Origin of the sequence: Prevotella sp. LMAG:51 (genome assembly GCF_008680225.1) — a bacterium.
GTDB classification, from domain to species: Bacteria; Bacteroidota; Bacteroidia; order Bacteroidales; family Bacteroidaceae; genus Prevotella; species Prevotella pectinovora.
On the sequence record NZ_NALQ01000019.1, the window covers coordinates 1 to 46692 of the forward strand.

At 48.6% G+C, this 46692-nt stretch carries 29 protein-coding genes, 6 tRNA genes, 3 rRNA genes and 4 pseudogenes; 34 read left to right on the forward strand and 8 right to left on the reverse strand.

All coding sequences use genetic code 11. The features are described 5' to 3' along the window. A pseudogene (locus CCC32_RS06800) lies at positions 1–203 on the reverse strand (IS110 family RNA-guided transposase); the annotation flags it as partial. Continuing rightward, entirely contained in the window at positions 176–697 is a 522-nt protein-coding gene (locus CCC32_RS06805) for an IS110 family transposase (protein ID WP_287073244.1), read from the reverse strand. The gene CCC32_RS06805 and the pseudogene CCC32_RS06800, both read right to left, overlap by 28 nt. Before the next feature lie 1788 nt (positions 698–2485). On the opposite strand from CCC32_RS06805, the gene CCC32_RS06810 reads away from it, so the two are divergent. The 16 genes from CCC32_RS06810 (at position 2486) to CCC32_RS06880 (ending at position 23211) form a co-directional block, all read left to right on the forward strand. Continuing rightward, on the forward strand, positions 2486–4525 hold the full coding sequence (locus tag CCC32_RS06810) for a hypothetical protein (RefSeq protein WP_287073246.1): 2040 nt from the start codon (positions 2486–2488) through the stop codon (positions 4523–4525). 805 nt (positions 4526–5330) lie between these two features. Then, positions 5331–6737 carry a S8 family serine peptidase gene (locus CCC32_RS06815; RefSeq protein ID WP_287073248.1) on the forward strand — a complete coding sequence of 469 codons (1407 nt, stop codon included), beginning with the start codon at positions 5331–5333 and terminating at the stop codon, positions 6735–6737. A 739-nt stretch (positions 6738–7476) separates the two neighbouring features. Beyond that, on the forward strand, positions 7477–8343 hold the full coding sequence (locus CCC32_RS06820) for a hypothetical protein (protein WP_287073250.1): 867 nt from the start codon (positions 7477–7479) through the stop codon (positions 8341–8343). Then, positions 8322–8507 (forward strand): hypothetical protein, encoded by a 186-nt coding sequence (locus tag CCC32_RS06825; RefSeq protein ID WP_044074133.1) that lies wholly within the window; start codon positions 8322–8324, stop codon positions 8505–8507. The genes CCC32_RS06820 and CCC32_RS06825 overlap by 22 nt, the downstream gene beginning before the upstream one ends. A 108-nt stretch (positions 8508–8615) precedes the next feature. Then, positions 8616–9971: an exodeoxyribonuclease VII large subunit gene (gene xseA, locus CCC32_RS06830; protein WP_287073252.1), complete on the forward strand. Its 1356-nt coding sequence runs from the start codon at positions 8616–8618 to the stop codon at positions 9969–9971. Between the two features lie 696 nt (positions 9972–10667). After that, positions 10668–10859: an exodeoxyribonuclease VII small subunit gene (xseB, locus tag CCC32_RS06835; RefSeq protein ID WP_022316289.1), complete on the forward strand. Its 192-nt coding sequence runs from the start codon at positions 10668–10670 to the stop codon at positions 10857–10859. Positions 10860–11143: 284 nt separating this feature from the next. Continuing rightward, positions 11144–12166: a branched-chain amino acid aminotransferase gene (locus CCC32_RS06840; protein WP_022316288.1), complete on the forward strand. Its 1023-nt coding sequence runs from the start codon at positions 11144–11146 to the stop codon at positions 12164–12166. A 43-nt stretch (positions 12167–12209) separates the two neighbouring features. After that, entirely contained in the window at positions 12210–12431 is a 222-nt protein-coding gene (locus CCC32_RS12655) for a DUF6722 family protein (RefSeq protein ID WP_044065607.1), read from the forward strand. A 267-nt stretch (positions 12432–12698) separates the two neighbouring features. Then, on the forward strand, positions 12699–13469 hold the full coding sequence (gene trmB / locus CCC32_RS06845; protein ID WP_287073256.1) for a tRNA (guanosine(46)-N7)-methyltransferase TrmB: 771 nt from the start codon (positions 12699–12701) through the stop codon (positions 13467–13469). Between the two features lie 206 nt (positions 13470–13675). Next, on the forward strand, positions 13676–14800 hold the full coding sequence (locus CCC32_RS06850) for an Mrp/NBP35 family ATP-binding protein (RefSeq protein ID WP_044073775.1): 1125 nt from the start codon (positions 13676–13678) through the stop codon (positions 14798–14800). A 137-nt stretch (positions 14801–14937) separates the two neighbouring features. Then, positions 14938–16497 (forward strand): PD-(D/E)XK nuclease domain-containing ATP-binding protein, encoded by a 1560-nt coding sequence (locus tag CCC32_RS06855; RefSeq protein ID WP_287073259.1) that lies wholly within the window; start codon positions 14938–14940, stop codon positions 16495–16497. A 226-nt stretch (positions 16498–16723) separates the two neighbouring features. Next, complete coding sequence (locus CCC32_RS06860; protein WP_022317662.1) at positions 16724–17602, forward strand: DUF8429 coiled-coil domain-containing protein; 879 nt, start codon at positions 16724–16726, stop codon at positions 17600–17602. 109 nt (positions 17603–17711) lie between these two features. After that, positions 17712–19202 (forward strand): TolC family protein, encoded by a 1491-nt coding sequence (locus tag CCC32_RS06865; protein ID WP_231572929.1) that lies wholly within the window; start codon positions 17712–17714, stop codon positions 19200–19202. 421 nt (positions 19203–19623) lie between these two features. Then, positions 19624–20607, forward strand: a complete 984-nt coding sequence (locus CCC32_RS06870) for an HlyD family secretion protein (protein ID WP_042520006.1) — start codon at positions 19624–19626, stop codon at positions 20605–20607. A 124-nt stretch (positions 20608–20731) separates the two neighbouring features. Further along, the gene (locus tag CCC32_RS06875; RefSeq protein WP_287073284.1) at positions 20732–21910 is read left to right on the forward strand and encodes an ABC transporter permease; all 1179 of its coding nucleotides are present in this window, start codon (positions 20732–20734) and stop codon (positions 21908–21910) included. Between the two features lie 56 nt (positions 21911–21966). Next, positions 21967–23211, forward strand: a complete 1245-nt coding sequence (locus tag CCC32_RS06880; protein ID WP_287073263.1) for an ABC transporter permease — start codon at positions 21967–21969, stop codon at positions 23209–23211. Between the two features lie 1480 nt (positions 23212–24691). On the opposite strand, the gene CCC32_RS06885 is transcribed toward CCC32_RS06880, so the two are convergent. After that, entirely contained in the window at positions 24692–24847 is a 156-nt protein-coding gene (locus CCC32_RS06885; RefSeq protein ID WP_287073265.1) for a hypothetical protein, read from the reverse strand. A gap of 292 nt (positions 24848–25139) precedes the next feature. Between CCC32_RS06885 and CCC32_RS06890 the strand changes: the two genes are divergently transcribed. From CCC32_RS06890 to CCC32_RS06910, 5 genes are all read left to right on the forward strand, one after another. Continuing rightward, entirely contained in the window at positions 25140–25337 is a 198-nt protein-coding gene (locus CCC32_RS06890) for a helix-turn-helix transcriptional regulator (RefSeq protein ID WP_042520009.1), read from the forward strand. Positions 25338–25347: 10 nt separating this feature from the next. Then, positions 25348–28515, forward strand: coding sequence for a type I restriction endonuclease (locus CCC32_RS06895; RefSeq protein WP_287073268.1), 3168 nt, complete (start codon positions 25348–25350; stop codon positions 28513–28515). A 3-nt stretch (positions 28516–28518) separates the two neighbouring features. Continuing rightward, positions 28519–30195 carry an HsdM family class I SAM-dependent methyltransferase gene (locus CCC32_RS06900; protein WP_287073269.1) on the forward strand — a complete coding sequence of 559 codons (1677 nt, stop codon included), beginning with the start codon at positions 28519–28521 and terminating at the stop codon, positions 30193–30195. Next, the gene (locus tag CCC32_RS06905) at positions 30188–31180 is read left to right on the forward strand and encodes a virulence RhuM family protein (RefSeq protein WP_287073271.1); all 993 of its coding nucleotides are present in this window, start codon (positions 30188–30190) and stop codon (positions 31178–31180) included. The genes CCC32_RS06900 and CCC32_RS06905 overlap by 8 nt, the downstream gene beginning before the upstream one ends. 83 nt (positions 31181–31263) lie before the next feature. Further along, entirely contained in the window at positions 31264–32520 is a 1257-nt protein-coding gene (locus CCC32_RS06910; RefSeq protein ID WP_287073274.1) for a restriction endonuclease subunit S, read from the forward strand. Here CCC32_RS06910 and CCC32_RS06915 read toward each other — a convergent pair. From CCC32_RS06915 to CCC32_RS12795, 3 genes and pseudogenes are all read right to left on the reverse strand, one after another. Then, positions 32444–33052: a restriction endonuclease subunit S gene (locus CCC32_RS06915; protein ID WP_287073276.1), complete on the reverse strand. Its 609-nt coding sequence runs from the start codon at positions 33050–33052 to the stop codon at positions 32444–32446. The two genes, CCC32_RS06910 and CCC32_RS06915, sit on opposite strands and share 77 nt — an antisense overlap. 68 nt (positions 33053–33120) lie before the next feature. Next, entirely contained in the window at positions 33121–34113 is a 993-nt protein-coding gene (xerA, locus tag CCC32_RS12790) for a site-specific tyrosine recombinase/integron integrase (RefSeq protein ID WP_502705607.1), read from the reverse strand. Between the two features lie 653 nt (positions 34114–34766). Beyond that, positions 34767–34920 (reverse strand): annotated as a pseudogene (locus CCC32_RS12795) (restriction endonuclease subunit S); the annotation flags it as partial. 195 nt (positions 34921–35115) lie between these two features. Between CCC32_RS12795 and CCC32_RS06925 the strand changes: the two are divergent. The 6 genes from CCC32_RS06925 to rrf all read left to right on the forward strand — a co-directional run bounded on the left by CCC32_RS06925 (position 35116) and on the right by rrf (position 41673). Beyond that, on the forward strand, positions 35116–35607 hold the full coding sequence (locus CCC32_RS06925; protein WP_022315554.1) for an HU family DNA-binding protein: 492 nt from the start codon (positions 35116–35118) through the stop codon (positions 35605–35607). Between the two features lie 948 nt (positions 35608–36555). Further along, a 16S ribosomal RNA gene (locus tag CCC32_RS06930) occupies positions 36556–38088 on the forward strand. 155 nt (positions 38089–38243) lie between these two features. Beyond that, positions 38244–38317 (forward strand) — tRNA-Ile (locus tag CCC32_RS06935). Positions 38318–38374: 57 nt separating this feature from the next. Next, positions 38375–38448 (forward strand) — tRNA-Ala (locus CCC32_RS06940). 144 nt (positions 38449–38592) lie between these two features. Continuing rightward, positions 38593–41480, forward strand: a 23S ribosomal RNA gene (locus tag CCC32_RS06945). 80 nt (positions 41481–41560) lie between these two features. Then, positions 41561–41673 (forward strand): 5S ribosomal RNA (gene rrf, locus CCC32_RS06950). The 16S, 23S and 5S rRNA genes sit together here with 2 tRNA genes alongside, the layout of an rRNA operon. Before the next feature lie 427 nt (positions 41674–42100). On the opposite strand, the pseudogene CCC32_RS06955 reads toward rrf, so the two are convergent. Next, a pseudogene (locus CCC32_RS06955) lies at positions 42101–43042 on the reverse strand (ribose-phosphate pyrophosphokinase). A 51-nt stretch (positions 43043–43093) separates the two neighbouring features. After that, positions 43094–43711 (reverse strand): annotated as a pseudogene (locus CCC32_RS12800) (thiamine phosphate synthase). Between the two features lie 117 nt (positions 43712–43828). Here CCC32_RS12800 and nspC point away from each other — a divergent pair. The 7 genes from nspC (at position 43829) to CCC32_RS06990 (ending at position 46599) form a co-directional block, all read left to right on the forward strand. Then, a complete protein-coding gene (gene nspC, locus CCC32_RS06960; protein WP_287073279.1) occupies positions 43829–45010 on the forward strand; it encodes a carboxynorspermidine decarboxylase in 1182 nt (393 codons plus the stop codon). Between the two features lie 140 nt (positions 45011–45150). After that, positions 45151–45223: transfer RNA gene (locus CCC32_RS06965), tRNA-Gly, on the forward strand. Between the two features lie 26 nt (positions 45224–45249). Beyond that, positions 45250–45331 (forward strand) — tRNA-Leu (locus tag CCC32_RS06970). Between the two features lie 25 nt (positions 45332–45356). After that, positions 45357–45439: transfer RNA gene (locus tag CCC32_RS06975), tRNA-Leu, on the forward strand. A gap of 22 nt (positions 45440–45461) precedes the next feature. Continuing rightward, positions 45462–45534, forward strand: a tRNA-Gly gene (locus tag CCC32_RS06980). A gap of 34 nt (positions 45535–45568) precedes the next feature. Then, positions 45569–46123, forward strand: a complete 555-nt coding sequence (locus CCC32_RS06985) for a hypothetical protein (RefSeq protein WP_044064652.1) — start codon at positions 45569–45571, stop codon at positions 46121–46123. Positions 46124–46176: 53 nt separating this feature from the next. Then, the gene (locus CCC32_RS06990) at positions 46177–46599 is read left to right on the forward strand and encodes a single-stranded DNA-binding protein (RefSeq protein WP_042519904.1); all 423 of its coding nucleotides are present in this window, start codon (positions 46177–46179) and stop codon (positions 46597–46599) included. The last annotated feature ends 93 nt before the right edge of the window (positions 46600–46692 follow it).

A 46692-nucleotide genomic window follows, 5' to 3' on the forward strand; every position in this document is an offset into this window, starting at 1 on the left:
TCGGTGTACACCATCAGGCACACAGCGTTCTGCGTTCCTATGCCAGGCACCGAGGTCACGATGGTGAACACCTCGGTGAGTTCCTCGTCCGACTTGATGAGATCGGCAATGCGCTTATCTATCTTCTCTATCTCCTTATTGAGTTCAGAGACGATGTGCCGTCCGCTCTGCGAAATCATTGTCTTGACTGGCGACTTCTCCATAGTGAGTCGCTTTCGCCTCTACGCACCTGGAAACTGCATCTGTGTCTTACGATCATCTGACGGTATAGGAACAGCTCACGCAGTTGTGTAAGCGACTCGCTAAGAGGCTCGTACATAACGGCTTTATCGTAATTCCTCATGGCGTATTCTGCAATCATCGAGGCGTCAGCACGGTCAGACTTCAATCGTCTAAGACCAGATGCGTCTTTGATGCTCTTTGCGTTCTCAAGCCACATGTCGTAGCCTTTACCGTAGAGGAAGTTGCACAGTCCCTTGCTGTAGTCGCCCGTGTTCTCGCCACAGAAGAGCCACAAGGACGAGTCGATACCGCAGGAATTCTGCTCAACCCACTTGACCAACTGCCTATAGCCAGACACGGTTGTCTTGAACTCGTTGAACACTCTAGCAGCGGTTTCTGCCAGTCCGTCTGCAAAAAGGATAGCCACATCAACTTTTTCTTTCGAAAAATCAACTCCGATAAATAAATTCTTCATAACTTTGTACGAGTTATATTGTGTAGAATTGGTCAATAGTTGTATGGACTAACACTCTAACAAGGCTCAGAGCCGATAACTTTCTATCTGGTCTTTGCAACTATGTCGATGAGGACCTAAAACGATTTATAGCTTTACGGCTGGGTCATTAGCTGGTTTACCTCTTCGACAGACCGATTCTACCTTTTTACAACAAAGGTACGAAACTGTCTTTAGCAATCATAGTTTTACCTTGATTATTTGGAGTTTATGCGACTTCGTCGCAATCTTCTGCAAACTTAGAGGTCATTAGGGCTTGCCTGGATTTTGTTCTTTTAGAAGAGTGGATTTTGTTTGGCTTTTAATGAGTAATAGCGAGCTATTACGAATTAAAAACAAGCAAAAGACGCCTTATAAAAAACAAAAGACTGCAAGCAGTAAATATAAAATACAATAAACGGCCTAATGACCGTTTTGGGTTAAACAGAATCCTGCTTGTCCACTTGTTTGATACGATGAACCAAGACTATCTGTCCCTCCCCGTATGATAACCCATCCTAACCTTCCCAAAGAGAAGGGACAAGTTACTCTGCAACTGATTTCAGCCAATCATATCAGCCCCCACCTAGCCTCCAAACCCATCCTACCCTTCCCAAAGGGAAGGAATAAGTTACTCTGCTTTGTCAAAGACTTCAGCAAATCAATTCAGCCAATGAACATCAGCCCCCACCTAGCCTTCAAACCCATCCTACCCTTCCCAAAGGGAAGGAATAAATTACTCTGCTTTGTCAAAGACTTCAGCAAATCAATTCAGCCAATGAACATCAGCCCCCACCTAACCTCCCCCGAAGGGGAGGGACAGTTACTATTGCTGTTGATAAGCGATTGATAATCTGATAACTACAAACGATAATCAGACAGCTGCAAACGACTGTCATGCAGTCAATGGTATCTGTCCCTCCCCTTCGGGGGAGGTTAGGTGGGGGCTGAAATCTGTATGCGAAGTAACTTGTTCCTTCCCTTTGGGAAGGTTAGGATGGGTTTGAGGTTAGGTGGGGGCTGTTGTCGATATGCTGAGTAACAATAGCGATACCGCCAGGAAAAGGGAGTGCCCCAGCACTCGCAAATCCCAATAAATCAACCCCAAATCCAAGAATCATTAGCTCAATAATATCAAAAAAATCCGTGAAAGACCAGTCCGTGTCAAGTCCGTGCTATCCGTGTTTCTTTTTTGATTTGTGTCCACGCCGAAGGCTGGGGACACACAACGACAACACGGAATAAATTAATCTGTGAGAAATAAGGTATAAATTAATCCGTGAGAAATGGTGTCCATCAGCCTTCGGCGATGTCCACCGGTCTAAAATGAAACACGGATATCACCGATGCACACGGATAAATCATCACTGATCATTTTAGACCTGTTTTTTTGATTTAATTTGGGATTTTCTATGGATTCGCGAGTGCTTGTGGCACTCCCTTTCCCTTAGTCAATAGCATCATTAATACTTCACTGTTGTGTCTACATATTCCTTTGTGCAGTCCCCCAAAATGCAGTCCTTATATAGTCGCGTTTTGGTAAATTCATGTGCGAAATTTACAAAAACAGGTGATTTTGTAAGAAATTGGCCATTTTTTGTAAATTATATCCTAGTGTTTTTATCCGGAAAACGCTTACTTTGCAGGCGAAAACAATGCCTTTAGTGGCATAACAATGCCTTTAGTGGCATAACAATGCCTTTAGGGGCAAAACAATGCCTTTAGGGGCATAACACAAAAACATGTTTAATAATTAAAACCCAACTGATTATGAAAAAACTAAACCGTAACCAACAGTCAGTCATCCCGCGGCTCCTTGAGAGTTCTGCAAGAGGCGCCACACGGATGCGCATGTTCCTCATGCTTGTGATAATGATGATGACGTCAGCGTTCGCGTTGGCGCAAGAGACGTATGGCATCAAGATTGCCGGAGAGGATATTACGGGCTACAACCGTTATGACCTCACCGAAATCAGCGGAGTGAGCGGCAAGGTGTCTTTCGACCCGAACACCAGAACCCTGACGCTCGACAACGCCACTATTGAGGCAAATGACTATAACGCCATCTTGAACGAAACCTGCGACTACCTTTCGATAGAGTTGATCGGCACAAACACCATTTATGTTACTGGCGCGGCTGGCATAAAGTTGAAAGAGGAGACGACAATTTGGAGCAACAGCGGCGGAAAACTCAGCGTAAAGAGCGACGGATGCGCCTTACTCTTCGGCGGTTGTCCTCTCGAAATCAGCAACTGCTGGTTGGAGGCAGAGGGCGCATGGGGCATATCCGCAAACAACAATGTGGCAGAAGAGGTGCTCACCATCCGCAACTCTCACGTGGAAGCCAAGGGCTCTACGGGCTCCATCTGCGATATCGCCAACCTCGTGCTTGAGGGATGCTCCATCACACAACCCGATGGTGCTTGGTTCAGTACACAGAATAATGCTGTGGTATTGAATGGTGAGATGGTAACCGACAAGGTGGTGATTGTGCCAAGCTATGGCGTTCAGATTGCCGGCGTGGATGTGACGTCCCTAAACTGCAAGGACCTCAGCGTCATTGACGGTGTGGATGGAAAGATGAGCTACGATCCCGAGACAAACACCCTTACTATGGAGGATGTTACTATTAACATAACTGGCGAAAAAGTTGGAATTTGGAATAGAGATGTAAAAGGCTTGAAGATTAATTTAGTCGGCAATAACACTATTACGGCAAATGAAGCAGTCATTACGATAAGGCAACCATCAACCATTAGTGGTTCTGGAACTCTCAGACTGAAGAGCAGTGATAATTGTGGAATATTTCTGCCATCTTCGCTCACAGTTGAAGGCGTCACGATATATGCGGAAGGAAAATGGGGGATTGCCGGACAAACACTTCAGACATCTGGTAATGTGCTCACTATTTGCAACGCATACGTTGAGGCAACTGGCAGCTCAGGCTCAATATGCGACCTCCAGAACCTCGTGCTTGACGGCTGCTCCATCACCCAGCCAGTGGGTGCTTCCTTCGATGCAAACAGTTACGCTGTGGTGCTCAACGACAAGTTGGTCACCGACAAGGTGGTGATTGAGCCAGACAGCTATGGCATCAACATTGCCGGCGAGAATGTGACAAAAAAGAACTGCAAGGACCTCAGCGTCATTGACGGTGTGGATGGAAAGATGAGCTACGATCCCGAGACTAAGACCCTTACTATGGAGGATGTTACTATTAATACACCCGGCAATGGAATTTGGAATAAATATGTAGAGGGCTTGAAGATTGTGGTAGTCGGCAATAACATTATTACGTCACAGACAGCATGCATTTCGATTCAAAAAACATCCACCATTAGTGGTTCTGGAACTCTCAGACTGAAGACCCCTTATGATTGTGGATTATATCTGCACACTTCGCTTTCTGTTGAAGGCGTCAAGCTATATGTGGAAGGAAAATATGGTGTAGCAGGAGTTGATGGCAAGATTGGTGAGATACTGACCTTGCGCAACGCATACGTTGAGGCAACTGGCAGCTCAGGCTCAATATGCGACCTCCAGAACCTCATTCTTGACGGATGCACCATCACCCAGCCTGAGGGCGCAGCCTTCGACGGAGCCTTGCACGCCGTTGCTCTCAACGGCGAGGTGGTCACCGACAAAGTGGTGATTGAGCCAGACGCCAGCGGCATTAGCGACATCACAACCGACGTTCCTGCCCACGCAAAGGGTATCTATAGCGTGACGGGCGTGAAGCAGACCCAGCAATGGAACGAACTCCCTGCCGGCATCTACATCGTGGACGGCGTGAAGAGAGTGAAGAAATAGAAAGGTGTGTCATAACTCCATTATTATCAGCCCCCCGACCGGTGATTGTGCCGGTTGGGGGGCGTTACTTTTCTATAACGGGCAACCCATCCTAGCCTCAAACCCATCCTAACCTTCTCCAAGGGAAGGGACAAGTTACTACTACGCCTAATTGGTTTCAGCCCCCACCTAGCCTCCCCCGTAGGGGAGGGACAGATACCATTGGCTTTTGATTATTGCCTGTAGCTACTTGATTGCCAATGGTATATCATTAACAATGGTAACCAGCTTCTCCCCTACGGGGGAGAACGAGAGGGGGCTGAGGTGATTCACTGAAATTAGTCGCCAAAGTAACTCCCCCGAAGTGGAGGGACAGATACCATTGGTTACATGATTATCGTTTGTAGTTATCTGATTATCAATCGTTTATCAATAGTAGCAGTAACTGTCCCTCCCCTACGGGGGAGGCTAGGTGGGGGCTGATATGATTGGCGGAAGTCAGTTGCAGAGTAACTAGTTCCTTCCCTTTGGGAAGGTCAGGATGGGTTATCCTTGGGGAAGGTTAGGATGGGTTATCCTTGGGGAAGGTTAGGATGGGTTATCCTTTGGGAAGGTCAGGATGGGTTATCCTTTGGGAAGGTCAGGATGGGTTATCCTTTGGAAAGGTCAGGATGGGTTTAAGGTCAGGATGGGTTTTAGATTAGTATGGGTTTGATGTCTTTATGGATTAAACTTAATCTTTGTCTTTTCAACTATTTTGTTTACTTTTGCATTCCGATAATTCTATATACATACACACCATATTATATATAAATACAGACGCACTATGCGAAACGATAAACTCCTACCCATGATAGTGACCCTCGTGTCACTCCTGCTCACTATGATGCTTCCGGCAGAGGCACGCACCAACGGTTCGGCAAAGATACCATATCCCGGAGGCAAGCATTATATGTACAGACTCACGCTCACCGACAAGCTGCCATCGATTCACATGATGAGCAATCCACTGTCGTTCCTCTCGGCAAAGGCACTGGAGAGACGCCGCCGACAGGGAATCAGCGTGGACACGCTCGATGTGCCCGTGGCGCAGCAGTATGTGGACGAGGTGGAGAAGCTGCCGGGGATGAAGGTGGTGAGCCGCAGCCGCTGGAGCAACACCATTGTGGTGCGCACCAAGGACGGCGAAGCCACCGGGCGTCTCTCCCAGTTGCCCTTCGTCAGCGATGTCAGGATGGTGTGGGTGTCGCCGGATTCCATCGTGGCGAATCCGCCGCGCCCCAGATACCGCACCGAGATAGAGCAGCGCGACACCTCTATACACGCTTCCCACGGAGTGGCGCAGCCGCAGCTGGAGATGGTGGGCGGAGTGAAGCTCCATGAGAGGGGATTCCGCGGACAGGGAATGACGATTGCCGTGATGGATGCCGGTTTTCTGAATGCCGACCTCATTCCGGCGTTCAGGGATATAAACCTCGTAGGCTATGCCGACTTTGTGGTGCCACAGTCGCGGAGCATCTTTGCCGAGATGGAGCATGGCGCCAACGTGCTCTCCATCCTGGCGATAAACAAACCGGGGGTGTATGTGGGAGCCGCCCCCGATGCCGCCTATTGGCTGCTGCGCTGCGAAGACCAGCAGTCGGAGCAGCCAGTGGAAGAGGACTACTGGGCTGCGGCGGCAGAGTTTGCCGACAGTGCGGGAGTCGACGTGATAAGCTGTTCGCTCGGTTTCAACATCTACGACAAGCCCTTCACCAACTATTACTCCTACTGGCAGCAGGACGGCAGGACGGCACTCATCTCGCGTATGGCGTCGACGGTGGCGAGCCGCGGCATGGTGCTCGTGAACAGTGCCGGCAACAACGGTCAGGACCCATGGAAGAAGATCGGGTTCCCTGCCGACGCCCGTGATATGCTGTGTGTGGGAGCCGTCACTCCGGAGCGCCGCAACGCCTCGTTCAGCAGCGTGGGACCCTCTGCCGACGGCAGGGTGAAGCCCGACGTGATGGCGCAGGGCAGTCCGACGAACATACTCTCGGAGCGCGGCACACTGACGTCGGTGATGGGAACCTCCTTCTCCTGTCCCATCGTGGCAGGTCTCACGGCATGTCTGTGGCAGGAGCACCGCGAGATGACGGCGCTGCAGATAATAGACCTCGTGCGCAGTCTCGGCGACAACTTCAGCCATCCCGACAATGTGTATGGATATGGCGTGCCGGATTTTTCGAAATGAGATACGCTGGCGGATGGGTTCGTCTTGGGTGGTGTCGGGTAGTAGCACTGTTTGCTGATTTATCAATAAACATTTTGCCCGCTTATTTGTCATCTGATACCGCCAAGAAAGGGAGTGTCCCGGCACTCGCAAATCCAAATAGATCCATAACCCAAATCCAAGATTCATTGGCCATATAATATAAAAAAAGAAATCCGTGAAAGACCAATCCGTGTAAAGTCCGTGGTATCCGTGTTTTTTTTTGATTTGTGTCCACGCCGAAGGCTGGGGACACAACGACAACACGGAAAAAATATATCAGTGATAATATGGTGTCCATCAGCCTTCGGCGATGTCCACCGGTCTAAAATGAAACACGGATATCACCGATGCACACGGATAAATCATCACGGATCATTTTAGACCTGTATTCTTTGGATTTACTTTGGGATTTAAGTGGATTCGCGAGTGCCGGGGCACTCCCTTTTCCTGTCGATATGGAAAAAATAGAGTGATGACCATATTTAATATATTCGTAAACAAATAATCAAGTAATTTTTAGGATTGTTTAGATTTTTTCATTACATTTGCCAACGCAAGCAAGACAAGGCATTTGAACAGCCCCTTTGCCTAAAGAGGCTACTATGAGTCGGTCTGCCGACAGACACCTTATCCACACTGGCATACACAGAAGAGGAGCCATGCGGACAGAGGTGTGGCAAGTAAAATGAAAACTAATTTTAAAAAAACGATACTATTTATGAAAAGAACAAGATTCTCTCTTCTCGTCGCACTCATCGCGATGAGTCTTTCTGCTACGGCACAGACCGCTGGCCAAGTACTCCGAAGTCTTACATTCGATGCCCCCAAGGCACTCTATCACCCTAAGGGAAACTCTGCAAACATGAGGCAAACTCCAAGCACCAAAGCAAGGAAAGTGGCAGTGTACAAAAGCTACGATCAGGGTTGGTGGCTGCCCAACGCACAAATCGTTGCCGACGAGGGCGACAACCCTGACTGGGTGGAGGCCAATGTGGAAGGTAAAACCGTTTACATGAGCAAGTCTGTGATGACAAAAGTGGTGCCGGAGCCGTTTATGGTGAACAAATGTCAGAACACGCCATATGTATGGACGACAACCGACGACCCCGACGCCACGGCAGGATGGATGGCACAGGCCATGAGCTGGCGCATAGGTAAGGTGAAAGGACAGTCGGGACTCTACGTTGCCGAGGTTACCGACTACGACGGTGCCACTTCGCTGCGCCTGGGAAAGATGGTGGACAACGTGCTTGTGTTCAAATACAAAGTGTTCTTTGCAGGCGGCTCCGATTATGAGCGACTCGAAGGCGTAGGGAAATGGGTGGCAGAGAAGGAAGCCTGCCAGGACTTCCCATACAACGGAGCCAAGGTGTGCTACTTCAGATGGAGCAACGACATGCTCTATAAGGCAGATATTGACTTCGAAGACGGCGGAGGCATGATATATGAGGCCCTCGATCTGACAAAGCTCACCGAGCCGATGGTATACACTATCTTCAAAGACGAGATAGATAACGGAAGGATAAACTACTTCTATCTTACATCCTTTAACTTCACCGGCAAATGGGGACGCACATTCATGTAGGCACAGCCAACCGCCGCAACGCCTTAGCCCTGCTCCTCCTTGCCCTCGCTATGCTGTTCAATACGGCAGTGCTCAAAGTGGCACTTCCCGGCACTCAACGGCAAGAAACCCATAGGCTGCAAATAGCGCCACCCGTACAAGGCAGACAGGATACACTCTTCTGAAAAGAGAAAATCCAGACGAACGCTGATGACCGATCAGGGATAACCTCAGTCCTCGCCCCCGGCACGATATGACCGGAGGCGGGGATTATTTTTTTTTATTCCGGGCGGATGGAAAGAGAAAAATCTGTAACTTTGCAGAAATACACACATATACCAGATATGCACTACACACTCTTTGAACTCAACAACCTCGTGAGGCAGACCATCGAACAGACCCTCTCGGAGGAATACTGGGTGGAAGCCGAGCTGAGCGAGGCACGCCAGGTGAACGGCCACTGCTATATGGAACTCGTGGAGAAAGACGACCTCCACAACACCCCCGTGGCTAAGGCATCGGCAAAATGCTGGCGCGGCACGTGGAGCAGGATCCTGCCCAAGTTCATGACCGTGACGGGAGCACAGCCAAGGGCAGGCATGAAGGTGCTGATGAAGGTGTATCCGCAGTTTCATGAAGCCTACGGGTTCTCATGGATAGTGACCGACATCGACCCCACATACACCCTCGGCGACATGGCGCGCCGCCGTCAGGAGATAGTGAGGCGGCTGAAAGAAGAAGGGGTGTTCGACCTCAACAAACAGCTCCCTCTGCCGCTCTTCGCCCAGCGCATCGCCGTGGTGTCGAGTCAGACGGCGGCAGGACTCGGCGACTTCTGCCATCAGCTCACACACAACGGATATGGCTTCGCCTTCACCATAGAACTCTTCACTGCCACGATGCAGGGCGAGGGAGTGGAGCAGAGCGTAGTGGCAGCCCTCAACGATATCTACGGCAGGGCAGACCAGTTCGATTGCGTGGTGATAATCCGTGGCGGAGGAGCCACAAGCGACCTCTCCGGCTTCGACTCGCTGATGCTCGCCGAGAATATCGCCAACTTCCCCCTGCCCGTGATAACCGGAATCGGACACGACCGCGACGAGACAGTTGCCGACATGGTGGCACACACCAGGGTGAAGACGCCGACGGCAGCCGCCGCACTGCTCATCGACAATCTGAAAGCCGTTGCCGACCGCATCGACACGGCGGCACGCCGCATCCACGACAACACCCGGCTGCTGATGCAGCGCGAGACGCAGCGGCTCGACCGCATCACGCATCTCATACCCACATATCTCTCGCTCGTCACCACACGGCAGACGTCGCGTCTCGACACCCTCTCCTCGCGCCTCGCCACGGCAGCCACTGCGGCAGTGGAGCGGCAGAGCGTGAGGCTGCAGATGGCAGAAGGACGTATCCGGCCGGCAGTAGACCGCCGCATGACGGCGGAGCGCCACAGGATGGAGATGATGAGTCAGCGCCTTGCCGCCCTCGACCCCCAGCTGCTGCTCAGCCGAGGCTATTCGATAACGACGCTCAACGGCAAGGCGGTGACCGATAGCAGCCAGCTCTCTCCCGGCGACGTGGTGGAGACGAGGCTCGCAAAGGGTAGGGTGGAGGCGAAGACAGTGGCGGTATACCCATCCTAGCCTTCCCCAAGGGCAACCCATCCTAACCTTCCCCAAGGGAAGGAACAGGTTACTCTGGATACTGCCATCAGCCCCCACCTATCCTCCCCCGTAGGATAACCCATCCTAGCCTTCCCCAAGGGAAGGGACAAGTTACTTTGGCGACTGATTTCAGTCAATCACATTAGCCCCCTCTCGTTCTCCCCCGTAGGGGAGAAGCTGGTTACCATTGTTAATGATAAACCACTGACAATCTAGTAGCTACAGACAATAATCAAAAGCCAATGGCATCTGTCCCTCCCCTACGGGGGAGGCTAGGTGGGGGCTGATGTCATTGGCTGAAGAAGTCTTTGACAAAGCAGGGTAACTTGTTCCTTCCCTTGGGGAAGGTTAGGATGGGTTTGAGAACGGGAGGGGGCTGAAGTGATTGGCAGAACTCATTGTCAGAGTAACGAACTCGTCTGGAAGCAGCGAGCACCATAGTGCTCCAAATCCTTCAGAATCCAAACAGAATCCAAGATTCATTGGCAAAATAATATCAAAGAAAAATAATCCGTGAAGACCAATCTGTGTAAAGTCTGTGATATCCGTGTTTTTTTTCTTTGATTTGTCCACGCCGAAGGTCGTGGACACCACGTCAAAAAGATTGGTATCCATTAGATCATAGTATCCATCAGCCCAACAAAAATAATAGTCATTTATAAATAAAAAAACATCATGTCAGAGAAGAAATTCAACTACGAAGAAGCTGTCACCCAGCTCGAAACAATAGTTCGCAAGATGGAAAGCGGAGAACTCGACATCGACTCCCTCTGCGACCAGCTCAAGACCGCCAAGCAACTGATAGAGAAATGCAAGGCGAAGCTCCAGAAGACCGACGCCGAGATAAAGAAACTGCTCGACGAATGACAGTGGGCACCGCTCCGTATGTTCAGCCGACAGCCCCCCGTACCCGTTGCAGTCAGTATATCAGATTCGCATCCATCTGCCTTGACTTTAATCTGCCTACAGTACCCGTCCCGTTGCATTCCACAATCAGCCGGCCCTGATGCCCGATATTGATGCAAAACGGCAATTCTGTGCCCTTTGGTGAGGGTGATTTTGCAGAAAAAAAGAAATTCCCTCGATTTTTATTGCAGAGAATGAATATTCTTACTAAATTTGCGGCAGATTAACTTTAAAACGATTACAATATGAAAGATTTGGATTGGTCTAATTTAGGCTTTGGTTACAGAAAGACAGACTATAACGTGCGTTGCTACTATCGCGACGGCAAATGGGGCGAGATTGAAGTCTGCTCCAGCGAATACGTTAATCTGCATATGGCAGCTACCTGTCTGCACTACGGACAGGAGGCATTCGAGGGACTCAAGGCATTCCGCTGCCCCGACGGTAAGGTACGCGTGTTCCGCATGGACGAGAACGCAGCCCGTCTGCAGTCTACATGCCGTGGCATCATGATGCCTGAGGTGTCTACAGAGCTCTTCGAGGAGATGGTGGCAAAGGTGGTACGCCTCAACCAGGAGTACATCCCAACATATGAGAGCGGAGCATCGCTCTATATCCGTCCGCTGCTCATCGGAACAAGCGCCCAGGTAGGTGTTCACCCTGCAACAGAGTATGTGTTCATCATCTTCGTCACACCGGTAGGTCCATACTTCAAGGGCGGTTTCTCTACCAACCCATACGTCATCGTACGCGAGTACGACCGTTCAGCTCCTCTCGGCACCGGTAAGTACAAGGTGGGTGGAAACTATGCAGCTTCTATGCAGGCCAACCATCTGGCACACGAGAAGGGCTACGCTTGTGAGTTCTATCTCGACGCCAAGGAGAAGAAATACATGGACGAGTGTGGTGCTGCCAACTTCTTCGGTATCAAGAACAACACCTACGTTACTCCTAAGTCAACATCTATCCTCCCTTCAATCACCAACAAGAGCCTCATGCAGCTCGCTGAGGACTTCGGTCTGAAGGTAGAGCGTCGCCCTATCCCGGAAGAGGAGCTGGAGACTTTCGAGGAGGCAGGAGCATGCGGAACAGCAGCCGTTATCAGCCCTATCTCTTATATCGACGACCTCGACACCGGCAAGCGCTACACATTCAGCAAGGATGGCAAGCCAGGTCCTATCTCACACAAGCTCTACACACATCTGCGCAACATCCAGTATGGTATCGAGCCTGACACACACGGATGGACTAAGGTGATTATCGACTAAGATAAAGTATAGATAATTCGATATACTCTCAAGGCAAAAATACATGAGGCAGGAATTTGGTAGATGGTTCTTGGATGTGGCGAAATATATTCTGACTGCATTGTTGTTATCTTCTTTCTTCGGAGAGATGAACAATATATACTACACAATTCTCGCTTTTTGTATTTTTGCCTTGTGTTTATTAGTAGGGGCTTTGTTGTTAAACCCAAATCTTTCATTAGGGCTTGCTTGGATTTTGTTTTTTAGAAGAGTGGATTTAGTTTGACTTTTAATGAGTAATAGCGAGCTATTGCGAATTAAAAACAAGCAAAAGACGCCTTATAAAAATCAAAAGACAACAAGCAGTAATTAAAAACCAAACTAAACGTCCTAATGATAGTTTTGGGTTAACGGAAAAGATTATGATAAAACTATTGACAGTAGGTCTGATGGTCGTTTTCGCAATAATAGTGGCCCTCGTCACAATAAAAAAAGAAGAAAAGGACCAAACACGGACAAAACGTTGAACACTGAACCACGTACAACATCATAAATGAGTAAAGGAAAACTACAGAAATTCGCAGAGATGGAGACATTCAAGAATGTCTTCCAGTATCCATATTCAGTAATCGAAAACGTGCCCTTTGAGATGAAGGGCAAATGGCGCGAGGAATATTTCCACAACCAGAACCCCATTGTCCTGGAGCTGGGCTGTGGCAAGGGAGAATACACAGTGGGACTGGCGCGCATGTTCCCCGACGTAAATTTCATCGGAGTCGACATCAAGGGAGCGCGCATGCACACCGGAGCAAAGCAGGCTCTGGAGGAAGGACTCCAAAACGCCGCTTTCCTGCGCACCAACATCGAGATAATCGACCGCTTCTTCGCCCCGGGCGAGGTGCAGGAGATATGGCTCACCTTCAGCGACCCGCAGATGAAGAATCCGCGCAAGCGTCTCTCCAGCACATATTTTATGGAGAGATACCGCCGCTTCCTCGTAGACGGAGGACTCGTGCATCTGAAGACAGACTCCAATTTCCTTTTCACATACACCAGACTCATGGTGGAGAAAAACGCGCTGCCCGTATTGATGCAGACCGAAGACCTCTACCACGACCAGTCGCTCGACAACGACACCCGTTCTATCCTCTCCATCCACACATATTATGAAAACCAGTGGATAGACCGCGGACTGAACATCAAATACCTCAAATTCCGTCTGCCGGCCGCCGGCACTCTCGAAGAGTCTGACGTGGAAATCCCGCTCGACGAATACCGTAGCTACAAGCGCACGAAGCGTAGTGGAAAGGATTCGGCAAAGTGACCCATCTATATTTTGCAGGATAAATAAAAAACGCTAACTTTGCAGTGACGTCTGTGAGGTTGGCGCTTTTTCGTATGGCGACAGTCCGCGGCGCCTGCCGTTTCGCGGCATTCCCGGCGTGGCATCCCCGTTTAGTGTGGGGCGTGTCAGCGGCGCGGTCAGTCTGCTATGCGGTTATCTTCAATGAAAATAAATTCAAGACAGAAATGACATTATATCCAAAACTCATTACCGATGCGTTGCAGACCGTGACGTATCCAGGCACCAAGAAGAATCTCATCGAGAGCGAGATGCTCGCCGACGACGTGCGTATCGCCGGCAGCAGCGTGTCGTTCACGCTCATCTTCCCCCGCGACACCGACCCGTTCCTGAAATCCACAGTCAAGGCTGCCGAGGCGGCCATCCGTTATGCTGTGAGCCAGCACGAAGGCGACGACTCCGGCAAGGAGATGACCATCGACATCAAACTGGAATATAAGTCCAAGCCGCGCCCTGAAGTGGGCAAGCTGCTCCCGGAGGTGAAAAACGTCATCGCCGTAAGCTCCGGAAAGGGCGGAGTGGGCAAGAGCACCGTGTCGGCAAACCTCGCCATCTCGCTCGCCCGTCTGGGCTACAAGGTGGGACTGCTCGACACCGACATCTTCGGTCCGTCGATGCCAAAGATGTTTGACGTTGAGGACGAGCGTCCGTATGCCGTGCCGGTGGACGGCCGCCAGCTCATCCAGCCGATAGAGAAATATGGAGTGAAGCTCCTGAGCATCGGATTCTTCGTGAATCCCGACACCGCAACGCTGTGGCGAGGCGGTATGGCATCCAATGCCCTGAAGCAGCTCATCGCCGACGCCAACTGGGGCGACCTCGACTATTTCGTCCTCGACACGCCGCCGGGCACCAGCGACATCCATCTCACTCTGCTCCAGACCCTCGCCATCACGGGAGCCGTGATTGTGAGCACTCCGCAGAGCGTTGCCCTCGCCGACGCCCGCAAGGGTATCGACATGTATCGCAACGACAAGGTGAACGTGCCCATCCTCGGAATGGTGGAGAACATGGCATGGTTTACTCCTGCCGAACTGCCAGAAAACAAATACTACATCTTCGGCAAGGAGGGCTGCAAGAAATTGGCTGAAGAGCTCAATATCCCGCTGCTCGCACAGATTCCTCTCGTGCAGAGCATCTGTGAGGACGGCGACAAGGGAATGCCGGCGGCTTGCCATCCGGAGAGCATCACCGGACAGGCGTTCCTCAATCTCGCACAGGCAGTGGTGACAATGGTAAACCGCCGCAACCGCGAGCAGCCCAAGACCAAGATCGTGCCCGTGAAGGAGTGACGGCTTCCCCACCCGGTATGCCCTGGGCAGAAGGGATGGGGAGTGGAATGAGAACTGAAATACTGTGCAGACAGTAATGAAAACCCGATATGCGGTCTGATGACCGTTCTATAATCAAGCAGGGAGGATACGAGATCATGACCCAAAGAAGATATCCAATAGGAATACAGACGTTCAGCAAAATCAGAGAGAACGATATGTTGTATATAGACAAGACGGAGTATATATACAACATGGCACATGCTGCCGGAACGTATTATTTCCTCAGCCGTCCGCGACGCTTCGGCAAGTCGCTTCTCGTATCCACCATGCAGAGCTATTTCGAGGGAAGGCGAGACCTCTTCAGAGGACTGGCGATAGAGAAGCTGGAAAAGGAATGGACGGAATATCCCGTTGTCCTTCTCAGCATGGCAGGGGCCAAACACATGGATGTGGAGGGACTGCAGGAGTATCTGCTATATATACTGAAGGTGAATGAGGAACGCTTCGGAGTGGAATTCCATTCCGCGGCGCCCAATCTCAGGCTGACAAACCTCATCATGGCTGTTTATGAGAAGACCGGGCGACAGGTGGTGGTGCTTATCGACGAATACGACGCCCCGCTCCTCGATGTGGCGCATGAAGAGTCACAACTCGTGGCGATGCGCGACATCATGCGCAATTTCTACAGTCCGCTCAAAGACTGCGACCCATATCTGCGCTTCGTCTTCCTCACCGGCATCACGAAATTCTCGCAGCTCAGCATCTTCAGCGAACTGAACAATATCAGCAACATCTCCATGAAGGATGACTATGCCGGCATTTGCGGCATAACGGAAACGGAACTGTTGGACGACATGCAGGACGGCATCGCCGGTCTGGCTCAGGCCAACGAGCTGACGCCGCGGCAGGTGGTGGCAAAGCTGAAGGAGAATTACGACGGCTATCATTTCTCGGCGCATTCGCCGGGAGTGTTCAATCCCTTCAGCCTGCTCAGCAGCTTCGCCAACAAAGACTTCGATTCCTACTGGTTCGCATCGGGCACACCCACATATCTCGTCAATATGTTGCAGAGATTCAATGTGCAGCCGGCGAGCCTGCAGCGGATGTGTGCCAAGTCGTCGGCTTTCGACTCGCCGACGGAAACCATGAAGACCATCACGCCGCTGCTCTATCAGAGCGGCTATATCACCATCAAGGGCTACGACAAGATAAGCCAGCTATACACCCTCGACCTGCCTAACAAGGAGGTGAAGGTGGGGCTCTTCGAGAGTCTGCTGCCCAACTATCTCGACGGCTCGTATGCCGAGCAGGGTGATGTGGCGATAGCCCGGATGTCGGTGCTCATCCGCCAGAACGACATCGACGGTGCCTTGAGGCTGCTGCAGACATTCCTCGCCACGGTGCCATACTGCAACGTGACGAATCATGAGGGGCATTATCAGCAGATGCTTTTCATCATCTTCACGCTGCTCACTCATTATGTGGTGGATGTGGAGGTGCACACGCCAAAGGGCAGGGTGGATATCGTGATGCTTACTGCCGACCGCCTTTACCTGATAGAACTGAAACTCAACAAGGATGCCGATGCTGCCATGAAGCAGATAGACCTGAAGAACTATGCCGATCGCTTTGCCCTTTCTGGCAAGCTGATTACTAAGGTGGGCATCAATTTCGACTCTTCCGTCGGCAATATCACCGACTGGCGGATAGCCTGATCTGTTGTGCTATTCACTGATTGTCTGATAGCCTGACCTGTTGTTCTTTTTACCGATTGTCGGATAGCCAGGCTTCCATGTTGTTCTATTTTTCCTTAAAACCCTATAATTTTATGTTAGTTAAATATTAAGTAACGTAAATTTTTTCAGTCGTTGCTAAAAAGAAAGTAAATTTGCAAAATGGAAAGACAGGCTTTTATTTAGTGACAATTTAAACATCAGCAATATGAACAAGAAAGTATTGATACCATTGGTAGTAGTGGGGGTGCTGCTCCTCGGCGGAATAGCTTATCTCACGATGAGTCTGCAGAAAGAGAAACAGGCTAACAAGGCAATGCAGGAGCTCGCCGAGATGGACAAGAAAGAGATGGAGAACGAATACCAGCAGTTTGCCGACCAGTATTCGGAGATGAAGACACGCATCAACAACGATTCCATCGTGGCACAGCTCACCCGCGAACAGGAACGCACCGAAGCTCTGCTGCAGGAACTCAAAAACGTGAAGAGCAGTGACGCTCGCGAGATAGCACGCCTCAAGAAAGAGCTTGCCACATGCCGTGCCGTAATCCGCAGCTACGTGCTCGAGATCGACTCCCTCAACCGTCTCAACCAGAACCTCACAGCTGAGAACACCCGTGTGAAGGGACAGTATGAGGAGGCCACCCGACAGATCGAAGGTCTCAACTCCGACAAGGCATCACTCTCTGAGAAGGTGGCAATCGCCGCACAGCTCGACGCCACCGGCATCACCATGGGAGCCAAGAAGAAAAACGGAGCCAAGAAGAACGTGAAGAAAATCAAGGATGCCAAGCTCATCACCGTGGGATTCACCATAACACGAAACGTTACAGCCCAGAACGGCAAGCGCCAGCTCTATGTCAGAATCACCACGCCGGCTGGTGGAGTGATGGGAGCCAGCGGATCGTTCAAGTATGAAAACCGTTCGCTGCAATACACCATGGCGAAGACCATCGAATATACCGGCAACGAGACTCCGGTGACTATGTACTGGAACGTGAGCGAGACTCTCAACCCCGGCACATACAGTGTGAGCGTATTCGCCGACGGCAACCTCATCGGACAGCGCAACTTCACATTCAAATAATGAGTAGACAAGTAGACACAAGATACGAGTAAACAAGGAGTCCGCACTGCTAATTTCCTCGTCAACTCGTCAACTTGTAAACTTGTCAACTTGCGATAATTATATTATAATGAACAGATTAAAAGCAACGATAGTCCTCTCCCTCCTCGCCGCAGCTGCTGTGGCGCAGGAGACGGACCATCACGAAACACAACACACGATAGAGTGTGAGGCGCGTGTGGCGTCGCCCCAGGTGCAGGCAGCACGCAGGGTGATGGCCGGCGGACCGCTCTCCCTGCAGACCTGCCGCGACATGGCGTTGGGCTACAACAAGACGCTCGCATCTAAACGCGTGCAGCGAGAGATGGCGGCACAGATGAGAAAGTCGGCTCGCACGAAATATCTGCCGAGCCTCGATGTGATGGGCGGTGCGATCTTCTCAAGCCGTGAGATTTCAATCCTCAACAACACCCAGAAGTCCACACTCAAGAACATCGGCACCTCGCTCGGCGGACTGCTCGGCATCAGCGACCCCAAACTGCAGGGAACGCTGAACCATCTGGGACAGGATGTGGTGGACGGCTTCCGCACCAACAACCGCGCCATGTATATGGCTTCGGCAATGGTGACGCAGCCGATATATATGGGTGGAGCCATCACGGCGGCAAACAATATCGCCGACATCAACGAGAAGATGGCTGCCGTAAACGAGGAGCTGGCACGCCAGAACACGCTGCAGAACATCGACCAGACTTACTGGACCGTGGTGTCGCTCCGCCATAAACTCAACCTCGCCAACAGCTTCCTGCAGCTCGTGCAGAAACTCGACGACGACGTGCAGAAGATGATCACGGCGGGAGTGGCTACCAAGGCTGACGGACTCAAGGTCAGCGTGAAGGTGAACGAGGCGGAGATGGCGGTGACGCAGGTGGAAGACGGTCTCTCGCTTGCCAAGATGCTCCTCTGCCAGACCTGCGGAATGCCTGTGGAGTCTGACATCACGCTTGCTGACGAGGCGGCTTCGGCTATCGCCATCGAAGAGGATTCGGTAAACGGTGCCGACACCGTGGCATACTGGTATCGCCCCGAACTGGAACTCCTCTCCAATACCGTGGACATCAGCCGCCAGGCAACTAAACTCGCCAGGGCTACCTATCTGCCGCAGGTGCTCCTCTCGGGAGGATACCTCATGACAAACCCTAACGTGTACGACGGATTCACAAGGAAGTTCGCCGGCGTCTGGAACGTGGGCGTGGTGGTACGCATCCCCGTATGGCACTGGATGGACGGCACTTACAAGGTGCGCGCCGCCAAGGCTGCCACTACGATTGCCGAACTCGAACTCGCCGAGACGCAGGAGAAGGTGGACCTCCAGGTGAGCCAGTGCAGCTTCAAGCTCAAGGAGGCACGTAAGAAATATGCTATGGCGACGAAAAACGTGGACAAGGCGGAGGAGAACCTTCGCTGTGCCAACGTGGGATTCAAGGAGGGTGTGCTCCAGACCACTGATGTGATGGAGGCGCAGACCGCATGGATGCAGGCGCAGTCGCAGAAAATAGACTCCGAGGTGGAGATAAAGATTGCCCAGGTGAACCTCAAGAAGGCTATCGGACAGATGTAGGACTGGCCTCAAACCCATCCTTGCCTCAAACACATCCTAACCTTCCCCAAGGGAAGGGACTGGTTACTACAGCTAATTGTCATCAGCCCCCTCTCGTTCTCCCCCGTAGGGGAGATGCTGGTTACTCCGTTTGCGGATAAGTAACTGATAATAAGCTATCTACAGACAATAGTCTGATAGCCGATGGTATCTGTCCCTCCCCTACGGGGGAGGCTAGGTGGGGGCTGTTGTTGATTTGCTGTAATCAAGATACAGAGTAACTTGTCCCTTCCCTTGGGGAAGGTTAGGATGGGTTTGAGAACGACAGGGGGCTGAATTGATTGGCAGAGAAACTTGTCCCGTCCCTTTAGTGGAGGTTAGGAGAAGCTTCTTTTAAGGAAAACCGATAGTGAGCTGATTTTTTGCAACATAAGTAAAAACAATGGAAAATAAAGCACAAAAGAAAAGTATAGCATTGGCAATCGCCGGATTCACCGCGGTTGTCGTATTGGCAGGACTGATAGGCTATTTCACCCTCGGCAGCCAGCCCGACATCATTCAGGGTGAAGTGGAAGTGGCAGAATACAGGGTATCGAGCAAGGTGCCCGGCAGAATTCTCGAACTCAGAGTGAAAGAGGGCGACTACGTACACGTGGGCGACACCCTCGCCATCCTCGACGCTCCCGAAGTGGAGGCTAAGAAGGCACAGGCTCTCGGAGCCGAAGACGCGGCATCGGCAATGAAAGACATGGCAGATAACGGTGCGCGCCAGCAGCAGATACAGGGTGCCTACGAACTCTGGCAGCAGGCAAAGGCGGGTCTCGACATTGCCAAGAAGACCTACGACCGTGTGCAGCGCCTCTTCGGCGAGGGAGTGATGAGCGCACAGAAGCGCGATGAGGCTTTCGCCGCCTACAAGGCTTACGAGGCACAGGAGAAGGCTGCCAAGAGCCAGTATGACATGGCCAAGGAGGGTGCACGCAAAGAGGAGCGCGCTGCCGCCGCCGCACAGGTGAGCCGTGCCCGTGGTGCAGTGCAGGAGGTGAACTCATACATCCACGAAACGGTGCAGATAGCACAGGTGGAGGGTGAGGTCAGCGACATCTATCCCAACGTGGGAGAACTCGTCGGAACCGGTTCGCCTATCATGAGCATATCGGTGATGAGCGACATGTGGGGAACCTTCAACGTGCGCGAAGACCAGCTCTCGGGCATGAAGGTGGGTTCTGAATTCACCGCCTATTCGCCAGCCTTCAAGAAAGACATCAAGATGAAGGTGTACTACCTCAAAGACCAGGGCAGCTACGCCGTGTGGAAGGCCACGAAGTCTAACGGACAATACGACCTCAAGACCTTTGAGGTGAAGGCGCGCCCCGTGGGCAAGACCGATGGTCTGCGTCCGGGAATGACGCTCGTGATAAAGTAATTGCCCACCCCACACATCTCCCTCTCCATGTCTCTTCGGCAGCGGTGGGGGAGAAACCACAACCCGATATAAAATGACTCAGACAAAGCATACAGATCCGCTGACCGCAGAACAGGGCGAGGGCATGCAGACCCCTGCCGGACGCACGGGGTTCATTGCCGTTTTCCTGCGCGAGCTGCATATCATATTCACCACGCCGGTGTATCTGATATGCATGTTCCTGCTGCCCATGTTCGTCATGGTGTTCTTCACCACGCTCATGGACCAGGGACAGCCCAACAAGATGCCGGTGGGAATAGTAGACCTCGACAACACCGTCACCACACGCCAGCTCACCCGTAAGCTCGACGCCTTCCAGAACACCGATGTGGTGGCATACTACAACAGTGTGGACGAGGCGCGACTGGCGATGCAGCGCAACGAAATCTACGGATTCATGTATTTCCCCAAGGGAACCACCGACAAGCTGCTCGCCTCACGTCAGCCCAAGATCTCCTTCTATTATTCATACACCTCGCTCACGGCAGGCGCACTGCTCTACAAAGACCTCAAGACCATAGCGACGCTCGGTTCGGCTGGTGTCGGCTCTGCCACGATGCAGGCCAGGGGATACACACAGAAGCAGATAATGGCGTTCTTGCAGCCCATCGTCGTTGACCTACACGCCGTGAAGAACCCGTGGACCAACTATAACTTCTATCTCACCACGATGCTCGTGCCGGGATGCCTCATGCTCTTCATCTTCCTGCTCACGCCTTATTCGCTCGGCACGGAACTGAAGTTCAACCGTGCCCGGAAGCTCCTCCTTGTGGCAGGGGACGACAAATGGACGCTGCTGCTCGGCAAGCTGCTGCCGCAGACGCTGATATTCCTCAGCGTCTTCTATCTCTATTCTCTGTATGTCTACGGCATCCTCGGATTCCCACACAGCGGAGGAACATTCCATATCCTCCTGCTCGGACTCCTCGCCGTCACGGCATCCCAGGGATTCGGGGCATTCATGTTCGGACTCATGCCGTCGCTCAGAATGTCGATGAGCACCTGTTCCTTGTGGGCTGTGCTCAGCTTCTCGCTCGTCGGGACGGCGTTCCCCGTCTTCGCCATGGATCCTGCCATCGAAGGCATAGCACAGATGTTCCCGCTGCGGCATTATTTCCGCATCTATCAGACGAGCGTATTCAATGATTTCCCCCTCTCTTACGCATGGGTCAACCTCGTGGCGATGATTGCCTTCTCGCTGCTGCCGATGCTGGTGGCTGGCAACATACGCAAGGCGATGAGGGAATATAAGTATATGGAATAGTGCGTCCCGGATTCTGTGGATGTATGATTTCCGATAACGCCAAATGAATGACAACAATGAACAAGTTTTTCAACATACTGCGCGACACTTGCTATATCTGCCTGCAGGAACTCAAGAATGTGTTCCGCGACCAGGGCGTGCTCATCTTCCTCGTCGTGGTGCCGCTGGCATATCCGCTCCTGTATTCGTGGATATACAACAATGAAGTGGCGCGCGAGGTGCCCGTGGCGATAGTCGACCTTTCGCATAGCCACACCAGCCGCGAATTCACCCGTATGATAGACGCCTCGCCCGACACCCGCGTGGCTCTGCGATGCAACAGTCTCGACGAGGCGCGCCAGCGCATTGGCCGTGGCGATGCCTACGGAGTGGTATACTTTCCTGAGGATTTCCAGACCAAGCTCAACCGCATGGAGCAGACCCACGTGGGGGTATACTGCGACATGAGCATCATGCTTGCCTACAAGGCGATTTTCCAGACTTGCGTGGCTATTCAAGGCGAACTGAACTCCAGGATTCAGGTGAAGCTCTCGGGCAACTACACCGAGCGCGAGAACGAGATCACCACCCGGCCGCTCGACTTCCAGGAGGTGCCGATATTCAACAACACGGCGGGATATGGCAACTTCATCATCCCCGGAGTGCTCATGCTCATCATCCAGCAGACGCTGCTCCTGGGTGTGGGAATGGCGGCAGGAACGGCGAGGGAGAAGAACAACTACGGATTTCTCGTGCCTATCCACCGTCGCTACCGTGGCGTGATGCGCATCGTGTGGGGCAAGGCGATGGCATACCTGATGATATACGTTGTGATGGCGGCATACCTCTTGTGTGCCGTACCGTATTTCTTCAATTTCATCAGTCTTGTCACGCTGAGCCAGCTGGCTCTCTTCTCCTTGCCATATCTTCTCTCGTGCATATTCTTCAGCATGACGCTCTCGGTAATGATGCGCTATCGTGAGAACGTGATGCTCCTTGTGGTCTTCTCCTCCGTCATGCTCCTTTTCATGTCGGGAGTATCGTGGCCGCAGAGCAACATCCCGGCTTTCTGGCAGGGTGTGTCGTGGCTCTTCCCATCCACCTTCGGCATCCGTGGCTTCGTGAGGATGAATTCCATGGGAGCCACCCTCACCGACGTCTCCACCGAATACCGTGCCCTCTGGATCCAGACAATCGTATATTTCGTCCTTGCCCACGAAGTCTACCGCTTCAATATCGCCAAGGCACGCCATGCCATCCACCACCGCCTCCTCCACCTCCGCTCCAAAACCGTCCCTTCCTCTGAGGATAACCAATCCTGACCTTCAAACCAATCCTGACCTTTAAACCCATCCTGACCTTTAAACCCATCCTGACCTTCCCCAAGTGAAGGAACAGGTTACTCTGGTTAAATGACATCAGCCCCCACCTATCCTCCCCCGTAGGGGAGGGACAGATACCCTTGCAAGTAATATTATCTTCAGTAGTCGTCTGATTATCAGTGGCTTATCAATAGCAATAGTAACTGTCCCTCCCCTACGGGGGAGGCTAGGTGGGGGCTGATATGATTGTTTGAAGAAGTCTGATTATCAGTGGTTTATCAATAGCAATAGTAACTGTCCCTCCCCTACGGGGGAGGCTAGGTGGGGGCTGATATAATTGTCTGAATAAGTCTTTGACAAAACATAGTAACCTTCCCCAAGTGAAGGAACAGGTTACTCTGGTTAAATGACATCAGTCCCCACCTATCCTCCCCCGTAGGGGAGGGACAGATACCCTTGCAAGTAATATTTATCGTCAGTAGTCGTCTTATTATCAGTGGTTTATCAATAACAATAGTAACTGTCCCTCCCCTACGGGGGAGGCTAGGTGGGGGCTGATATGATTGTTTGAAGAAGTCTGATTATCAGTGGTTTATCAATAGCAATAGTAACTGTCCCTCCCCTACGGGGGAGGCTAGGTGGGGGCTGATATAATTGTCTGAAGAAGTCTTTGACAAAACATAGTAACCTTCCCCAAGTGAAGGAACAGGTTAGTCTGGATATTGCCATCAGCCCCCACCTATCCTCCCCCGTAGGGGAGGGACAGATACCCTTGCAAGTAATATTATCGTCAGTAGTCGTCTGATTATCAGTGACTTATCTATAGCAATAGTAACTGTCCCTCCCCTACGGGGGAGGCTAGGTGGGGGCTGATATGATTGTTTGAAGAAGTCTGATTATCAGTGGCTTATCAATAGCAATAGTAACTGTCCCTCCCCTACGGGGGAGGCTAGGTGGGGGCTGATATGATTGTTTGAAGAAGTCTGATTATCAGTGGTTTATCAATAACAATAGTAACTGTCCCTCCCCTACGGGGGAGGCTAGGTGGGGGCTAATGTGATTGTCTGAAGAAGTCTTTGACAAAGTATAGTAACTTGTTCCTTCCCTTTGGGAAGGTCAGGATGGGTTATCCTACGTGGAATGTTAGGATGGGTTCGAGACCGAGGGTGGGGGCTGATGCCATCAGACTTGTTCTCATTTTCTGTCATTATACTTGCGGTTTATCGCTCGATATGTTTGCGAGTTGGTGACGCATCCCCTCCTCTCTACACTGTTTTTTGTCCCGTTTTTGGGCAAGCACGTTGCCCAAGTGGGGCAAGCACGTTACCCAACAAGGGCAAGCACGTTGCCCCACCTGGGCACATTTCCTTCTCCTCTCGTGCCCAATATCCCACTTTTTCATCACACCAATATCTTCCTATTTCTTTCCCTTTCCCCGGCAACGCAATCTCCCCAATCTGCCATCCCTTCCCATTACCTTTCACCCCATCATTCCCCATCCACTTCCGTCCTCGCCGGCAGTCATAAAACTGTATGAAATCCTCCAGACGGCATCTGGACAATTGCCCGACACCTTTCCGTCAAACACTCCCGGTCCTGCCAGTCGGCAGTGTGTGGATAATCCCAAATCGGTCATTAGGGCTTGCTTGTATTTTGGAATTTTAGAAGAGTGGATTTTGTTTGGGGGTTAATGAGTAATAGCGGGCTATTGCGAATTAAAAACAAGCAAAAGACGCCTTATAAAAAACAAAAGACTGCAAGCAGTCATTAAATATTTCTATAAACGTCCTAATGACCGATTGGGGATAATAGTAGTGAATGGGAGAGTGTAGTGTTCTTATTGTTACATCTTGTTAAAGAATCATTCTTTGTCTCTACTTTGTCATTAAAAATCATTATATTTGCATTTAAAGCAATATAGTGACTGTATGGAAGAATTAAATCAATTAAAACTTGTATTGGTAAAGAATAAAAAGACCAATAAATGGCTTGCGGAACAGTTGGGTGTTAATCAAACTACTGTTTCAAAATGGTGTACCAATACGACACAGCCTGATTTGGCAACACTGAAGCGAATTTCAGAGTTGCTGAATGTCAATGTAAGCGAAATAATTAACTTTGACTAAATCTATATTTATGGGAAATTCTAACTTCAATGAGAATACCAGGGTACAAGTGCCTGCAGCTCTCCATCTATGTAAGTTGGGCTATACCTACTTGGACAATATCAATGCATATGATACCAAGACTAATATATTGATAGACGTTTTTCTGAATGCAGTCAAACGTCTGAATCCGTCTTTGTCAAGTCAGGAAGTCTCTTTGTTGTTTTCAAAGACTGTAAACGTCGCAAACAATGATGATTTGGGGCGCGAGTTGTATCAGATGCTTTCTTCCAATAACGGAATAAAACTTATTGACTTTGACAATCCTGACAACAACGATTGGCACGTTACCACGGAGTTTACTTGTGAAAACGAAGATACGGAGGACAATTTCCGTCCTGATATCACCTGTTTCATCAATGGCATGCCACTGGCTTTTATCGAGGTGAAGAAGCCCAATAATCATGAGGGTATTTTGGCGGAGCGTGAACGCATAAACACCCGAATGAGCAAGGCGTGCTTCCGCCGCTTCTTCAACGTTACGCAGTTGATGATATTCTCCAACAATCAGGAGTACGACAATGAGAGCCGTGTGCCTATCCAGGGTGCATTCTATTGCTGCTCTGCTAAGGGAAAGGCTTTCTTCAATGTGTTCCGTGAGGAGAACAAAACGTTTGTTACCAATTATCCCTATCATGAAATAACGGATGAGGACGAATATAAGGTATTGAAGCATCGCAACTGTGTGGTCATAAAGAACCTTAAGGAGTATCAGACCAACAAGGATGTCAATACTCCCACCAACCGTATCATTACTTCAATGCTCAGCAAGGAGCGTTTTCTGTTCCTGCTTCGCTATGGCATAGCCTACGTTGAGCGCAAGGTGGAATTGGAAGACGGCACACAGAGTACCATGCTGCAAAAGCAAATTATGCGCTATCAGCAGATGTTCGCTTCTTATGCCATCCGCCGTACATTGAATAATGGAGTAAAGAGTGGTATCATTTGGCACACACAGGGTAGCGGCAAGACGGCTTTGGCTTATTACAGTGTTCGCAGCCTTACTGACTTCTTTGCTAAGAAGAATATTGTGGCTAAGTTTTATTTCATTGTTGACCGCATCGACCTGATGGAACAGGCTACTGACGAGTTTGCTGCTCGCGGTCTTATCGTGCATAATGCCAAGAGCCGTGAAGAACTGATGAAGGACATTGCAAGCCGGTCTATCACACAGAACAACGAAGGCAAGTTGGAGATCATGGTGGTCAACATCCAGAAGTTTAAGGAGGACAAGGCCAAGGTATTGGTTGACGACAGTTACAGCACCAACCTTCAACGTATATTCTTTATCGACGAGGCGCACCGTGGGTATAATCCCAAGGGCAGCTTCCTTGCCAATTTGCTCGAGGCTGACAAAAACGCTGTGAAGATTGCGCTCACCGGCACGCCGCTTCTAAAGGAGGAGCGCGAGTCGTGGCGCGTCTTCGGCGACTATATCCATACTTATTATTATGACAAGTCAATCGCTGACGGCTATACTTGCAAACTGATGCGCGAGCCTGTCGAGACGATATACAAGGAGAAGATTGAGGACATCCTCGACAAACTGGCGGGAAGTGTGCAGGTTAAGAAGTCTGACATTGACCGCAACAAGATTATCGAGGATGACAGCTATCTCAATGCGTTGCTCGACTATATAATATCCGACTTCCGCCGTTTCCGCAGGGAGCAGAACGACGATTCTGTCGGAGCGATGATTGTCTGCAAGACTAACCCTCAGGCAAGGGAGATGTTCCGCCTGTGGCAGGAGCGGTTCCATAATGCGGAGAATATATGGCACCATAAGGAGGAACAGCTCGGAATGGCAGCTGAACCGATGGTTTTGCCTTCCGGTTACATACCTTTGACGGCTTCGCTTATCCTGCATGACGAGGGTGACAAGATGGAGCGTAAGGAATATATCGAGGGTTTCAAAAAGCTACAGGAGGTAGATGTGCTCATTGTCAACAAGATGCTTCTCACTGGTTTTGACGCTCCGCGTCTGAAGAAGTTGTATCTTGGACGATCTCTCGACGGACATGACCTTTTGCAGGCTTTGACTCGTGTCAACCGCCCTTACCATGATTTCAAATATGGCTATGTGGTTGACTTCGTGAACATCAAGGAGAATTTTGATGCCACTAACGACCGCTACCTGCGTGAACTTAACCGCACTACTGATGACGCTGGTGCCGGACAGAACAATATCGCCAATGACGTGATGGTGACTAAGGAGGAGGTGGAAGCCAAGATTAAGCAGGTAAAAGGTGTGCTATTCAACTTCACTACCGACAATATGGAGGAGTTCCGCAAACAGATTGACGAGATTGACAATAAGGACAGTCTGTATGAGCTGCGCAACACGCTTTCGGAGGCGAAGGCTATTGTCAATCAAGTTCGTTCTTTCGGCGACGAGGAGACGAAAAAGAAACTTGATTCTCTTCCCACAGGCACCATTCCTACGCTTATCACTGAGGTAACACACCGCATTGAGCGCATCAATCTTCTTGAGAATACGGAGCATAAGGCTGACGTGTCGGGCATCATTAACGTTGCGCTTTCTGAGCTGGAATTTGAATTCAAGAAAGGAATGCCTGAGGAAATGCGCATCATCGTCAACGATATCCGTGAACGGTGTGAGCGTGTGCAGGCTGAGTTTGAGGCGAACTTTGACACAAAGGAGGACAAATATGTGATTCTTGCCGACGAGTTTCGCGAGTATTTCCGCAAAAAGGGCTTTGTGCCAAAGGATACGGCTGATGCGAAAGAGAGCATACAATATATGGACGAGGTGATGAAGAAAATAAGGGAAATCAACCGACGCAACCGTATTTTGAAAAGCAAGTACAAGGGCGACGAGCGGTTTGTACGCATACACAAACGCATCGAGGAGCAAAACGAAAAGCGCGAAAAGCCTATCATCTCTAAACAGGAATATGAGATTGCGGAGAACCTTGCCAATATGAAGCAGGACATTGACCGCATGATTTTTCTCGACATCAACAAGCTCGACAATGTGCCGGCTTTCCAGCAGGATGTGCTTGCCATCATTGGCAAGGAACTCCTGAAGATGCACATAAGGGCTGACATCAAAGACCGCAAGTTTATCAATAATCTCATCACAACTGAATATTTACAACAACGCAACTACGCATATTAAATAATGAGCAACATCAATATATCGGAGGCTACTATTGCCCTCATTGATTCTCTGAAGAGCACTACCGGGGCTTTCGGCTTGGCTGGTACGGGCAGTGAATACAAGATTGTAACGGAGATGTTCCTTTACAAGTTTTTCAACGACAAGTTCGGCTATGAGGCCAAACGCGACGAGGTGTATGGCGAGCGGTTGAGAAACGCTGAAAAATGGGATGCCGAGTATGACTCTTTCACAGAGGATGAGGTGGAGGACTTGTTCAGTTATCTGCCGCACTCGGTGCCACGCATGAAACCTGAGCATACGCTTTCGCATCTTTACAACTCTGCCACTAAGGGCGACTTCTCTACGCTGCTCGACGCTACGCTCGTTGACATCGCCTCCCTCAATGCCGACACTTTCTCTGTATCTACTTCGGGCAAGAGTAAGGTGAACATTTTCTTTCCGCTTACCACTTATGTTACTGACACGCAGAAGCGTGACGAGTTTGCCAAGGCGCTGATGCGTAATGTGGCTTCGTTCAACTTTGAGGATGTGTTTGATGAGAAATACGATTTTTTCTCTCATATCTTCGAATATCTTCTGAAGGGCTTTAACAATGCCGGTGGTGGCAAGTATGCAGAATATTACACGCCTCGTGCCATTGCGCAGGTGATGGCTCGGCTGCTGGTTGGCGATAATGCTGATCTTCGTGGCATCACTTGCTATGACCCGTCGGCTGGTACTGGTACGCTGCTCATGGCGCTCGCCCATCAGATTGGTGAGGACAGATGCTCCATCTATTCGCAGGATATTTCGGAGAAGTCGTCGGAGATGCTTCGTCTTAATCTTATTCTCAACAATTTTGCGGCTTCGCTGCCTAACGTGGTGCAGGGAAACACGCTCACTGAGCCTTCGCACAAGGAGAGCAACGGGGTGCTGAAGAAGTTTGACTTCATCGTCAGCAACCCTCCGTTCAAGCTCGATTTCCCTGAATACCGTGACACGCTTGCTGCTGATACCATCCGCTTTTGGGCTGGCGTTCCTAACGCTGTGAAAAAGGTTGATCCCAACAAGCCGAAGATGGCTATATACACTTGCTTCATCCAACATCTGCTTAACTCGCTGAAACCTACGGGTAAGGGTGCCATTGTCATTCCTACTGGATTTATCACTTCCAAGAGTGGTGTGGAGAAGCGTATTTTGCAGCGCATTGTGGACGAGAAATGGGTGTATGGCTGCGTTTCCATGCCGTCAAACGTGTTTGCAACTACAGGTACCAATGTCTCCGTGCTGTTCTTTGACAAATCGGCAAAGAGCGAGAAGGTGATTCTTATTGACGCAAGCAAGCTGGGTGAGGAATACAAGGAGGGTAACAACCAGAAGCGAAGACTCCGCGATTTTGAGATTGACAAGATCGTGAACACATTCCAGAACAAGGAGGCTGTTGATGACTTCTCGGTTGCTGTTACATACGATGAAATCAAAGAGAAAGGATATAGCCTGTCTGCCGGACAGTATTTCGACATCAAGATTGACTATGTGGACATCACCGAGGAGGAGTTCAACAAGCGCATGGACGAATACAAGACAACGCTGAAAGCACAGTTTGAGGAGAGTCACCGCCTCGAAGAAGAGATTCTGAAGCAGTTGGATAGTATCAACTTTAATGAAAACGTAGGGAAGGAACACGACGATGAGTAACGAGATCCAATATCTTCTGTATAGCATGCCGGATGCTGACGGCAAGGTGCAAGTGGTTATCAAGGGCGAGACGCTTTGGTGTACCCAAAAGGCTATGGCACAACTCTTTGGTGTTGGTGTTCCTGCCATAAGCAAGCATCTGAAGAATATCTTTGAAGAGGGGGAACTTGTAGCGGATTCAGTTATTTCCAAAATGGAAACAACTGCCGCTGACGGCAAAAACTACACCACGACATATTATTCCTTGGATGCAATTATCGCCGTAGGCTATCGCGTGTCTTCTCTGAAAGCCACACGTTTCCGCCAATGGGCTACGAAGATTCTCAATGAGTATATAAAGAAGGGCTTCGCTATGGACGATGAGCGGTTGAAACAAGGAACGGCGGTGTTTGGCAAAGACTACTTCCGTGAATTGCTTGAACGAGTGCGTTCTATCCGTGCAAGCGAGCGTCGCATTTGGCAACAGATTACGGACATCTATGCAGAGTGTAGCACCGACTATGACAAGAACTCTCCGACAACAAAAGATTTCTATGCGATGATACAAAACCGCTTCCACTTTGCCATCACAGGGCAGACCGCAGCGGAGATTATCTATTCAAAGGCAGACCATACGAAAGACCACATGGGATTGACTACATGGAAGAACGCTCCAGACGGGCGTGTCTTAAAGTCGGACGTATCTATCGCCAAGAACTACTTGCAAGAGAAGGAAATCCGACAGCTTGAGCGTGCCGTAACTGGCTTCTTCGACTATATTGAAGACCTCATTGAGCGTGAAAACACGTTCAACATGGCGCAGTTCTCTGCAAGCGTCAATGAATTCTTGACATTCAGACGTTATCAGATATTGCCCGATAAAGGCAAAATATCGGCAGCGCAAGCCAAGAAGAAAGCGGAAGAAGAATATGACATATTCAATAAGACGCAACGCATTGACTCTGACTTCGATAAGGAGATAAGAGGATTGCTGGGTAAGGAATGATACAATTCTGCAAGTACACTTGCCAAATTGATTTTAACAATAGTGCAAGTCTGACTTGCACTATTTCAAATTTATGACTGGCTATGGAATTTAAAAAATACAAGTTGGGAGATTGCTTCCGTATGGCAGAAAATGGTCTTGTTATAAAACAGACAAAAGCAGCTAAAGGAATGCCAATAACACGTATAGAAACACTATCTAATGATTGTTTTAATCGGGATAGATTGGGGTATGGGGATATTTTTGACGAGGAGAAATATTCTCATTACATTTTAGATGATAAGGATTTGCTTATGTCGCATATTAATAGTCGTACATTCCTGGGGAGAACTGTTCTATATCGTAAAAGAAATGGTGAAAAGATTATTCATGGAATGAATGTACTAAGGATTAAAACTAATCAGGACATTCTAGATCCAATATTTGCTTCCTATTTATTTAGAACTAGCCTTTTCAAAAGGCATATAGACAATATTCGTAAGGATGCCATTAACCAATCAAGTTTCGCTCTATCTGACTTAAAGAATATAGAACTATACATACCAACAGTAAAAGAGCAAAATAAAATTGCTTATACTCTTCAACTGTTAGACTCAAAAATAGCCCTCAATCGTCAGATAAATGATAATTTAGAGGCGATGGCAAAGCAACTCTATGACTACTGGTTTGTGCAGTTTGACTTCCCGAATGAGGAGGGAAAACCGTATAAATCGAGTGGCGGAGCTATGGTTTGGAATGAGAAGTTGAAACGAGAGATACCGCAGGGGTGGAGCAATGGCGTATTATCTGATGTTGCCAACATCACGATGGGGCAATCACCTGACGGCTCTTCTTACAATGAAGATGGTGAAGGCATTATTTTCTATCAAGGTAGTACAGATTTTGGACTTCGTTTTCCAGACATTCGACAATACACAACTTCGCCAAGCCGATACGCAAACAAAGGCAGTATTCTTATGAGTGTAAGAGCACCTGTTGGAGCATTGAACATTGCAAATAATGATTGCTGTATTGGCCGTGGCCTTTCTGCCTTATCGTCAAAAATAGGTTCTATGACCCATTTATACTATTTGATGAATGACTTTAGATTAAAGTTTGAAGGAATGAACTCTGCAGGTACGACATTTGGGTCTATAACAAAGGATGAACTATTCTCTCTTCCTGTTATCATTCCTACAAAGTCTGTTATTTCGGAGTTTGAGCAAGTTTGTGAGCCGATATTCGACAAACAAATGATAATTGGTGAAGAAATCAACGCTTTAACTAAGCAGCGTGACGAGTTATTACCTCTCTTAATGAACGGTCAAGCCACGGTAAATTATCATTTATCTGACGATTGACTTTTATTTTTTCGTCAATAGCGACCAAAGAGGCTACTATTTGATTTTGATTTTCGAGGGGGAGATATTCAATCTCTATGGCAGACAACGCATTATCAAGCTGAAGGTTTTTGATGCCAGAAGTCTTCCCCTCGAAATTGAAAAACGCTCCATGATTGTACACGTTCTGCCAATAATAGTAAACGTATAGAGGATTCCATCCTGTCTTCACACGAAAAGCAGTACAAAAGTTAGAACAGACAATATTACCTTTGGCTTTTATCAAATCTTCAGACACATATACAATGCGTCCTGTGGATTGTGTAGGGCTACCGCCCGATTTCTCTATTATCAAATCGCCAGCCTTCAACGTTTTATTTTCTATTGTCTTGTCACAAACGAAGCGCTGTGGTATTCCATTAAAGCAATGGTTAGTTATAGGCACTATGTCTGCGCCCCTAATACAAAACACGGAATTAGGGGTGTCTTCAGCAACCGTTTCTTCACCCCAGTCGCCTGATATAAAAGTTTCTATAATATCTGCTAACTTCATAAGTATTTCTTCTTGAATTTATCTCGCAAAGGTACTCATAAACAAGCAGAATAATGCATTTCTAAACCTTAATTAAGGTATTTGCGGTGTGCAATCTTGACATTTGCCTGATTTACCATAGCATAATGCAGCGTAGTGTCAATTTTCACGTGTCCCAACATCTTTTGCACTTGCTCTATCGGCATACCTTTGTCAATAGCCATTGTGGCCAAAGTCCTACGGAACTTATGAGGATGCACCTTGTTGAGATTTACTTTCTTGCCTAGTTGGCGCAAACGAACTTCTACGCCACTGATGGTTAGTCGGGTATTTGGCGCGTGGAGGCTAACGAACAAAGCAGGATTGGCATCTGTGCGTTGCTCCAAATACCTTTTGAGGTGGATTTTAGTACGTGCGTTGAAATACACCTCACGCTCTTTGTTGCCTTTGCCAAATACTACACACTGGCGTTCTTGGAAGTCTATGTCCTCACGGTTTATCTTCACCAATTCGCCAACACGCATACCTGTACTAAGCAACAAATCAATCATAGCAATGTCACGCAATTCTTGGCAACTGTCACGTAGCACTTCGATATTTTCATCTGTCAGCACCTCTTTCACCAAAGCATCTGTGCGTACCTTGTGTATTCGGCGCACAGGGCTTTTGGTGATATAGTCCTCGTCTTCCAACCAAGAGAAGAAGCTTGAATAGATACGACGTAAGTTGTCAATCGTAACCTTGCTAAGTCCTCGTTGTTCCTGTTGTTCAGCGAGATAGCAACGAATGTCATTGGTTGCAACTTCACATACGTTTTTCTTAACTGCAGCAATTAGCTTCTCAATGGAAGACTTATAATAGTGGATTGTCTTGTCAGAACAGCCCTCCACTTTCTTTGAGGATATAAAAGCGCCGAGAAGTTCAGCGTTTTCCTTATTGCGTTGTTCTTCCTCTGTTGCCTTTGGCGTAATCTCACACTCTGACAGTGCCTTTCGGGTCACATCATTCAGCAATTCCAACTGATTTTCAGTCAAAAACGCTCGCATACCGTCCAAAACGGCTTGTAAAATTGTTTCTTTCATGTCATAAAACTTGTATTGGTCTCTATATAATATAATGGAAGAAAGAAACGATGCTGATAAATGATAATTTACTAATGCTTGACCGTTCATCAAAAGGGGCAGAAGCTCGTCTCGTTGCTTAGTCAACTCTGCAATTTCTTTATTGTTTTTATGTATTTGCCTATATAAAGGTGAAACTTTAGCTGCAAACAACTTCATCATATAGCTTGGTATCTTAATATATTGCAACGAACATAAAGAATTCATTACTAAGCATCTTAAAGTGCTACCCATAGCCGCCTTGTCTGCTTTTATTTGAATTTCGTTTGAGCGCAACATTCCATAAAAGAAATCATTGGGAACATTTTCTTTTGCTCTAAGAGTAAATGATGTTTCACTTATGTTCCAATTTGTCGGTTCTTCGAGAATATAATATGTGCGCCCAATGGTTCCAATAGCACTGAATATAATATCACCAATTTGTAACTGTGAACGTGAGTTGATTTTAGATAAGGCTTCATCATCACATCTTTCACAGTTGTTCCAATCTATTGTTGTACCGACCAAACTTCTAATTGTCACATAATAATTATTTCCGCTACCTAAGACAAAGTTCTTTCGTGGATTTAAGCCGTTTGTAATGCGTCCGATATAATCACCAAGAACACAATCGCTCCACCCCTGTGGTATCTCACGCTTCAGCTTCTCATTCCACACCATAGCTCCGCCACTCGATTTATACGGCTTTCCATCCTCATTCGGGAAGTCAAACTGCACAAACCAATAGTCGTAGAGCTGCTTTGCCATCGCCTCTAAATTATCATTTATCTGATTCTTTTACGAATTATTTCTTGGTATTTTACCCCTAAACTGAACTTTCTTTCAACTATAACTTTAATCAACCAACGCTAACACGCCATAACCGTAAAACTCGCCTGGGGGATGTTGTAACTTTGCAAATGTAAAACGGAACTACCCGTTGAACAAGTAACAATTATCATTAACCCTTAAAAATTTATTATCATGTCAAAAGTACAGAATGGCAAGCTTTATTATCAGTTGTTCCAGAACAACGTTGCAGACTCTAAATTCTACCAGATGTGGTATGCGAAGGCGAAACACATCGACACTGTGACCTTCGACGAGCTCATCACCCACATGGCAAACCACAACGTGGGATTCCCAAGAGGTGTAGTGTCGGGAGTGATGATGTCGTTCGTGGACTGTCTGCTCGAACTCGTGGCACAGAGCAAGAAGGTGCAGCTCGGCGACCTCGGCACTTTCTATCTCAATCTCACCTCGAAGCCTGCAGCAAAGTATGAGGAGTTCAACGCCGCAGAGAATATCATGGACTGCGGACTGCGTTTCATCTCATCACAGACCGAAAACAAGGACAACCTCACCCGTTCGGCCTTCACCAAGGCGATGTCGTTCAAGAACTTCAATACTCTCATGCGTGAAAGTGACAAGATGCTCGTAGACACTGCGAACAAGGAGAAGAACAAGACTGTCTGATTCTGACTCCATTTTCCCTCTTGCCCTCATGATAGGGTGGGAGGGATTTTAGTACAACCCATCCTAACCTTCCCCAAGGGAAGGAACAGGTTACTCTGGTTAAATGACATCAGCCCCCACCTAACCTCCCCCCGTAGGGGAGGGACAGATACCCTTGCAAGTAATATTATCGTCAGTAGTCGTTTGATTATCAGTGACTTATCAATAGCAATAGTAACTGTCCCTCCCCTACGGGGGAGGCTAGGTGGGGGCTGATATGATTGTCTGAAGAAGTCTTTGACAAAGCATAGTAACTTGTTCCTTCCCTTGGGGAATGTCAGGATGGGTTATCCTGCGGGGAAGGTTAGGATGGGTTCGAGACCGAGAGGGGGCTGATGCCATCAGGCTTGTTTCCATTTTCTGCCATTATACTTGCGGTTTATCATGGTTTTTGTATAAAAAACCATCAACCGAATCATTTGCTAAGTGAAAGGGAGAGCCCCGCACTTTCAAATCTAAGAAACACCCAAAGAGGAATCATTGATAATTTCCCTTCGCGCGCATATATAAATATAATGTGAACCCTACACCTTTCCCTTTAATTCTGTCAAATAAAATGAAAACCGTCACTTTTTTCTCATTTTCTTTTGAAAACATTTGGATGGTATGAGAAAAACCCATACCTTTGCATCCGCTTTTGAGAACGAACGCTGTTACGAAACAGTTATTAAGTCAGAAAGGGCAGACAAAAGAAAGAGTTCTTTGAAAAGATTACAATAAACAGAGAAGTAGTAGTACAAGAAGCAGGCTTCTTTTCCACCTTATATTATATAGGGGTCATGGAGAAAGAAGTTCTGGGTAGAACGAAACCTATCAATTTCTGAAGGTGATACCGAATGATTTTCGGAGGCATTCTGAACAGAGACAAAACGAACTTTCCTTCGGGAAAGGTCATTATAAAGATATTATACAATGGAGAGTTTGATCCTGGCTCAGGATGAACGCTAGCTACAGGCTTAACACATGCAAGTCGCGGGGTAACATCTGGTAGAGCTTGCTCTTCCAGGATGACGACCGGCGCACGGGTGAGTAACGCGTATCCAACCTGGCCCATACCACGGGATAGCCCGTCGAAAGGCGGATTAATACCGTATGCTGTCATTAAGAGGCATTTTTTGATGACGAAAGGACTGGCGGTATGGGATGGGGATGCGTCTGATTAGCTTGTTGGCGGGGTAACGGCCCACCAAGGCGACGATCAGTAGGGGTTCTGAGAGGAAGGTCCCCCACATTGGAACTGAGACACGGTCCAAACTCCTACGGGAGGCAGCAGTGAGGAATATTGGTCAATGGGCGCAAGCCTGAACCAGCCAAGTAGCGTGAGGGAAGACTGCCCTACGGGTTGTAAACCTCTTTTGTTTGGGAATAAAGTGCGGGACGCGTCCCGCATTGCATGTACCATTTGAATAAGGACCGGCTAATTCCGTGCCAGCAGCCGCGGTAATACGGAAGGTCCGGGCGTTATCCGGATTTATTGGGTTTAAAGGGAGCGCAGGCCGTGGGTTAAGCGTGTCGTGAAATTCCGTCGCTCAACGGCGGACGTGCGGCGCGAACTGGTCCACTTGAGTACGCGGGACGTTGGCGGAATTCGTGGTGTAGCGGTGAAATGCTTAGATATCACGAAGAACTCCGATTGCGAAGGCAGCTGACGGTAGCGCAACTGACGCTGAGGCTCGAAAGTGCGGGTATCGAACAGGATTAGATACCCTGGTAGTCCGCACGGTAAACGATGGATGCCCGCTATTCGCCCACCTGGGCGAGTGGCCAAGCGAAAGCGTTAAGCATCCCACCTGGGGAGTACGCCGGCAACGGTGAAACTCAAAGGAATTGACGGGGGCCCGCACAAGCGGAGGAACATGTGGTTTAATTCGATGATACGCGAGGAACCTTACCCGGGCTTGAATTGCAGAGGAAGGATTTAGAGATAATGACGCCCTTCGGGGTCCTCTGTGAAGGTGCTGCATGGTTGTCGTCAGCTCGTGCCGTGAGGTGTCGGCTTAAGTGCCATAACGAGCGCAACCCCTCTCCGTAGTTGCCATCGGGTGATGCCGGGCACTCTGCGGACACTGCCACCGTAAGGTGTGAGGAAGGTGGGGATGACGTCAAATCAGCACGGCCCTTACGTCCGGGGCTACACACGTGTTACAATGGGGCATACAGAGCGCCGGCGGCCGGCAACGTCCGTCCAATCGCGAAAGTGTCCCCCAGTTCGGACTGGGGTCTGCAACCCGACCCCACGAAGCTGGATTCGCTAGTAATCGCGCATCAGCCATGGCGCGGTGAATACGTTCCCGGGCCTTGTACACACCGCCCGTCAAGCCATGAAAGCCGGGGGCGCCTGAAGTCCGTGACCGCAAGGGTCGGCCTAGGGCGAAACCGGTGATTGGGGCTAAGTCGTAACAAGGTAGCCGTACCGGAAGGTGCGGCTGGAACACCTCCTTTCTGGAGATGCCTTCTGAAAAGGTGCACCTGTGATTAGAGGATACGGAAGTAAGTCTTTCCAAAAATCTTCTTGTACTCACGAACTCCTGTTTTTCAAGAATAAAGAGAGACAAAGGAAACTGGGCGGAGAAGTCCATACACCTGACCAACCTGACAGTCCTATAGCTCAGTTGGTTAGAGCGCCACACTGATAATGTGGAGGTCGGCAGTTCAAGTCTGCCTGGGACTACGTAAGAGGCGAAACGAAATGAGCCTCACTCTCCTATATTGTTCTTCAATGTAATTTGGGGGATTAGCTCAGCTGGCTAGAGCACCTGCTTTGCAAGCAGGGGGTCAACGGTTCGAATCCGTTATTCTCCACGCAGTCGACAGAATTCTGAATGATTCTCAACGAAAACGATCTTTGACATGTTGTTACAGACAAAACTGTAGAAAAGAAAATTTCAATACAGCTGAAAGTATGGGCTAGGTCCCTTGTGATATTATATTCACATTGGGACACAGGCGAAAGTAAGAAAGGGCGTATGGCGGATGCCTAGGCTCACGGAGGCGATGAAGGACGTGATAAGCTGCGACAAGCCCTGGGGAGGTGCAAATGACCTTTGATCCAGGGATTTCCGAATGGGACAACCCGGCAGTCTGAAGGACTGTCATCCGGACAAATAGTCCGGAGGCGAACGGAGGGAACTGAAACATCTTAGTACCTCCAGGAAGAGAAAATAAACAATGATTCCCCCAGTAGTGGCGAGCGACCGGGGAAGAGCCCAAACCGGTGTTGTCAAGGCAACGCCGGGGTTGTAGGACCGCGCTGTGGTACTTTTATCGTGAACAGAAGGGACTGGAAAGTCCGCCGTAGAGGGTGAAAGCCCCGTACGTGAAGCGAGCGAAGGCCTAGCGGTATCCTGAGTAAGGCGGGACACGAGGAATCCTGCCCGAATCCGCCGGGACCATCCGGCAAGGCTAAATACTCCCGTGAGACCGATAGTGAACCAGTACCGTGAGGGAAAGGTGAAAAGCACTTCGACGAGAAGAGTGAAAGAGATCCTGAAACCATGCGCCTACAAGCGGTCGGAGCATCCATGTGATGTGACGGCGTGCCTTTTGCATAATGAACCTACGAGTTGCCGTCGCCAGCGAGGTTAAGTCCCATGAGGGACGAAGCCGTAGTGGAAGCGAGCCTGAACAGGGCGTCAAGTTGGCGGAGGCAGACGCGAAACCAAGTGATCTACACTTGTCCAGGTTGAAGTCCCGGTAACACGGGATGGAGGACCGCACCAATAAGCGTTGAAAAGCTTCTGGATGAGGTGAGTGTAGGAGTGAAAGGCCAATCAAACTTGGAGATAGCTCGTACTCCCCGAAAGGCATTTAGGTGCCGCGTGGGAAGGTCAGCGTGAGAGGTAGAGCGACCGATAGGTCAAGAGGGCTTCACCGCCTATCGAGACCTGACGAACTCCGAATGCTCACGCTTAGTATTCCTGCAGTAAGGGGGCGGGTGCTAAGGTCCGTCCCCGAGAGGAGAAGAATCCGGACCGCCGTCTAAGGTCCCGAAGTTCTGTCTGAGTTAGTCTAACGAAGTGTGGTCCCTGAGACAGCCAGGATGTTGGCTTGGAAGCAGCCATTCATTCAAAGAGTGCGTAACAGCTCACTGGTCGAGGGTCCGTGCATGGATAATAATCGGGTATAAGACAGGCACCGAAGGCGCGGGATAGCAAATAATAAAAGTATCGGTAGGGGAGCATTCCATCGGCGTAGAATGCAGTAGGTGACTACTGCTGGAGCCTATGGAAAAGCAAATGTAGGTATAAGTAACGATTAGGAGGGCGAGAACCCCTCCCGCCGAACGACTAAGGTTTCCCAGGCAATGCCATTCATCCTGGGGTCAGTCGGGTCCTAAGGCTAAGCCGAGCGGCGAGGCCGATGGCAGACACGGTCAACATTCCGTGACTACCGCCATCAGTGATGTCCAGACGGAGCAGTGACACCTCCGCGCCCTGACGGAATAGGGCGTTGAAGGGCGTAGGCTATGAGAATGCCAGGCAAATCCGGCGTTTGAGCTGAAACCTGAAAGTACGGGGTCCCCTTCGGGGGAACCTGAGAGCGAGGGTAATCATACTCCCGAGAAAATGGGCTAAACTCATGTTGGCGGTACCCGTACCGGCAAACCGACACAGGTAGTTGGGTAGAACATACTAAGGCGTTGAGAGATTCATGGCTAAGGAACTAGGCAAACTGACCCCGTAACTTCGGGATAAGGGGTCCTCACCTCCGGGTGAGGCGCAGAGAATAGGTCCAGGCAACTGTTTAACAAAAACACAGGGCTGTGCGAACTCGAAAGATGAAGTATACAGCCTGACACCTGCCCGGTGCCGGAAGGTTAAGAGGAGATGTCACCGCAAGGGAAGCATTGAATTGAAGCCCCGGTAAACGGCGGCCGTAACTATAACGGTCCTAAGGTAGCGAAATTCCTTGTCGGGTAAGTTCCGACCTGCACGAATGGTGTAATGATCCGGACGCTGTCTCGGCCATGAGCTCAGTGAAATTGTAGTATCGGTGAAGATGCCGATTACCCGCGATGGGACGAAAAGACCCCGTGAACCTTTACTACAGCTTAGCATTGACCTTGGTCATCCGATGTGTAGGATAGGCCGGAGGCTTCGAAGCGGCGTCGCCAGGCGTTGTGGAGCCATCCTTGAAATACGGCCCTTTGGCTGTCTGAGGTCTAACGCGGAGAGTCGCGGACACTGCTTGGTGGGTAGTTTGACTGGGGTGGTCGCCTCCAAAAGCGTAACGGAGGCTTCCAAAGGTGCCCTCGGGCCGTTTGGTAAGCGGCCTTCAAGAGTGCAATGGCAAAAGGGCGCTTGACTGGGAGGGAGACATCCCGAGCAGGCAGGAAACTGGGGCATAGTGATCCGGCGGATGTGTATGGAAACTCCGTCGCTCAAAGGATAAAAGGTACTCCGGGGATAACAGGCTGATCCCCCCCAAGAGCTCATATCGACGGGGTGGTTTGGCACCTCGATGTCGGCTCGTCACATCCTGGGGCTGGAGAAGGTCCCAAGGGTTGGGCTGTTCGCCCATTAAAGTGGCACGCGAGCTGGGTTCAGAACGTCGTGAGACAGTTCGGTCTCTATCTATCGTGGGCGTGGGAGTTTTGAGTGGTGCCGTCACTAGTACGAGAGGACCGTGAGGACAGACCTCCGGTTTACCAGTTGTGCCGCCAGGCGCACCGCGGGTATCGTCTGGATTGGATAAGCGCTGAAAGCATCTAAGTGCGAAGCTTCCACGATATGAACTCCATTGAGGGTCGTCGCAGACGACGACGTTGATAGGCGCAGGTGTAAAGACGGCGACGTCAAAGCCGAGCGCTACTAATTGCCCGAGAGCTTTCGCTTTCCGGCACACACTTTCAGTTGTATTGCAACTGTCAATTCTACAGGACAAGAAGTCTGTAACATTACGCATGTCCCCCATATCAGGTGGCGACAGCGGCGGGGTTCCACCTCTTCCCATTCCGAACAGAGAAGTTAAGCCCGCTTGCGCCGATGGTACTGCAATGCAATGTGGGAGAGTAGGTAACCGCCTTTTTTCACTTTAAGAATTGAATCCTCCGGAAGAGCAATCCTCCGGAGGATTTTTTTGCGTGTCTGTACGCATCAGAGGCTTCCTTGGTCCTCATGCAGCGTCATGTATGTTTTCATCAGGCGATAATTGAATTGTCCAGACAATTACCAGATGGTTTTTGCATGCAGAAACAGACGGAAGTGACTGAATTATAGACACTTCCGAATATGGGACCAGATGGTTGACGGTTTTATTGAATTTTGATTACAAGCTGATGTGTTTTTCGTATATTTAGTATGCAGCCTTCAGTTTTAAAATTATTTGTAATAATTCAACCGTATTTTTTGTTTTTCTGATATGCTTTATCAGGCTTTATTAATTATTTGTACTAATAATAATCCCCTATAGCAATATACTATAGGGGATAAGAAGTTATATTGTTTTTTATACTTTATACCAAATATTGATCACTGATACTTTCGTTGTTGATAACTCTAGTGATTGTTTCAGCAAACATGTCAGCAACTGAGAGCTGCTTTACTTTAGCACAACGCTGTGAGTATGGTATTGAGTCGGTGAATACAATTTCCTCAAGTGCAGAATCCTGAAACGCGCTCACTTGCAGGTCCACTCATTACACAGTGTGATGCACAAGCTCTGACGCTCTTGGCACCTGCTTGCTTCATGATATCTGCAGCTTTTGTAATAAGTTCCTGCTGTGTCCACCATGTCGTCGATTATAATTACGTTCTTGTCTTTAACTTCACCGATAATCTGCATGCCTTTCTACAACGTTTGCTCTTGCACGTGTCTTGTTGCACAGAACCAGAGGACAGCCGAGATATTTAGCATAAGTGTTAGCTCTTTTACTTCCACCTACATCAGGAGAGGCAATTACCATATCCTTAAGGTGTAGGCTCTGGAGATATGGGAGAATTACACCTGAAGCATAGAGGTGGTCTACTGGTACATCAAAGAATCCCTGAATCTGGTCAGCATGGAGATCCATTGTTATCAGTCTGTCAATTCCTGCAACGCTGAGCAAGTCTGCAACAAGTTTGGCACCGATGCTTACACGTGGCTTGTCTTTTCTGTCTTGTCTTGCCCATCCGAAATAAGGAATTACAGCATTGATGGTCTTTGCTGAAGCACGCTTGGCAGCATCAATCATCAATAACAGCTCCATCAAGTTGTCAGAGTTTGGGAAAGTGCTTTGAACGAGAAATACGTCGCGACCGCGGATTGACTCCTCATATGACACTGCAAATTCTCCGTCAGAGAATTTCGTGATGAGAAGATTTCCAAGTGGACATTTTAAGCTTTGGCAGATTTTCTCTGCCAGGTACCTTGAATTTGTACCTGAGAACACCATGAAAGAGTTTTTATCACTCATTTTATTATTTATTTTGTTAGTTATGTTATTTTTCTTTTTTTAGATTTATGATTAAGATGTGGCTTTATGCAATTTTTCGAAATGCGCCATAAGCCTTTTATAGTCGATTTCTTTGTGGATGTCGAAACGGTTCCACAAATCATTGCAAATAACTTACGCCTCCGAATCCTAATTCTTTTTGCAATCTTAATATTATCTAAGTTCGTTTCACCGTAGGCATATATCCTTTTGTCTATGAATCCATTGCTTTGATGCTTGATTCTAGTTCTTTCAGCGACCAATCCATCGCAGGTTCTGATGTCTGGATTGTCTTGGAAGTTGCATTTCAGAAACAGATATTTCTGATTTTTTCTTGAAAATCCTTTATTTGTGACAATTCCGTACATGTCCTGCTATATTTTACCTTTATAGTCGTAGGGCAATTGCTCCGAAGGGGAATCAATATGTATCTTGCCAAGGCCGTACTCATTCTTAAGGTAGTAATGGTCATGAACGGTTTATCTTACGGTAATAATTTTCAGGCAAGAGTGACAGCAAGCGCTCCGAGTACATAGGGGTGGATTGTGGCTTGTATAAATGTAAGTCGTCCATCCCCTCCTCAAAGAGAGTGGTCAATATCTTGTCCTCTTCCACAAAAAAAGTGGGCTTTGTCATTATAACAAGCTTCATTGCGTTTTTACTTTAGTGTTGCAAAAGTATGAATTTTATCCTAATAATACAATTTTGCAACTATAAAACTTTATCTTTGCACTATATTTTTGATTTTTAATTGATGAGTAAGATAAAATGGATAAGAAAATCGACGTTTTAGAAGATTTGAACAAACCGATGTTTGTTGTTGAGGAAAGACTTTTGCGCAGGAATCTGTCTTTGATAAAGTCTGTTGCTGACAGGGCTGGAGTAGAGATCATTTTGGCTTTCAAAGCATTCGCACTTTGGAAAACATTCCCGATTTTCAGGGAATACATTAATTCTACGACTGCCAGTTCTTATGCCGAGGCGAGGTTGGCTTATGAGGAGTTTGGCGCTCCTGCCCACACTTATTCTCCTGCTTATACAGATTATGAAATTGAAGATATTGCCAGAATGTCAAGTCATCTTACTTTCAACAGCTTGTCGCAATTTGGGCGCTTTGCAAAACTTGCAAAGGATACTAATCCAGGGCTGAGCATTGGATTGAGGGTTAATCCGGAATATTCGGAAATAGAAACGGAGCTTTATAATCCTTGTGCCAAAGGTTCCAGATTTGGTGTGCTGGCTTCTGATCTTCCAGATGTACTTCCTGAATTTATCGAGGGCTTCCACTGTCATTGTCATTGTGAGAGTGGCGCTGATGTGTTTGTACGCACATTGGAGCATATTGAGGGGAAATTCTCAAAATGGTTCGGCCAGATCAAATGGATAAATTTTGGTGGAGGTCATTTGATGACGAGAAAAGGTTATGACGTAGAATTGTTGATTGATACATTGAAAAGTTTCAGAAAGCGTTATCCGCATCTGAAAGTTGTGATGGAACCTGGTAGTGCTTTTGCGTGGCAGACCGGACCGTTGGTTGCCCAAATTGTGGATGTCGTGGAGAATTTTGGCATAAAGACGGCAATTCTTAATGTTAGTTTTACTTGCCATATGCCAGATTGCTTGGAGATGCCATACATGCCGGTAGTACGAGGTGCTGAAATCTTGGATGAACAGGCAGCTTCAGAAAATGAGAAAATCACTTCACCTTATATATATAGGCTCGGAGGCAACAGTTGTCTTTCAGGGGATTTCATGGGAAAATGGTTGTTTGACCATGAATTGAAAGTAGGAGAGAGTCTGATTTTTGAAGATATGATACATTATACTACCGTTAAAACAAACATGTTTAATGGTGTTTCTCATCCTTCGATCGCAATTCTGAAAGAAAATGGTGAATTTCAAATTTTGCGCGAATTTGGCTATGAAGACTATAAAAATAGGATGAATTAGCCCAAATATGTAAAAATATCAGCAAAAATCCACTTTTTTTAGAAAAAAACATGGAAATATTTGGAGGTTATTTAAAAACCCCTTACCTTTGCAACCGCATTTAGAGAAATGCACATTACAACAATAAAGTAATGGAAAAAGCGGAAATAGCTCAGTTGGTAGAGCACAACCTTGCCAAGGTTGGGGTCGCGGGTCCGAGTCCCGTTTTCCGCTCAACATTTTGAATAGCGCATTTTAAAGCCCAGGTGGCGGAATTGGTAGACGCGCACGTTTCAGGTGCGTGTGTTTCACAACGTGCAGGTTCGAGTCCTGTTCTGGGCACTGTTATTTGAAATGGTTAAATGTTGGAGAGGTGGCGAATTGGTAGACGCGCTACTTTGAGGGGGTAGTGTCAATTGTGACGTGGGAGTTCGAGTCTCCTCCTCTTCACATTTATTATTATATTTTTATTGCGGAAATAGCTCAGTTGGTAGAGCACAACCTTGCCAAGGTTGGGGTCGCGGGTCCGAGTCCCGTTTTCCGCTCTTTTTTTTCTCTTTTGAAAAATACAGAAAGCACATGAATTTATATTTACGATACTTTGATAGAGAAACATTAGTTCATAATGTTGATGATGCGATAGACTTTTTGGCATCTATTCAGGAAATTGGTATGAATGCGGATTTGGAAGCTGACATTAGGGACTATGTTGAAAGTGATGTATTTTATCCTAAACGTTACAAGATTCGTCCAAGGGTTTATTTCATTATTATAAAAACTGAAGCTGCAACGATGCTTGACTTCAAACAGAAGAAGGCTCTGCGTTCAAATGCTGGTGCCGCGACGAGTGGTGACCAGAGGGAATTTGTTCCTACTGCTGCAACCCGCCTTTCTGAACAGAAGCAGGGGTGGTATCAGGGAACTCTTGATTTCAAGCGTGTCGTAATGATACCTGGAACGGGAAAACATGAATATCGTGATACTCATTTTGTGGCAGCTTGTAAGGCTAATTCCGGTTTGGATTGTTACAATCGTATTGTTGAGTATCTGAGAGGCCGAGTTGATAGCAGGAGCCAGTTCCCGTCTTCTAAAGGAAAGAACTTCAAGTTTACATTCCTTGGACTTTGGAAATGATCGGGTCTTTGTGTTTTGATTTATTTTATTGAATAAGTTTTAAATTTCTGTCTATGAATAAAGTGATGTTGATTGGTAATGTGGGCAAGGAACCTGATGTCAGGTATTATGACCGTGATCAGGCTGTGGCAACATTGTCTCTTGCTACTACAGAGCGTGGTTACACGTTGCAGAATGGAACTCAGGTTCCAGATAGAACTGAGTGGCATAATCTCGTCTTTTATCGGAATTTGGCAAAGGTTGTTGAAAAATATGTCCACAAGGGTGACAAGCTTTTTGTAGAAGGAAAAATACGAACTCGTTCGTATGCAGGGCAAAAGGGAGAAAAAAAATATGTGACGGAAATCTATGTTGACAATATGGAAATGTTGACGGCAAAGTCTTCTGTCCGTCCTTTGGAGGATGCAGGTGGCGCCAAAACGTCAACTGAAGATGCTGTGAAGGATGATAATGCTGAAACAGACGCGCCATTCTGATGTGCTGGCGTTGGTTGATAGAGCGTTGTTCCTTTGGGCTTTATGAAACTGATTAAATTTTAGTAAAATTGGATATATCATTTTTACAGCAGG

Bases quoted from the DNA above. Each gene is read 5' to 3' on its own strand.
- CCC32_RS06805 (WP_287073244.1), bottom strand. From the start codon at position 697: ATGAAGAATTTATTTATCGGAGTTGATTTTTCGAAAGAAAAAGTTGAT.
- CCC32_RS06810 (WP_287073246.1), top strand. From the start codon at position 2,486: ATGAAAAAACTAAACCGTAACCAACAGTCAGTCATCCCGCGGCTCCTT.
- CCC32_RS06815 (WP_287073248.1), top strand. From the start codon at position 5,331: ATGCGAAACGATAAACTCCTACCCATGATAGTGACCCTCGTGTCACTC.
- CCC32_RS06820 (WP_287073250.1), top strand. From the start codon at position 7,477: ATGAAAAGAACAAGATTCTCTCTTCTCGTCGCACTCATCGCGATGAGT.
- CCC32_RS06825 (WP_044074133.1), top strand. From the start codon at position 8,322: ATGGGGACGCACATTCATGTAGGCACAGCCAACCGCCGCAACGCCTTA.
- xseA (WP_287073252.1), top strand. From the start codon at position 8,616: ATGGAAAGAGAAAAATCTGTAACTTTGCAGAAATACACACATATACCA.
- xseB (WP_022316289.1), top strand. From the start codon at position 10,668: ATGTCAGAGAAGAAATTCAACTACGAAGAAGCTGTCACCCAGCTCGAA.
- CCC32_RS06840 (WP_022316288.1), top strand. From the start codon at position 11,144: ATGAAAGATTTGGATTGGTCTAATTTAGGCTTTGGTTACAGAAAGACA.
- CCC32_RS12655 (WP_044065607.1), top strand. From the start codon at position 12,210: ATGAGGCAGGAATTTGGTAGATGGTTCTTGGATGTGGCGAAATATATT.
- trmB (WP_287073256.1), top strand. From the start codon at position 12,699: ATGAGTAAAGGAAAACTACAGAAATTCGCAGAGATGGAGACATTCAAG.
- CCC32_RS06850 (WP_044073775.1), top strand. From the start codon at position 13,676: ATGACATTATATCCAAAACTCATTACCGATGCGTTGCAGACCGTGACG.
- CCC32_RS06855 (WP_287073259.1), top strand. From the start codon at position 14,938: ATGACCCAAAGAAGATATCCAATAGGAATACAGACGTTCAGCAAAATC.
- CCC32_RS06860 (WP_022317662.1), top strand. From the start codon at position 16,724: ATGAACAAGAAAGTATTGATACCATTGGTAGTAGTGGGGGTGCTGCTC.
- CCC32_RS06865 (WP_231572929.1), top strand. From the start codon at position 17,712: ATGAACAGATTAAAAGCAACGATAGTCCTCTCCCTCCTCGCCGCAGCT.
- CCC32_RS06870 (WP_042520006.1), top strand. From the start codon at position 19,624: ATGGAAAATAAAGCACAAAAGAAAAGTATAGCATTGGCAATCGCCGGA.
- CCC32_RS06875 (WP_287073284.1), top strand. From the start codon at position 20,732: ATGCAGACCCCTGCCGGACGCACGGGGTTCATTGCCGTTTTCCTGCGC.
- CCC32_RS06880 (WP_287073263.1), top strand. From the start codon at position 21,967: ATGAACAAGTTTTTCAACATACTGCGCGACACTTGCTATATCTGCCTG.
- CCC32_RS06885 (WP_287073265.1), bottom strand. From the start codon at position 24,847: ATGACCGATTTGGGATTATCCACACACTGCCGACTGGCAGGACCGGGA.
- CCC32_RS06890 (WP_042520009.1), top strand. From the start codon at position 25,140: ATGGAAGAATTAAATCAATTAAAACTTGTATTGGTAAAGAATAAAAAG.
- CCC32_RS06895 (WP_287073268.1), top strand. From the start codon at position 25,348: ATGGGAAATTCTAACTTCAATGAGAATACCAGGGTACAAGTGCCTGCA.
- CCC32_RS06900 (WP_287073269.1), top strand. From the start codon at position 28,519: ATGAGCAACATCAATATATCGGAGGCTACTATTGCCCTCATTGATTCT.
- CCC32_RS06905 (WP_287073271.1), top strand. From the start codon at position 30,188: ATGAGTAACGAGATCCAATATCTTCTGTATAGCATGCCGGATGCTGAC.
- CCC32_RS06910 (WP_287073274.1), top strand. From the start codon at position 31,264: ATGGAATTTAAAAAATACAAGTTGGGAGATTGCTTCCGTATGGCAGAA.
- CCC32_RS06915 (WP_287073276.1), bottom strand. From the start codon at position 33,052: ATGAAGTTAGCAGATATTATAGAAACTTTTATATCAGGCGACTGGGGT.
- xerA (WP_502705607.1), bottom strand. From the start codon at position 34,113: ATGAAAGAAACAATTTTACAAGCCGTTTTGGACGGTATGCGAGCGTTT.
- CCC32_RS06925 (WP_022315554.1), top strand. From the start codon at position 35,116: ATGTCAAAAGTACAGAATGGCAAGCTTTATTATCAGTTGTTCCAGAAC.
- nspC (WP_287073279.1), top strand. From the start codon at position 43,829: ATGGATAAGAAAATCGACGTTTTAGAAGATTTGAACAAACCGATGTTT.
- CCC32_RS06985 (WP_044064652.1), top strand. From the start codon at position 45,569: ATGAATTTATATTTACGATACTTTGATAGAGAAACATTAGTTCATAAT.
- CCC32_RS06990 (WP_042519904.1), top strand. From the start codon at position 46,177: ATGAATAAAGTGATGTTGATTGGTAATGTGGGCAAGGAACCTGATGTC.